Source organism: Streptomyces sp. NPDC002845 (assembly GCF_053591955.1).
In genome coordinates this window covers 229,001-286,671 of record NZ_JBSFUU010000002.1, presented here as the reverse complement: position 1 = coordinate 286,671, position 57,671 = coordinate 229,001, and the positions used below count along the sequence as shown (strand labels likewise).

The 57,671-nt window shown below is 71.4% G+C and carries 41 protein-coding genes and 1 pseudogene (2 of these 42 running past the window's edge); 21 read left to right on the top strand and 21 right to left on the bottom strand.

Features of this window, described 5'->3' with window-relative positions:
- Positions 1–626: the 3' portion of a MerR family transcriptional regulator gene (locus ACWD3C_RS02485; protein WP_451139200.1), read on the top strand. It extends 454 nt beyond the left edge of the window; the window shows 626 of its 1,080 coding nt (coding positions 455–1,080); its start codon lies off the left edge, out of view; the stop codon is at positions 624–626.
- 109 nt (positions 627–735) lie between these two features.
- On the opposite strand, the gene ACWD3C_RS02480 is transcribed toward ACWD3C_RS02485, so the two are convergent.
- On the bottom strand, positions 736–1,257 hold the full coding sequence (locus ACWD3C_RS02480; RefSeq protein WP_451139198.1) for an N-acetyltransferase family protein: 522 nt from the start codon (positions 1,255–1,257) through the stop codon (positions 736–738).
- 356 nt (positions 1,258–1,613) lie between these two features.
- Positions 1,614–1,973, bottom strand: a complete 360-nt coding sequence (locus ACWD3C_RS02475) for an ATP-binding protein (RefSeq protein WP_451139196.1) — start codon at positions 1,971–1,973, stop codon at positions 1,614–1,616.
- Between the two features lie 105 nt (positions 1,974–2,078).
- Between ACWD3C_RS02475 and ACWD3C_RS02470 the strand changes: the two genes are divergently transcribed.
- From ACWD3C_RS02470 to ACWD3C_RS02405, 14 genes and pseudogenes are all read left to right on the top strand, one after another.
- Complete coding sequence (locus tag ACWD3C_RS02470) at positions 2,079–3,617, top strand: flavin-containing monooxygenase (protein WP_451139230.1); 1,539 nt, start codon at positions 2,079–2,081, stop codon at positions 3,615–3,617.
- Positions 3,611–3,772: pseudogene (locus ACWD3C_RS02465) on the top strand (SLC13 family permease); the annotation flags it as partial. The gene ACWD3C_RS02470 and the pseudogene ACWD3C_RS02465, both read left to right, overlap by 7 nt.
- A gap of 58 nt (positions 3,773–3,830) precedes the next feature.
- The gene (locus tag ACWD3C_RS02460; protein ID WP_451139194.1) at positions 3,831–5,282 is read left to right on the top strand and encodes an acyl-CoA synthetase; all 1,452 of its coding nucleotides are present in this window, start codon (positions 3,831–3,833) and stop codon (positions 5,280–5,282) included.
- Between the two features lie 37 nt (positions 5,283–5,319).
- Positions 5,320–6,699, top strand: a complete 1,380-nt coding sequence (locus ACWD3C_RS02455; protein ID WP_451139192.1) for a carboxyl transferase domain-containing protein — start codon at positions 5,320–5,322, stop codon at positions 6,697–6,699.
- A gap of 145 nt (positions 6,700–6,844) precedes the next feature.
- Positions 6,845–7,198, top strand: coding sequence for a CU044_2847 family protein (locus tag ACWD3C_RS02450; protein ID WP_451139190.1), 354 nt, complete (start codon positions 6,845–6,847; stop codon positions 7,196–7,198).
- Entirely contained in the window at positions 7,195–8,952 is a 1,758-nt protein-coding gene (locus ACWD3C_RS02445) for a VMAP-C domain-containing protein (protein ID WP_451139188.1), read from the top strand. Before ACWD3C_RS02450 ends, ACWD3C_RS02445 begins: the two co-directional genes overlap by 4 nt.
- 80 nt (positions 8,953–9,032) lie before the next feature.
- Complete coding sequence (locus tag ACWD3C_RS02440) at positions 9,033–10,049, top strand: AAA family ATPase (protein ID WP_451139186.1); 1,017 nt, start codon at positions 9,033–9,035, stop codon at positions 10,047–10,049.
- 57 nt (positions 10,050–10,106) lie between these two features.
- Positions 10,107–14,732 (top strand): SAV_2336 N-terminal domain-related protein, encoded by a 4,626-nt coding sequence (locus ACWD3C_RS02435; protein ID WP_451139184.1) that lies wholly within the window; start codon positions 10,107–10,109, stop codon positions 14,730–14,732.
- Positions 14,733–14,867: 135 nt separating this feature from the next.
- Complete coding sequence (locus ACWD3C_RS02430) at positions 14,868–15,905, top strand: rod shape-determining protein (protein WP_451139182.1); 1,038 nt, start codon at positions 14,868–14,870, stop codon at positions 15,903–15,905.
- Positions 15,906–16,489: 584 nt separating this feature from the next.
- Positions 16,490–18,625 (top strand): radical SAM/SPASM protein FxsBH, inactivated beta-hydroxylase extension form, encoded by a 2,136-nt coding sequence (gene fxsBH, locus ACWD3C_RS02425; RefSeq protein WP_451139180.1) that lies wholly within the window; start codon positions 16,490–16,492, stop codon positions 18,623–18,625.
- A gap of 59 nt (positions 18,626–18,684) precedes the next feature.
- Positions 18,685–19,383 (top strand): AAC(3) family N-acetyltransferase, encoded by a 699-nt coding sequence (locus ACWD3C_RS02420; RefSeq protein WP_451139178.1) that lies wholly within the window; start codon positions 18,685–18,687, stop codon positions 19,381–19,383.
- Between the two features lie 60 nt (positions 19,384–19,443).
- Positions 19,444–20,829: a TIR-like protein FxsC gene (locus ACWD3C_RS02415; protein ID WP_451139176.1), complete on the top strand. Its 1,386-nt coding sequence runs from the start codon at positions 19,444–19,446 to the stop codon at positions 20,827–20,829.
- On the top strand, positions 20,826–24,758 hold the full coding sequence (gene fxsT / locus ACWD3C_RS02410) for an FxSxx-COOH system tetratricopeptide repeat protein (protein ID WP_451139174.1): 3,933 nt from the start codon (positions 20,826–20,828) through the stop codon (positions 24,756–24,758). Before ACWD3C_RS02415 ends, fxsT begins: the two co-directional genes overlap by 4 nt.
- 363 nt (positions 24,759–25,121) lie before the next feature.
- Positions 25,122–25,820: a hypothetical protein gene (locus tag ACWD3C_RS02405; RefSeq protein ID WP_451139172.1), complete on the top strand. Its 699-nt coding sequence runs from the start codon at positions 25,122–25,124 to the stop codon at positions 25,818–25,820.
- A gap of 166 nt (positions 25,821–25,986) precedes the next feature.
- On the opposite strand, the gene ACWD3C_RS02400 is transcribed toward ACWD3C_RS02405, so the two are convergent.
- The 3 genes from ACWD3C_RS02400 to ACWD3C_RS02390 form a co-directional block, all read right to left on the bottom strand.
- Entirely contained in the window at positions 25,987–26,655 is a 669-nt protein-coding gene (locus ACWD3C_RS02400) for a class I SAM-dependent methyltransferase (RefSeq protein WP_451139170.1), read from the bottom strand.
- Between the two features lie 77 nt (positions 26,656–26,732).
- Complete coding sequence (locus ACWD3C_RS02395; RefSeq protein WP_451139168.1) at positions 26,733–27,197, bottom strand: glycine-rich domain-containing protein; 465 nt, start codon at positions 27,195–27,197, stop codon at positions 26,733–26,735.
- A 13-nt stretch (positions 27,198–27,210) separates the two neighbouring features.
- Entirely contained in the window at positions 27,211–28,098 is an 888-nt protein-coding gene (locus ACWD3C_RS02390; protein WP_451139166.1) for an alpha/beta fold hydrolase, read from the bottom strand.
- A gap of 171 nt (positions 28,099–28,269) precedes the next feature.
- Between ACWD3C_RS02390 and kstD the strand changes: the two genes are divergently transcribed.
- Positions 28,270–30,063: a 3-oxosteroid 1-dehydrogenase gene (kstD, locus tag ACWD3C_RS02385; protein ID WP_451139164.1), complete on the top strand. Its 1,794-nt coding sequence runs from the start codon at positions 28,270–28,272 to the stop codon at positions 30,061–30,063.
- A gap of 42 nt (positions 30,064–30,105) precedes the next feature.
- Here kstD and ACWD3C_RS02380 read toward each other — a convergent pair whose 3' ends face one another.
- Positions 30,106–30,549, bottom strand: a complete 444-nt coding sequence (locus ACWD3C_RS02380; protein ID WP_451139162.1) for a GNAT family N-acetyltransferase — start codon at positions 30,547–30,549, stop codon at positions 30,106–30,108.
- 79 nt (positions 30,550–30,628) lie between these two features.
- Between ACWD3C_RS02380 and ACWD3C_RS02375 the strand changes: the two genes are divergently transcribed.
- Positions 30,629–32,107 carry a serine/threonine-protein kinase gene (locus tag ACWD3C_RS02375; RefSeq protein WP_451139160.1) on the top strand — a complete coding sequence of 493 codons (1,479 nt, stop codon included), beginning with the start codon at positions 30,629–30,631 and terminating at the stop codon, positions 32,105–32,107.
- Between the two features lie 661 nt (positions 32,108–32,768).
- Here ACWD3C_RS02375 and ACWD3C_RS02370 read toward each other — a convergent pair.
- Positions 32,769–33,746: an ABC transporter substrate-binding protein gene (locus tag ACWD3C_RS02370; protein ID WP_451139158.1), complete on the bottom strand. Its 978-nt coding sequence runs from the start codon at positions 33,744–33,746 to the stop codon at positions 32,769–32,771.
- A gap of 390 nt (positions 33,747–34,136) precedes the next feature.
- Here ACWD3C_RS02370 and ACWD3C_RS02365 point away from each other — a divergent pair, with 390 nt between their 5' ends.
- Entirely contained in the window at positions 34,137–37,355 is a 3,219-nt protein-coding gene (locus ACWD3C_RS02365; RefSeq protein ID WP_451139156.1) for a family 78 glycoside hydrolase catalytic domain, read from the top strand.
- A 291-nt stretch (positions 37,356–37,646) separates the two neighbouring features.
- On the top strand, positions 37,647–37,715 hold the full coding sequence (locus ACWD3C_RS02360) for a hypothetical protein (protein ID WP_451139228.1): 69 nt from the start codon (positions 37,647–37,649) through the stop codon (positions 37,713–37,715).
- Between the two features lie 71 nt (positions 37,716–37,786).
- Here ACWD3C_RS02360 and ACWD3C_RS02355 read toward each other — a convergent pair whose 3' ends face one another.
- Positions 37,787–38,461 (bottom strand): DUF2218 domain-containing protein, encoded by a 675-nt coding sequence (locus ACWD3C_RS02355; RefSeq protein ID WP_451139154.1) that lies wholly within the window; start codon positions 38,459–38,461, stop codon positions 37,787–37,789.
- A 160-nt stretch (positions 38,462–38,621) separates the two neighbouring features.
- Between ACWD3C_RS02355 and ACWD3C_RS02350 the strand changes: the two genes are divergently transcribed.
- Positions 38,622–39,317, top strand: coding sequence for a TetR/AcrR family transcriptional regulator (locus ACWD3C_RS02350; RefSeq protein WP_451139152.1), 696 nt, complete (start codon positions 38,622–38,624; stop codon positions 39,315–39,317).
- A gap of 100 nt (positions 39,318–39,417) precedes the next feature.
- On the opposite strand, the gene ACWD3C_RS02345 is transcribed toward ACWD3C_RS02350, so the two are convergent.
- The 6 genes from ACWD3C_RS02345 to ACWD3C_RS02320 all read right to left on the bottom strand — a co-directional run bounded on the left by ACWD3C_RS02345 (position 39,418) and on the right by ACWD3C_RS02320 (position 44,999).
- Positions 39,418–40,143, bottom strand: coding sequence for an ABC transporter (locus ACWD3C_RS02345; protein ID WP_451139150.1), 726 nt, complete (start codon positions 40,141–40,143; stop codon positions 39,418–39,420).
- The gene (locus tag ACWD3C_RS02340; protein WP_451139148.1) at positions 40,140–41,666 is read right to left on the bottom strand and encodes an ABC transporter permease; all 1,527 of its coding nucleotides are present in this window, start codon (positions 41,664–41,666) and stop codon (positions 40,140–40,142) included. The genes ACWD3C_RS02345 and ACWD3C_RS02340 overlap by 4 nt, the downstream gene beginning before the upstream one ends.
- The gene (locus ACWD3C_RS02335) at positions 41,663–42,526 is read right to left on the bottom strand and encodes an ABC transporter ATP-binding protein (protein ID WP_451139226.1); all 864 of its coding nucleotides are present in this window, start codon (positions 42,524–42,526) and stop codon (positions 41,663–41,665) included. The genes ACWD3C_RS02340 and ACWD3C_RS02335 overlap by 4 nt, the downstream gene beginning before the upstream one ends.
- An 8-nt stretch (positions 42,527–42,534) precedes the next feature.
- On the bottom strand, positions 42,535–43,416 hold the full coding sequence (locus ACWD3C_RS02330; protein WP_451139146.1) for a zf-HC2 domain-containing protein: 882 nt from the start codon (positions 43,414–43,416) through the stop codon (positions 42,535–42,537).
- Positions 43,413–43,955 carry an RNA polymerase sigma factor gene (locus ACWD3C_RS02325; RefSeq protein ID WP_451139224.1) on the bottom strand — a complete coding sequence of 181 codons (543 nt, stop codon included), beginning with the start codon at positions 43,953–43,955 and terminating at the stop codon, positions 43,413–43,415. The genes ACWD3C_RS02330 and ACWD3C_RS02325 overlap by 4 nt, the downstream gene beginning before the upstream one ends.
- Before the next feature lie 81 nt (positions 43,956–44,036).
- Complete coding sequence (locus tag ACWD3C_RS02320; protein WP_451139144.1) at positions 44,037–44,999, bottom strand: expansin EXLX1 family cellulose-binding protein; 963 nt, start codon at positions 44,997–44,999, stop codon at positions 44,037–44,039.
- A gap of 265 nt (positions 45,000–45,264) precedes the next feature.
- Between ACWD3C_RS02320 and ACWD3C_RS02315 the strand changes: the two genes are divergently transcribed.
- Positions 45,265–46,131, top strand: coding sequence for an endo alpha-1,4 polygalactosaminidase (locus tag ACWD3C_RS02315; protein WP_451139142.1), 867 nt, complete (start codon positions 45,265–45,267; stop codon positions 46,129–46,131).
- A 286-nt stretch (positions 46,132–46,417) separates the two neighbouring features.
- Here the strand turns inward: ACWD3C_RS02315 and ACWD3C_RS02310 are convergent, their stop codons facing one another.
- The 7 genes from ACWD3C_RS02310 to ACWD3C_RS02280 all read right to left on the bottom strand — a co-directional run.
- A complete protein-coding gene (locus ACWD3C_RS02310) occupies positions 46,418–47,680 on the bottom strand; it encodes a beta-ketoacyl-[acyl-carrier-protein] synthase family protein (RefSeq protein ID WP_451139140.1) in 1,263 nt (420 codons plus the stop codon).
- Between the two features lie 45 nt (positions 47,681–47,725).
- The gene (locus ACWD3C_RS02305; RefSeq protein WP_451139138.1) at positions 47,726–49,060 is read right to left on the bottom strand and encodes a beta-ketoacyl-[acyl-carrier-protein] synthase family protein; all 1,335 of its coding nucleotides are present in this window, start codon (positions 49,058–49,060) and stop codon (positions 47,726–47,728) included.
- A 209-nt stretch (positions 49,061–49,269) separates the two neighbouring features.
- Positions 49,270–49,725, bottom strand: coding sequence for an SRPBCC family protein (locus ACWD3C_RS02300; RefSeq protein ID WP_451139136.1), 456 nt, complete (start codon positions 49,723–49,725; stop codon positions 49,270–49,272).
- Complete coding sequence (locus ACWD3C_RS02295; RefSeq protein WP_451139134.1) at positions 49,709–53,746, bottom strand: non-ribosomal peptide synthetase; 4,038 nt, start codon at positions 53,744–53,746, stop codon at positions 49,709–49,711. The genes ACWD3C_RS02300 and ACWD3C_RS02295 overlap by 17 nt, the downstream gene beginning before the upstream one ends.
- Positions 53,746–54,036: an acyl carrier protein gene (locus ACWD3C_RS02290; RefSeq protein WP_451139132.1), complete on the bottom strand. Its 291-nt coding sequence runs from the start codon at positions 54,034–54,036 to the stop codon at positions 53,746–53,748. Before ACWD3C_RS02290 ends, ACWD3C_RS02295 begins: the two co-directional genes overlap by 1 nt.
- Before the next feature lie 45 nt (positions 54,037–54,081).
- Complete coding sequence (locus ACWD3C_RS02285) at positions 54,082–55,953, bottom strand: acyl-CoA dehydrogenase family protein (protein ID WP_451139130.1); 1,872 nt, start codon at positions 55,951–55,953, stop codon at positions 54,082–54,084.
- 756 nt (positions 55,954–56,709) lie between these two features.
- Positions 56,710–57,671: the 3' portion of an MFS transporter gene (locus ACWD3C_RS02280; protein WP_451139128.1), read on the bottom strand. The gene runs 640 nt beyond the window's last position; 962 of the gene's 1,602 nt are visible here — the last part of the coding sequence; the start codon falls outside the window, past its right edge — the gene reads right to left on this strand; it ends in the stop codon at positions 56,710–56,712.

Sequence of the window (57,671 nt, the reverse complement as noted above, 5' to 3'; positions counted from 1 at the left end):
CGGGCGGGGCCCCGGCGAGCACGGCCGCCGTGGAGGCCCTGAAGTCCCTGGACCGCGAGACACTCCCCGCCGGGAGCGTGCTGAACCTGCTGGAGGACGCGGTGCAGGGGGCGACACAGGCGGTACGGAACATCGCGTCCACCGAAGAGGACGGCACCACCCTCACCGCGATGCTCTGGACCGGCTCCCAGCTCGCCCTGGTCCACATCGGCGACTCCCGCGCCTACCTCCTCCGCGACGGCGAACTCTTCCAGATCACCCACGACCACACCCTCGTCCAGTCGATGATCGACGAGGGCCGCCTGACCCCCGACGAGGCCGCCACGCACCCCCAACGCGCCCTGCTTCTCAAGGGCCTGTTCGGCGGCACCGCCTCCCCCACCCCCGACCTGCGCCTCCAGGACGCCCGCCCCGGCGACCGCTATCTCCTCTGCTCCGACGGGCTGTCGTCGGTCGTCCCGACGGCGGACATCGAGCGCGTGCTGTCATCGGGCGCACCTCCCGAGGACGCGGTACGCACGCTGGTCGGCGAGGCGAACGGGGCGGGTGGGCCGGGCAACGTGAGCTGTGTGGTGGCGGATGTGGTGGAGGGTGGGGAGGAGGAGCGGACCGACTACTCGGGTTGAGAGAGGCCACATAGCCGTACGCCGGGCAGAGGGGAACCGGAACCGGATTCCTCCTCTGCCCCACCGTCCCGGCCCGCAGGTACACGCACGCGAGGCACCCGCCACGCGCTCAGCGCAGGTCGAGCAGCATCACGTCATGAAGGTCCGCGCCCTCCCCCGGGCGCGCCTCGCCAACCTTGCGGTACCCCCACGCCCGATACGCGGCCGACGCCGCTTTGTTGTCCGGGTGGACGTTGAGCAGTACCCGTTCGGTCTCGACGCCGTCGAGCAGCGTCTCGTGCAGGCGGCGCGCGATGCCCTGCCCGCGCCACGGTACGCGCACGGCAAGTTCCATGAGCCCGAAGGTGCGGTGTCCGTCCTCGCGCCGCACGTGGTCGGGCACGGGCGCGGTCAGTTGGTCCCACCAGCCGGTGTCGGGGCTGAGCGGGTAGCCGTATGCCATGCCGACCGGCTCGCCGCCCTCGGTACGGGCCAGCGTGGCGCGGAAGGTGGCTTTGCGGGTCTGGGAGCGGAAGCGCCGGAAGGTGGCCGCGACGTCGTCTTCGGTCTCGTTGTACGGCGGTTCCGCGAACGCTTCGGCGTAGACGAGCCGGAACGCGTCCTCGGCCTGTGCGGCGGTCGGTCCGTCCATGAGTTCTACGGTGATGGTTTCTCGCTGTGTCATGTGGCGCCCTCTCCGACAGTCTCGCGGATGCGCTCGCCGCACTCGCGGGCCGTAGCGCTGTCGATCCGGGGCCGTGCACCTCGGGTAGAAGGGTGAGGGCACCATCTCCAGCCGCCATAGCCTCCTCCAATTCCCGGATGCTGCCAAGGCCCGACCCAGTCTGACGCGGGCGGGCAAACTGGTTACGCCTCAACGGCGTCGACTGCACGATCCGCAGGGATTCACGGGCAGTGACCACCGCCTTGGCGTGTTGCCCCAGGTCGACAGGCGGTTGTCATCCCTATGACGAAGCCAGTCGCAGCCATCCCCACCAGTGGTCGCCCTCAGCCCTCCCGCAGCTCGTCCTCTTGCTCCGTCCCATCCAACATGCGCTCTATCAGGGCGAGATGAGCCGTCTCCTCCGTGCGGCCGCGCGGCGGGTGCGTGCAACCCGGAACACGGATCTCTAGCGGCTGGGCGTAGATCGACGGAGGTTCGGCAGGCTCGGAGAGGCCGAGCTCCGCCCACACCACCTCGCCCCCGACAGCGGGCCGGTAGACGTCCCACTGCTTCGTAAGCGTGGAGATGAGCACCAAGCCGCGCCCGCCCTCGGCGCTTATGTCCGGGTCCTTCATCACCGGCGCGTCGTCGCTCCCGTCCCAGACCTCCACGAACAGGCTCGTCGCGACGGTGCGGAGCTGCACCCCGATCACATGGTGTGCCTCTATGTCCCACGTCTGGACTCCACGGACGCGACCGCGTGATCGGCAGGACAACGGCTGTCAGGTGCTGTGAACCGTGCGCTGGGCATGGGGGTCCGCCGCCGGGATGATGAGCGAGGTGAATGCGCCGCGCCGATCACCCAAGGGGAGTGGCAGCTGATGAGAGCGTGTGTTGTCGGGGCCGGCCCCGGGGGAATCGTCGCCGCCAAGGTGCTGCTGGAGAACGGCTTCGATGTCACGGTCTTGGACAAGTACCGGCAGGTCGGCGGGATCTGGTCGGCGGAGGGCTGCTACGACGGGCTGGCCAACCAGTCCGCGCTCCGCATCTTCGAGTTCGCGGACCTGCCCAACCGCTTGCACTTCGCCGGCGCGGTGGACACGCAACGCTACTTGGAGAAGTACGCCGAGACGTTCGGTGTGCTGGACCGCGTCCGGCCCGGCACCGAGGTGGTCTCCGTCCGGCCGGTGGAGGGGCCTGGGCGGGTGGGTGCGTCCGGTTGGTTGGTCGAGTCTCGGCCTGCTGGGGACGAGGCGGCGGAGGTTCGTCGCGAGACGTTCGACTATGTCGTGGTCGCCAGTGGGGCTCATCATCATGCCCAGCTGCCCGAGTTGCCGGGGCGTGAGTTGTTCAGCGGGACCGTGCTGCACTCCAACGAGGTGCGGGCGGGGACGTTCGCCGGCCGGCGTGTGGTCGTCGTGGGTGGTGGCAAGTCCGCGTTGGATCTGGTCACCCGCGCCGCGGGCGAGGCTGCGTCGGCCACCCTCGTGCAGCGCAAGGTGAACTGGATGGTCCCGGAGCGGCTCCTGTTCGGTCTGGTCGGCTACAAGTGGATCCTGTTCACGCGGCTCGGTGAGGCGCTCCTGCCCCGCTACCACGATCCGGCCTGCGTCCGTCCGATCGACCGGATCGACGAACGGGTCAAGCGGGCTCTGTGGTGGCTGATCACCCGCGACATGCTGATTTCGACCGGGCTGTACCGGCTGCCGAGGCAGTTGCGGCCCGCTCACGCGCTCCCCTTCCACCTGGCCCACGCTGGAGTGATGCCACGCGGCTACGCGCGGGCCGTCCGCAGAGGCCTGATCACGTCCAAGGTCAGTGCTGTCGAGGCGTACACCGGCAAGGGGCTGCGACTGGCGACCGGCGAGGACGTGGCGGCGGATGTCATCGTGTTCGCCACGGGGCACCACAAAGTCTTCCCGTTCCTGGATCCGAGCGTGCGCGTGCACGATGACGACGGGCGGCTGCGGCTCTACCGAGGCATCGTGCCCCCCGGCGCCGACCGGTTGGGGTTCGTCGGTTTCCGGCAGGTCTTCAACAACATCATGGGCGTGGAACTCACCGCGCACTGGCTGACCCGTTATTTCCGGGCGACGCTGCGCACCACCCCGGGCGAGCAGGAGATACGGAGGGCCATCGACGCTCGCCTGGCCTGGCAGGAGCGGGTGCTGCCGGGCTCCGGCGGCTACGACTTCGGCCCGTACGACATCCACTGCGCGGACGAGCTCCTGCACGACATGGGGTTGCCGTCCCGCCGCGCCGGCAACCTGCTGGCCGAGTACCTGCTTCCCGGCGGAGTCGCACACCGCTACGCGGGCCTGACTCGATCGGGTTCGGCGAAGACGTGAGCCCGTTCTCGACGTACGGCGCGCCGGTGTCGGCCGCGGCACCGGACGTCGACCGCGAGCGCTTCTTCAGGCAGCTCATGCTGTACGGGGGCATCGTGGTGGCAGTGGTACCCGCGGTGGTCTGGCTGGTCATGGTCGTACCCGCCTGGGGGTAGCACACACGAACGATGGCAACCTTGCAGAGCACCAGCAACCGACCAAGGAGTACGACGCGTGACCTCCCTCTTCCCGGCCCTCACCGGCGACGTCCCCGCCGAGCGGCCCGCCCTGCGGTTCGGTGAGCGCTCCCTTACGTACGCGGAGCTGGCCGCCACGGCGAGCGCCCTCGCGGCCCGGGTCTCCGGCGCGGGCCGGGTCGCCGTCTGGGCCACCCCCACGCTGGAGACGGCCGTCGGGGTCGTGGCCGCGCTGCTGGCCGGAGTGCCCGCCGTCCCGCTCAACCCCAAGTCGGGCGGGAGCGAGCTGGGGCACATCGTCGACGACAGCACGCCCTCCCTCGTCCTCACCTCACCGGGCGCCGAACTCTCCTCCGCCCTCGCCGGCCTGGAGCGCGTCGACGTCGACGTACAGGAACAAGGGCAAGGGCCAGGACCGCGGCCGGAAGACCCCGCCTCCCCCGCCCTCGTCGTCTACACCTCCGGCACCACCGGCCCGCCCAAGGGCGCCGTCATCCCCCGCCGCGCCATCGCCACAACCCTGGACGCGCTGGCCGACGCCTGGCGGTGGACCGGCGACGACGTACTCGTGCACGGCCTGCCCCTCTTCCATGTGCACGGCCTGATCCTGGGCATCCTGGGCCCGCTGCGGCGCGGCGGCTCTGTACGCCACCTCGGCCGGTTCAGCGCCGAGGGCGTGGCGCGGGAGCTGAACGACGGCGCGACGATGCTGTTCGGGGTGCCGACGATGTACCACCGGCTCGCGGAGGCGCTCCCCGAGGACCCGGCGCTGGCGAAGGCGCTCGGCCGGGCGCGGCTGCTGGTCTCCGGCTCGGCCGCGCTGCCGGTGCACGACCACGAGCGGATCGCGGCGGCGACCGGGCGGCGGGTCATCGAGCGGTACGGCATGACGGAGACCCTCATGAACACGAGCGTGCGCGCGGACGGTGAACCGCGCCCCGGAACCGTCGGAGTCCCGCTGCCCGGTGTCGAGTTGAGGCTCGTCGACGAGGATGGTTCGCCCCTCACCTCGTACGACGGCGAGACCGTCGGTGAGATCCAGGTGCGCGGCCCGAACCTCTTCACCGAGTACCTCAACCGGCCCGAAGCCACCGCCGCCGCGTTCACGGAGGACGGCTGGTTCCGCACGGGTGACATGGCGGTCCGCGACCCCGACGGGTACGTACGGATCGTCGGCCGCAAGGCCACCGACCTGATCAAGAGCGGGGGTTACAAGATCGGCGCGGGCGAGATCGAGAACGCGCTCCTCGAACACCCGGCCGTCCGCGAGGCCGCGGTCACCGGCGAACCGGACGACGACCTCGGCGAGCGCATCGTGGCCTGGATCGTGCCGGCCACGCAGCCGTACGAGGGCCTGGACGCCGAACTCTCCCGCCACGTCGCCGACCGCCTCGCACCCCACAAACGCCCCCGCACCGTGCGCTTCATCGACACCCTCCCCCGCAACGACATGGGCAAGATCATGAAGCGGGCGCTGAAGCATGCCTGACCCCCGCATGCCTGGCCCCCTCATGCCTGATTCCCACATGCCCGACCGCGCGACCGACCGCGCGACCGGCCGCTTCTCCGCCCGCAAGGCGATCGCCCTCGTGGCGACCGGCTTCGACGAACTGCCCGTCCCCGCCAAGGAGTACGAGCCCGACGGTCCTCTCTCCTGGCACGGCTACGACGCCTCCCGCGCCCGTGCCGCCGAGCGCACCGGCGAGGAGGAGTCCGTGGTCTGCGGGCGCGCGGTCATCGGCGGTACGGAGGCCGTGCTGATCTCGTTCGAGTTCGGCTTCCTCGGCGGCTCGCTCGGCGAACGCACCGGTGACCGGCTGGAGTCGGCGTACGTGCATGCGCGCGAGCACCGGCTGCCCGTGGTCTCGCTCGTGGCGACGGGCGGGAGCCGGATGCAGGAGGGCATGCGGGCGCTGGCCCAACTCCAGCGGGTGGCACGGCAGTCGGCGCTCACCCGGGAGGCGGGGCTGCCGCAGATCGCCGTGCTGCGGGACCCGACGACCGGCGGCGGCTGGGCCACCCTGGGCGCCGGCGCCGATGTGATCCTGGCGCTGCCCGGCGCCCAGGTCGGCTTCGCCGGCTCCCGGGTCCGCCCGCCCGACGCGGACCCGGCGGCGTACACGGCCGAGGCCCAGGTGGCGGCGGGGGCGGCCGACGCGGTCGTACGGCCGGAGGCGCTGCGGGAGACGCTGGGGCTGTGGCTGGGGCTGCTGACGAAGCCCTTGGCGGAAGCGGCAGCCCCGCCAGAGGCTCCGAGGGCGCTCACCGACCTTCCCGCCACCGGCTGGGACGCCGTCCTGCGCGCCCGCTCCCCCGAACGCCCGCGTGCCGAGGCCTACTTGGACGCGCACTTCACCCGCCGTACGACGATCAGCGGCGACCGCTGCGGCGGCACCGACCCCGGCATGCTGTGCGGCTTCGGTGAACGCGAGGGCCGGACGATCGCCTACGCGGCGCAGTGCGGCACGGCCACCCGCCCCGCCGGATACCGCACCGCCGCCCGGCTGATCCGTCTCGCCGGGCAACTAGGCATCCCCGTACTGACGTTGGTGGACACCCCGGGTGCCGCAAACGACGCCGAGGCCGAGCGGCAGGGCGCGGGCGCGGCGATCGCGGACCTGTTCACTGCGGTGGCCACCGCCCGTACCCCCGTCACCACGCTGGTCGTCGGCGAGGGCGGGTCGGGCGGCGCGCTCGCACTGGCCGCGCCCGGCAACACCTGGGCCGCGCCGGACAGTTACTTCTCCGTCATCGCCCCGGAGCCGGCCGCCGCGATCCTCAAGCGCCCCGAGGACCAGGTACGCGCCACGGCCGATCAACTCCGGGTACGGCCGCAGGACTTGGTCGACCTGGGGGTTGTGCGAGGCATTACCGGGGGCGCTACCGCACCCCGACCGCCGGGATGACCTCCTGTCCGCCCTGTCCGCCCTGTCCGAGCGCCGCCATGCGCGTCTTGTGCACGGCCTGTGGAGGACGGGACAACCCGAGTACCGTGCGTGACAATAGGAAAGTCAAGCGTCACGAACGAGGGAAATGAGGGACGGGGGCGGAGTGGAAGGCTTGGTGCAGTTCAAGACGGACGACGGTGCCGTGATCGCTGTGGAGGCCGCCGAGGACGAGGTCGGCTCGCGTCTCGTGGCCCGTGGTGACGACGGGACGGTGCAGGCGGCGCGTACCTTCGAGGGTGCCCTGGACAGTGCGCGGGCCGCCGCCGCGTCGGCGCTGCGGGTGTTCCGGGACGGCTCGCTCCAACCCGACTCCGTGGAGATCGAGTTCGGGGTGAAGCTGACGGCGGAGGCGGGCGCGCTGATCGCGAAGAGCGCGGTCGAGGGGCACCTCCTGGTCAAGCTGTCCTGGTCGCCCAAGTCGCCCGACGGCTCGCCGGAGCCCGCCGCGACCTCATGACCAGCGCTTCCTGGCAGGCAAGGATCAGCTGCGGACGTGACACGGGCGCCGGTTTCCTGGTCACCGAACGGCATGTCGTCACCTGCGCGCATGTCGTGGCCCGCAGCCACACGGAAAAGGTGAGCGTCTCCTTCGCCCATCCCCGGACGGGCCAGGAGGCGATCCCCGCCCGGGTCGTCGCCGACGGCGGCTGGGACGGGCGTGACACGGACCCCGGCGACCTCGCCGTCCTCGAACTGGACCACGAAGTCCCGGTCGAACCGGCCGAGTTCGCGGCTCCCTACGACGCGTACGGGGACCCGCCGCGCCGCCTGGTCGCGTACGGCTTTCCGAAGCGGTACGAGGAGGGGACGCTCGCCGAGTACCGGGCCACCGCCGACCAGTTGATCGCCGGGGAGTGGGTGCAGCTGGAGGCGTGGGCCGAGCGCGGGCAGCCGCTGGCGCCCGGGTTCAGCGGCGCGGCGGTGACGCTCGCGGACAGCGGCCGGGTCGTCGGCATGGTCTCGGCGGCCTCCCGCAGCCCCGAGATCCGCAACGGCCGGATGCTGCCCGCGCATGTCATGGCCCGCTACTGGCCACGCCTGGGCGACCTGATCCCGACCCCCGAGTACGACCGCGCGCAGAAGGAACGGCTCCGGCTGCTGGTGGAGGAGGCGGACCGGCACGTCGGCCCGGAGTGCGGCCCGCGGCGCCTCTACCACGACGCCGTCGGCCGGCTGGGCCCGCCGCCCCCGGCGCACGGCTTCGCCTCTCTGTGGGACGCGGCCTGGTACCTCCTGTCCGAGGTGCCCGATCCGCGGGCGGCCGTGCGGTTCGCGGGCCGTGTCGCCGACTTCGTCGAGCACGCGCCGACGCGGGCCGCGCTGCGGTCGTGGCCGCAGACCGGCCGAACCACGGTGGCCGGCGGCACCGCGGTGCCCGCGCGGGGCAGGGTCCGTACGAAGGGCGTCCGCAACTGGTCCCCGATCCTGGTGGAGATCGCGCCCAGCGGCCGCGGCGACCAGCAGTTCCTGGTGGAGGTGTCCGCGTACGGCGGGCAGTACCGCCGGGTGGTCGGCTCGCGTCGGCTGACCGCCGACCGGGTGCGGTCGTACGCCCTGGAGCGCATCGACGAGGCGTACCACGAACTGGAGCCGGGCGCCCGGGAGTTGATCGCCTTCGTGCTGCCGCGCCGCTGGCTCAACGCGGACGTGGCGCACTGGCAGCGCAGCGCCGACGACGACAGCCCCCTCGGCTCCTTCGCGCCCCTCGTGGTCATGGACCTGGAGCGGCGGCGCAGCGGTGGGCTCCAGCACAAGCTGCTGCAGAAGTGGGAGCGCCTCGACGCCCAGCCGTCGGCCCGGCTGCACCGTATCGGCTGCGCGTCCGGCCACGACCCGGTGAAGCTGACCATCGGGCTGCGCCGGGGCGCCGACATGGTCGGCTTCGGCTCCCCGCCCCGCGCGGACGGCGCCCGGCGGCTGTTCCAGGCGAGCCTGAACGCGGCCGTGCCGGTGATGCTGTGGCCCCGCTCCGGCTGCCGGGGCGGGCCCTCGCACGAGGACTGCCGGGGCGCCTTCTTCCTGGACCGCCTGGCCGAACACCTCGCCGATCTGCCGCCGAGTGAACTCCCGTCGTACGTCCATGAGTTGCGCGAGACCGCGTACGCCTCCGAGTCGGCGGAGCCCCATTGGGCGTACGATCTGGCGCTGCTCTGGGAGGATCCCCGCTGTCTGCCCGATCCGGTCGGCTACCAGCACTCACCCGTCGGCTGACCTCGACACCTCGACACCGTAACCGCACTGCACGGCCAGTACCGCCAGTACCGCCAGTACCGCCCGAGGAGAACCGAACCATGTCCCTGTGGCCCGTCTACACGGGTACGAGCGAGCCCCACGACGGCATCGAGCGGCTGCCCGAGCCGCCGCCGTGGCGTGCCTTCGACGGCGGCCCGGCCCTGGCGACCCCGGCCGAGGACGAGGACACCTCGGCCGCCTCCCCGGACCGGCTGCACCGAGCCCGCACCTACCGCGCCACCGACCGCGCGGTCCAACTCGTCAACGCCGCCCTGTACTTGCGGCGCCCGCTGCTGGTGACCGGCCCGCCCGGCAGCGGCAAGTCGAGCCTCGTCCACGCCGTGGCGAGGGAGCTCCGGCTCGGCCCGGTCCTGCGCTGGAACGTCACCAGCCGGACCACCCTCCACGACGGCCTCTACCAGTACGACCCGCTCTCCCGCCTGTACGCCGCCGGACGCGCCGCCGCCCGCGAGCTCCCGCCCGACGGCGAGCTCCAGGACCACCTGCGCCTCGGCCCGCTGGGCACCGCCCTCCTGCCGTACGGCCGCCCCCGCGCCCTGCTCATCGACGAGATCGACAAGAGCGACCTCGACCTGCCGAACGACCTGCTCAACGTCCTGGAGGAGGGGCAGTACGAGATCCCCGAGCTGGTCCGCGCCGCCCGCCACACCCCCACCGCCGAGGTGATGATCGACGGCACGGACGACCGGGTGCCGGTGCGGCGGGGCCGGGTGCGCTGCCGGGCGTTCCCGTTCGTGGTGCTGACCAGCAACGGGGAGCGGGAGTTCCCGCCCGCGTTCCTGCGCCGCTGTGTCCGGCTGGAGCTGCACCAGCCGCGCGACGCCCAGTTGGAGCGGATCGTCCGCGCGCATCTGGGCGAGCCGGACGCGTACGGCCGCGATCTGATCGCCCGGTTCCTGGCCCGGGGTACGGACGGGGAGCTGGCCACGGACCAGCTCCTGAACGCGATCTACCTGACGGGCGCGGCGGGCATCGACGCGGCCTCCCGCGACGAACTGGCCGAGCAGCTGATGCCGTACCTGAGCCGGACTCCGGAGGAGTCGGACGAGTTCTGATGGTGTCGGAGGATGTGGACAGGGTCTGATGGTGTCGGAGGAGGCGGACAGGATCTGATGGCGTCCGGGGACGGTACGGCGGAGGGGGTCGGCCAGCTCGCCGAACTGCTCGCGGAGGCGGGCGGCGAGCCGCCGACCTCGGTCGAGCTCGCCGAACTGCTGTGGCTGGCGGGGCGCATGGAGGCGCCGGAGGAGTCCGGGGCCGCCGAGCCGGAGGCTCCCGACGCGCCCGCCGCCGCCTCGACACCCGCCGTACCGTCACCGGCCGCCCCTCCGCCCCCTCCCGCACAGGAGTCCACCGAACCCGAGGACCCGGACCCGGCCTCCGACTCCCCCAACGGCCGCGTCCCCCTGCGCCTCCCCGGCAGGGACACCGCGGCCACCGGGAACTCCTCCCACACCTCCCTCCTGGCCCCCGCGCCCCCGATGCTGTCCCACCCCCTCGCCCTCCAGCGCGCCCTGCGCCCCCTCAAGCGCCGGGTGCCCGCCCCCTACGGCCTGGAGCTGGACGAGGAGGCGACCGCGCACCGTATCGCCCGCCTCGGCGCGGGCCCACGCTGGTGGCTGCCGGTGCTGCGTCCGGCGACGGAACGCTGGCTGACGCTGCACCTCGTGTACGACTCGGGGCCGACCATGCCGGTCTGGCGCCCCCTGGTCCGCGAACTGCGCACCGCGCTCGCCCAGTCGGGCATCTTCCGCACGGTGCGGGTGCACCGCCTCGCGGCCGACGGAACCGTACGGCGGCCGGACGCGCAGGAGACGCCCGACCGTGCGGTGACGCTGCTGGTCAGCGACTGCATGGGCCCGCAGTGGCGCCAGGGCCCGGCGGGCGACCGCTGGTACCGCACCGTGCGGCGGTGGGCGGCCCGGATGCCGGTCGCCGTGGTCCAGCCCCTGCCCGAACGGCTGTGGCGGACCACGGCGTTGCCCGCCACGACCGCGCGGATCGCCTCGCCGTCGCCGGGGGCGCCCAACGCGGCGTACGACGTGGACTCGTACGCGCTGGACGGCACCAAGCCGGGTACTCTCGCTCTCCCCGTCCTGGAGCCCTCGGCGCCCTGGCTGGCCAACTGGTCGAGGATGGTGGCGGGTTCGGGCCCTGTCACGGGAGCCGTGGGCCTGCTGGGCTCGGCCCCGCCGCCCGCGCCGGTCGACCACGAGGGCCGTGGTGACGTGGAGCGGCTCTCCGCCGAGGAGCTCGTCCTCCGCTTCCGTTCCATGGCGTCCCCGGAGGCGTTCCGGCTGGCCGGTCATCTCGCCGTCGGGCGAGCCGAGTTGCCGGTCATGCGCCTGGTCCACGCGGCGGTCGAGCCGAACCCGCGGCCGCAGCACCTGGCCGAGGTGATCCTGAGCGGCGTCCTGACCACCGTGCCGGGTCCGGCGGGGTCGTACGAGTTCCGGCAGGGCGTACGCGAGATCCTGCTGCGCACACTGCCGCGCACCGCCCACGGCCGTACCTCCGAACTCCTCGCCCGCGTGGGCGCGTTGATCGACGAGCGGGCCGGGGTGGCGGCCGGGGACATCCGGGTGGCCGCGCCCGGTGGCGGGGAGGTCGCGGCGGAGGGCGAGCCGTTCGCGGCGGTGCGGGAGGAGAGTCTGGAGCGGCTGGGGGGCACGCCGCCGCGGCAGCGGTCCAGGGACCCGGAGCTGGTGCTGAACAGGTACCGGCTCCTACAGGAGTTGGGGCGGGGCTCACGGGTGTGGCGGGCCCTGGACACCCGGCTGGACCGGACCGTGGCGGTCTACCGCTACGACATCGACGAGGACCGGCACGAACAGTTCATGGAGTCGGCGAACGCCCTCACCGAGATCTTCGACGTCCATGTGATCACCGTCCTCGACTACGGCATCGACGACGGAGTCCCGTATCTGGTACGGGAGTTCGTGGAGGGGATCACCCTGTCGGAGCTCACCGCGCAGGGCGGCTTCCGGCTGCCGTACTGGATTCTCGCCCCGCTGGCCCACCAGGTCGCGCGCGGCCTGTCCACCGTGCACCACCACGGTCTGGGGCACGGCCGGCTCGCCCCGGACAACATCGTCGTGCGCCCGGACGGCTCGTTCGCCGTCACCCGTTTCACGCTGGGCACGGTGCGCAGGGGCACGGAGCGGAAGGACTTCCGCGACCTCGGGCGCCTGCTGATCGAGCTGGCGGGCGGCGGAACGGGGGCGCCGGACCAGCAGGAGGAGAGCGAGGGCGAACTGCCGCGCGGGCGGCGGCTGTTCCGGGCGCGGTTCAGCGAGGCGGTCGTCAGTCTCGTCGCCCCGGACCTGGACGAACAGCGTCGTGGCCGGGACCAGTTGCTGTCCCCGCACTTCGACGAGGTGCTTCAGGCCGCCGCGAGCGACCGGTACCGCTACCGGCTCCTGGGCCCGGTCCTCGTCACCCAGCGGGACCGCGCCCTGCCCGCCGCCTCCCCGGAGGAGCAGGCCCTGCTGTGCATGCTGCTCCTCGGGCGCGGCAAGCCGGTGGCGGACGCCGACCTGGCCACGGGGCTGTGGGGGAAACGGCCCCCGGAGAACGCGAGCCCGCTCCTGGCCTCGCACGCCGCCCGGCTGCGTGAGCTCCTGGGCCCCGGCATCGTGGCCACCACCTCCCACGGTTACGCCATCTACGCCCCGTCCGGCACCCTCGACGTGCACCGCTTCGAGGAGGTCGCCGCCGAGGCGCAGTCCCTCCGCGAGAGGGGTGACCCGGCGGCCGCCCGTACCGCCGTCCGGTCCGCCCTGGACCTCTGGCAGGGCGACGCCCTCGACGGCGTCCCCGGCCCCGCCGCCCGGCGCACCCGCACCCGGCACCTCGCCCGGCACCTCGCCCTGTGCACCCTGCGGGCCGAACTCGACCTGGAACTCGGCGACTTCGACCAAGCCGCGTCCGACCTCGCCGACCAGCTCCAGGACCGCCCCCGGGACGAGGGCCTGCGGCGGCTGTACGAGCGAGCCATGGAGGGGCTGCGCTCGGCGCCCAAGCCCGACCGGGGCATGATCGTCGTGGAGCTCGCCGAGCCGTCGGCAGGCCCGGAGGATCTCGACACCCTCGGCCGCACCCTGCATCGGGCGCTCTCCCTGAGCGACCTCGCGCCGGACCAGTACGAGCTCCTCGCCCGCGACAACGGCCACGTACTCCTCACCGAGCCCGGGGCCGACATCCTGTCCGTGCTGGATGTCATGCTGGTTGAACTACCCGATTCTCTGGGTGAGTTGGAGGAACCGATCAGGGTCCGGATCACCGCCTGGCACACCGCACGGTTCGACCGTACCGACCGCCCCGCGACACACCCCGGCCTTGAGGAGGCCTTCGGCCGCACGTCCGCGGACATCGTGGTCGTCCTCTCCCCCGTTCTGCACGACAGGTTCACCAGCAGCGGCCGACCCGACGCCCCGGGCCTCTTCCGGCCACTGCGCGGGGAGACGGGTGCTCCGCCCTTCGCCTGGTACCACGCGCTGACGTTCCCCGAGTCCGCATCCGAGCCCCGCGACCTCGTACGCGGCCCGTTCACCACCCGCGACCTCACCCTCGTCCGCGCCCCCGAACAGGGCCGCACCGCCGTCGTGCTCACGCAGCCCGACGGCTCCCTGGCCCTTCTCGACCCCGACCGCCCGCCGCCGGCCTCCCCCGCCACGTACTACCGGGTCGACCTCACCACCCACCGGGTCGGCCACGAACTGTCCCTGCCCAGCTCCGGCGACGGCGTCTTCACCACTACCGCCAACCTGTCCTGGCATGTCGACGACCCGGTCGCCTTCGTCCGCGGCGAGTCCGTCGACATCTCCGCACGCCTCATCGACCACCTCGCCAGGGAGGCGGGCCGCATCACCCGCCGTCACCCGCTCCGCCGTGCGGCAGCGGCCCAGCACGCGGTCCACGCCGGAGTCCGCGGGTGGCCGGTTCCGGGGGTGTCGGTGGCATGCTCGGTATGGCTGACGCCGGAGGGGGAGCCGTCGGCGGTCGCTCCGCGTCCGCCGGAGCAGGGTGCCGCCGCCGTCCTGGCCGACGCGGAGGCGGTGCTGCTCGGCTTCGACGATCCGTTGACCCAGCTGTACGCCGGGTGGGAGGTGGACCGCGCCAACCGTGACCTTGCCGCCCTTCTCGTGGAACTGCGCGACCCCGACGCGGCGTTGAGGGGGGAGCCGCTTGTCGCGCCTGGGGCGTCCTCGCCTCCGACGGAGATGTATCCCACGCCCCTGGACTTGATCCGCGGGCTCGCGGATCACCGCCAGGCAGCCGGTCTGCTCCGGGAACTCGACCGGATCGAAGAGCAAGCCGCGCGCAAGGCGTGGCCGCGCTCCTACGTCCGTGACCTGCTCCGCGTGCTCGCTGCCACTGGCCGGACCCCCGCCGTCGTCACGGACGTCTCGGCGGACGCCGTCGCCACGTTCCTGCGTCGCAGGAGCCTGACCAGGTGGGTGACCGGCGGAGTTCACAGCCGCTCCGAGGACGTCACCAAACTCCTGCCGAACCCCGACTGCCTGCTCCGAGCCCTGGATCAGCAGGGCGCCTCGCCGTCGAGCACCGTGCTGATCGGCTCCACCGTGGCCGAACTGACCGCCGCGCGGACCCTGGGCATCCGCTTCATCGGCTACGCACGCAGCCAGAAGCACGAGCGACACCTCCGCAGCGCCGGCTGCGAACACACCGTCACCTACCTCGACTCCCTCCTGCAGGCACTCCGCCCCACCACCTGACCCCCAGTCACAGATCCACCCGTCCAGCCGCACCCCACCCGGCCCACCCCAGCAGGCAGCCCCCGCCGCCCCCGCGCACGATGCAAACAGACCGCCACCCAAGCCCCTCGGTCCGTGCACTCGGGAGGATCTGTCATGACCGCCAGTCTGGATCAGCTGCGCCGCTGCCATTTCGCCGTCGACCTGGGCGCGGCACGGACCCGCGTGTATGTGAAGGGGGCGGGGCTGGTCGTGGACCAGCCGAGCGTGGCCGCCGTGAACACCAGGACGGGCGCGCTGATCGCGGTCGGGGAGTTCGCGGAGAGGATGACGGGCCGTACGCCGCACTACATCCAGGTCGTCAGACCCGTCACCGGCGGCACGGTCGTCGACATCGAGATGGCCCAGCGCATGCTGCGCCACCTCATCGGCGACAAGGTCCGCCGTACGCTGCGCCGCAAGCCGAACCTGCGCGCCGCCGCCTGCGTCCCGCACGACGCGGACCCGCTGGCCGAGCGCGCGGCCGTGGAGACCCTGGTCGGCCTGGGCGCGCGGCGCGTGGAGCTGGTCGACACGCTGATCGCGGCGGCGGTCGGCTGCGGGCTGCCCGTGGAGCAACCCGAGGCGACCATGATCATGGTGTGCGGTGCCGCCACCACGCAGGTCGCCGTGCTCTCCCTCAGCTCGATCGTCACCGCCGAGCGGATTCCCGTAGGAGGTGAGGCCGTCGACCACGCGATCGTGCAGCATCTGCGGCACCAGCACGAGCTGATGCTGCCGAGTCAGAACGTACGGCCGCTCCAGCTCGCCCTGTCCGGCAACGGGCTCACCACGCACGGCCCGGCGCACACCGAGATCCACGGGCGGGATGTCGCCACCGGGCTCGCCCGTTCCGTGAACGTGGACACCGCCGCCGTACGCGACGCCATCCAGACCCCGCTGACCGCCGTACTGGACGGCATCGGCAAGGTCCTCCGCGACTGCCCGCCCGATCTGGTCGCCGACCTCGTGGACCGCGGCATCATGATGGTCGGCGGCACCGCACAGCTCCCGGGGTTCGACCAGATGCTGCGCGGGGCGACGGGCATGCCGGTGAACATCGCCGAACAGCCCGAGATCTGCGCCGTGCAGGGCCTGGGCGCCATGCTGGAGGGCAGGATCGAGCCCCTGGAACTGGACCCACTGGCGGGCTGAGCCGCCCCGGGACCGCTTGTGTGAGCGGTGAACCACCGGATTCACCGTTCACCCGGACGATTCAACGCGGTGACCGCAGCGTTTGCGGGCCCCGAGGCGGGGTTGTATGAAGGCATCGAGGAGGCCATGAGCGGCCACTGACACGCCGCGTTTGCTGTACGGTCCACCTCAGCATCATTGGCGGGTCTCAGCGTTCGTATTTCCCACGTCTACGCGGGACCGGGCAGCGGAGCCCTAGTCAGAAATCGGAGTAACACCACAGCCATGAACCCCAGGGGCACCACGATCCAGGGCGCTGCGGCCGGTTCCCGGACCACGCAGAAGCGTCACACCCCGCTGTCCGCGGTGAACACCCGTGCGGCCGCGGTCTTGCGGTCAACCGGAAGAGTGAGGGACGCGGCAGGGGCACAGCCCGGAACGCCGAACCGTTTCAACGCCTCCCTCTGACCGGAATTCAATCTCCACCTGGGTTCCCGGCGGCCACCCGCCGACCGGGGGCCCCTCTTCGTGCACCGGGGCGCCAACTCCCTTGACCAGATGTTGACTTGACATCCGCCCAACCGGTAGAGAGGTTGTGGCGAGTGGTGACCCAAATCCAGGAACTGGTCCTGAAGATTCATAGCAGATGCAATTTGGCTTGCGATCACTGCTATATGTACGAGCACGCGGACCAGAGCTGGAAAGCGCGGCCGACCGTCATCGCCGAGGAAACAGTCACCCAGGTCGCCGGAAGACTCGCGGCATACGCGGACGCGCACGCCCTCGAAAGAGCCACCGTGATCTTTCACGGAGGCGAACCGCTCCTGGTGGGACCGGCCCGTCTGCGGTACATCTGCGAGGAGATCACCCGCATTCTGTCCCCGGTCACCACGGTCGACCTGCGGATGCACACAAACGGCGTACTGCTGCGCCGGCACCATCTGGAGATCCTCAAGGAATTCGACGTCAAGGTCGGTGTCTCTCTCGACGGGGACCAGGCCGCCAATGACCGGCACCGCCTGGACCGCAGGGGCCGCAGCAGTTACGAAAAGGTGCTGCGCGGGATCGAACTCCTCCGCTCCCCCGAATACCGGCACCTCTATCTGGGCCTGTTGTGCACGGTGGACGTGACGAACGACCCGGTCGTCACGCACGACGCGCTCACCGCGCTGGACCCGCCCCGGATCGACTACCTCCTGCCGCACTCCACCTGGGACAACCCGCCCCCTCCCGGCCCCTCGCCGTCGCCCACGCCGTACGCGGACTGGCTGCTGAGGATCTTCGACCGGTGGCAGGAGCAGGGGCGGCCCATGCGGGTGCGCACCTTCGACTCGGTGCTCAGCACCCTGCACGGCGGGCCCAGCCTGACGGAGTCGCTGGGGCTGGCGCCCACCGATCTCGCGGTGGTGGAGACGGACGGGACGTTCGAGCAGGCGGACTCGCTGAAGGCCGCCTACGACGGCGCTCCGGCCACGGGGTACGACGTCTTCCGGAACAGTTTCGAGGAGTTCGCCCGTCATCCCGGTGTGCGCGCACGTCAGCTGGGCATCGAGGGCATCAGCGACACCTGCCGCCGCTGCCCGGTCGTCGAGTCCTGCGGCGGCGGGCTCTACGCGCACCGCTACAGCACCGAGCGCGGCTTCGACAACCCGTCCGTCTTCTGCGCCGACCTGCGCGCCCTCGTCGACGGCGTCGCGGAGCGCCTCACCGACCGCACCCTCGCCCCGGCCGTGCACGACCCGGCTGAACTCCACTACGCCCAGGTCGAGTTGAACCGCACTCTGCTGGCCGTACGCAACGAGGGCGCCTCGGAGGGGGACTGGGCCGAGGCCTGGCAGCGCCTGCTGGAGCTGGACGGGGACCCGCGGCTCGACGCCCTCCTCTCCCACCCGTACACGAGCGCCGCCCTGCGCTCCGCCGAGCCCCTCACAGCGGCCTGGCTCGCCCCGCTGGTCATCGCCACGGCCGTACGGGCCCGGACCACCGTGACCCTCTCCTGGACCCACCCGGACCCGGCGCTGCACCTGCCGACCCTGGGCACCCTCTCCCTCCCCTCGCCCGGCGGGGGCCGCGTCGAGGTCACGGTCGACGGACACGGCTTCCGCGTACGCCAGGGCGAGGACGCGCTCCACGTCCGGTACGACGACCACGACGACTACGACTACGACTACGAGGGCACCCCGCACCGCTGGCGCCCCCTGCCCGCCTCGGTCCCGCTGGTCGACGACGCCGATCCGCACCGCGCCGCCTGCTACCCGGCCCCCGTCTACGCACCCCTCGACCCCAGCGGGCTCCGCGTGTTCCGCAAGCGGCTGGCACGGGCGTACGAACTGCTGGACGAGCGCAGACCCGGCTGGCGGGACGATCCGCGGCTGTTGGCGATCACGACGGTGACGCCGCTGGAGTACGGCCGGGGCGTCCACCTCGGCGAGCACGCCCCCGGCGCCCTGGGGGTCGCCGTCGACATCGAACCCGAGGACCTCGTACGGCACCTGCCCCGGCTCGCGCGACGGGCCCGGCTCATGGCGCTGCGGGAGACCGCCGACCTGACCCTGCTGGGCAGCCGGGCCGGGCAACTGATCGACAGGGCGAGCGAGTTGGTCGCGGACGCACGGTCCGCCGACGCGCACGGCGTGCTCACCGAGCTGGCCGCCCTCCCCGAGCGGGAGCTCACCGAGACCGGCGCGGCCTGTGTCGAGCAGCTGTGGGAGGAATGGCGGGGAAGGGACGGACGCTCGTGAGCGGCGGAGAACTCCCCGGCCTACTCTCCGCGTTGGGCATCCGACGGAGCGGAGTCCTCATGGTCCACGCCTCGTTGGGCGGCAGCGGACTGCGGGACACCGTCGTACGCGATGCCCTCCTCGACGCGCTCGGCCCCGAGGGCACCTTGGTGGTGCCCGCCTTCACCCAGGAGAACTCCCGTACGTCGCGCGCGCATCAGGCGCTGACGAGCGGTATGTCGGAGCGGGAGAAGGAGGAGTTCCGGGCGTCGATGCTCCCGTTCGAGCGGGAGACGACCCCGTGTCCGGCCATGGGGGTGCTCGCCGAGTGTGTCCGGACGACCCGTGGTGCCGTTCGCAGCGGCCATCCGCAGACCTCGTGTGCGGGGCTCGGCCCGCGCGCCGCCGAGTTGCTCACCGGTCACGATCCGCACTGCCTCCTCGGGGAGCGCTCGCCGCTGGCCCGTCTGTACGAGGCGCGGGCCCAGGTGCTGTTGCTGCGTGTCGGGTTCGAGGTGTGCAGCGCGTTCCATCTCGCCGAGTACCGCACGGTTCCGGCCAGGCCGACACGCGCGTACCACTGTGTGGTGGGCGACAAGGGCAACTGGATCACGTACGAGGACACCGCCCTGGACGACAGCGACTTCGGTGCCCTGGGGGCGGAACTGCCGATCGGTCTCCTCTCCGAGGGCGTACTGGCAGGAAAATCTGTGACCTTGTTCGACATGCGTCCCGCCGTCGACTTCGCCGTCGCACAGATGTCCGGATATCGCCACTGAATGACGTGAAACGAACGGCACGCGCGGACGCGTCGTCGGGCACATTGTTGGTCCGGCCAGATGACGCCCGTTCCGCGGGCTCATCACCAGGCAGGGGGGCGAGTGAACACACCTGAACGGCATCGGGCCGCTTCGGACAACCGACCGTATTTCTTTCTGAGTTACGCCCACACGCCGTCCTGGGGGCCCGGCGGAGGCGACCCGGACCACTGGGTGCACGTGCTGTTCACCGATCTCTGCGACCACATCATGGCGCTCACGGATCTGCCTGCGGGCGCCTCGGCGGGGTTCATGGACCGGGAGATGCGCTCCGGGGAGGGCTGGCCGGAGAAGCTCAGCGAGAACCTGGCGAACTGCCGGGTGTTCGTCCCGCTGTTCTCGCCGCGCTACTTCACGAGTGAGAGCTGCGGACGGGAGTGGTTCGCGTTCAACGAGCGCATCCTGCGGGCGCGGGCGACCGGCGCCGGGGACCTGCCCGCCATCGTCCCCGCGCTGTGGACCCATGTCGGTTTCGAGCAGCTCCCCGACTCCGTACGGCACATCCACATCGACCACACCGCATTCGGGGAGCGCTATCTCGCCCACGGCATCTACGGGCTGATCAAGCTCAACCGGCTGAAGGACGAGTACGAGGAGACCGTGCTCGGCCTCGCCCAGCGGATCGTGCGGGTGGCCCAGGAGTCGCCGCTGCCGTCCAGCCGGCCCCGGCCGTACGAGTCGACGCCGAGCGCGTTCAAGCCGCGCGGCGAGGGGCCCCGCCGTATCCATCTGACGGTGGCGGCGCCGACCCGGGACACCGTTCCGGAGCGCCGGGATTCCCGGCCGTACGGGGAGGACGCACAGGACTGGAACCCGTACCACAGCGAGTCGACCCGCCCGCTGCCCGCGCTCGCCGAGGAGCTGATCCGGTCGCTGGACTACCGGATCACCGTGTCGTCCTTCGACGACGAGGACCCGGAGGCCGACACCGCCGAGCCGGTGACCGGACCCGACGTGATCGCCGGCGACGAGAAGGCCACACGCGGCCACCCCGGCATCCTGCTGGTGGACCGGTGGGCGCTGCTGGACGAGGAGAGGCAGCGCAGGCTGAAGGCGTTCGACTCGGGCGCCCGGCCCTGGGTCAGCGCGATCGTGCCGTGGAACCGCGCGGATCTGCAGTGCCACACCGACGAGGGCCGGCAGCTCGCCGCGGAGCTGGAGCGGACCCTGCCGCTGATCCTGGAGCGGGGCCGGCGTACCGACTGCCGGATGGCGGTCAACGGGGTGCCCACGCTGAAGGCGTTCACCGACATCCTCCCGGCCGTCGTGGCGCACACGACCCGGCAGTACCTCAAGCACGCGGAGGCGCATCCGCCGCCGGGCCCGCACGTGCCCCGGCCCCGTCTGCTGGGGCCCACCCACCCGCCGCATACCGGGGCGGGACCCGACCACGGAGGAGAAGCATGACGGCCCGGCAGGACGGACGGATCATCACCTTCTACTCGTACAAGGGCGGTACGGGCCGCACGATGGCCCTGGCCAACACGGCGTGGATCCTCGCCGCCAACGGCAAACGCGTACTGACCGTGGACTGGGACCTGGAGGCACCGGGACTGCACCGTTTCTTCCACCCGTTCCTGGACCCCAACGCGCTCGCGGCCACCACCGGCGTCATCGACATCATCAACGACTACGCCTGGGCCGCGACCACCGGAGCCCAGCGCTCCGGACCATGGCACCTGGACTTCGCGCAGGTCGAGCAGCACGCGATCTCCCTGACCCCGGAGCGGCTGGGACTGCGCTTCGTGGACGGCGGCTCGCTCGACTTCCTCTCCGCCGGGCGCCAGGACCGCTCGTACTCGGCGACCGTGTCGTCGTTCGAGTGGGACAACTTCTACGAGCGCCTCGGCGGCGGCCTGTTCCTGGACGCGCTGCGCGACAACATGAAGAAGTCGTACGACTACGTCCTCATCGACAGCCGTACGGGGCTGTCGGACAACGCGGACATCTGCACGATCCAGATGCCCGACGTGCTGGTCGACTGCTTCACGCTCAGCGACCAGTCCCTGGACGGCGCGGCGGCGGTCGCGCGCAGCGTCGAGGACGGCTACCGCAAGCGGAAGATACGGGTCCTGCCGGTGCCGATGCGCATCGACGAGGGCGAGAAGGAGAAGGTCGACGCGGGACGGGCGCTGGCCCGGCTGAAGTTCGACGGACTGCCCAAGGCGCCCGACGAGTCGGAGCTCAGTGCGGAGGAGCTGAGCGCGTACTGGGGGAACGTGGAGATCCCGTACCGGCCGTACTACGCGTACGAGGAGACGCTCGCCACCGTCGGTGACGAGAGCGGGATCGCGAACTCCCTGCTGTCCGCGTTCGAGCGGCTCACCGCGGTCATCTCCGACGGGGAGATCACCTCGCTGCCGCCGGTCCCCGAGCCGGTGCGGCTGCGCTGCCGGGACGCGTTCCTGCGGCGGCGGCCGGTGACCTCGGCCGCCGATGTCGTCGTCGTGTACGCGGCGGAGAACCGTATGTGGGCGGACTGGACCGAGGCGCTGCTGAAACGCTCCGGCTGCCATGTCACGCCGCACGACATCTCCGCCGGACCCGTGCAGCGCCCGGACCCGTCGACCCGCACCCTGGTGCTGCTGTCGAACGCCTTCCAGAAGTCCCGGTTCGCGGACGCCGTCTGGCGCGCCCTGACCGACTCCGACACGGACACCCCGCACGGCGCCATGGTCCCGCTGCGGGTCGACGAGGTCCGGCTGCCCATGGCCTACCTGGACCACAACCCCGTCGACCTGCACCGGCTCGACGAGGCCCAGTGCGTCGCCGGGCTGCTGGGCGCGGCGGGCCTGCCGGCGCAGCCCCTGGACAGCGGCCCGTCCGGCCCCCGGTTCCCCGGCAGCACCCCGGCGCACTGGAACGCGCCGCAGCGCAACACCACTTTCACCGGCCGCAACCTCATCCTCGACCGGGTCCGCGACCAGTTCGACAGCACCTCGGCCGTCATGTCGCAGCCGCTGGCGCTGTCCGGGCTCGGCGGGGTCGGCAAGACGCAGGTGGCCATCGAGTACGTGCACCGGTTCATGGCCGACTACGACCTGGTGTGGTGGACCTCCGCCGAGCACGAGGACGACGTGGTCGCCTCGCTCGCCGAACTCGGCGCCCGCATCGGGGCGCCCGGCGGCGAGGACATGACGGTGGCCGGCCAGGAGGCCGTGCGCATGCTCGCGCGGGGGCTGCCGACCCAGCGGTGGATCCTCGTCTTCGACAACGCCGACGACCCGTCCTGGCTCTCCCGCTACTTCCCGGCCGGGGGCGGCGGGCACATCCTCGTCACCTCACGCAACCAGTCCTGGTCGCAGACGGCTCTGTCGATGCCCATCGACGTCTTCCTGCGCGAGGAGAGCGTCGAGCACCTCACCCGGCGCGCCTCGGGCCTGAGCGGCGACGAGGCCGACCAGGTGGCGAACGCGGTGGGCGACCTGCCGCTGGCGGTCGAGCAGACCGCGGCCTGGCTCGCCGAGACGGCCACGCCGATCGACGACTACCTGCGGCAGCTGGCCGAGCAGACCACGGACGTCCTGGCGCTCAACCAGCCCGCCGAGTACGCCCACTCGGTGGCCGCGACCTGGAACATCTCCATCGCCCGGCTGAGGGAACGTTCACCCGCCTCGGTACGCCTGCTCCAGCTGTGCGCGTTCCTCGCCGCCGAGCCGATCTCCTCCCACCTCCTCTACAGCAAGGAGATGATCGAGGCCCTCAAGCCGTACGACGCCTCGCTCCAGGAGAGCCTGCTGCTCGGCCGGGTCATCCGGGAGATCGGCCGGTTCGCGCTCGCCAAGGTCGACCAGGTCAGCAACAGCATCCAGGTGCACCGTCTGGTGCAGGCCGTGATCCGGGCCCAGCTGAGCGAGGAGGAGCAGCGGCACGCCCGGCATGTGGTGCACACCGTGCTGGCGGGTGCCCGCCCCGACGGTGACGAGCCCACCGACGACCCCGAGACCTGGCCGCGGTTCGCCGTCATCTGGCCGCATCTGAAAGCCTCCGACGCCCGCAGCTGCACCGAGAGCGGCACCCGCCGCCTGCTCATCGACCGCGTGCGCTATCTGTGGAAGCGCGGCGACTTCCCCGGCGCCCAGCGGCGAGCCGAGGAACTCCTCGCGCACTGGAAGGAGTTCCTCGGCGAGGACGACGTGCAGTACCTGTATCTGCGCTGCCAGCTCGCCAGTGTGCTGCGCTCCCAGGGCCGGTACGTGGAGGCCCGCGACATCGACCAGGACCTGCTGGGCCGCCAGCGCCGCGTCCTGGGCCTGTCGCACCCGCACACCTACGTCACCACGTCCAACCTGTCCAGCGACCTCGCCGCGATCGGTGAGTACCGCTTGGCGGTCGACCTGGCGCGCGAGGCCCACGAGGGCTTCAGCCAGATCTTCCACGAGTCCCACCCGCGCACCCTCAGCGCCGCCAACAACCTCGCCCTGACCCTCGGCATGGTCGGCCGCTACGGCGACGCCCGCGTCCTCGACCAGGACACCCTGGACCGGCGCACGGAGGTACTCGGCCCCGACCACCCCTACACGCTGGCCTCCGCCGAACGTCTCGGCCGCGACCTGCGCGAGGTCGGCCGCTACTCCGAGTCCGTGGCGCTGCTCTCGCGCACGTACGACACCTACAAACGCCTCCTCGGCAAGGATTTCCCGGGCACGCTCCGCTGCGCGAAGTCCCTCGCGGTGTCGCTGCGCCGGGCGGGCCGCTTCGAGGACGCCCGCCGCCTGACGACGGCGACCCGCGCCCAGTACCGCGCCCAGTACGACAAGCCCACCCCCGACTCCCTGGCCTGCGACCTCAACCTCGCCTCCGACCTCTACGCCGCCGACCAACGCGACGAGGCGCGGGACGTGGCCCTGGAGGCGTTGTCCGAGTACATCAAGGTCCCGGGCGAGGACCATCCGTACACCCAGGCCGCCATGAACAACCTCGGCATCTTCCACTGGGGATGCGGAGACCTGGCCGAGGCGGACGCCGTGTTCCGCCGCGTCCTGCCCCGCATGGCCGAGATCCTCGGCGAACAGCACCCGCACGCCCTGTTCGCCACCGTCAACTACGCCAACGTCCTCGCCTTCCAGGGCCGCTTCGACGAGTCCCGCGCCCTGGAGGAGAAGGCCGTCCTCGCCCTGCGCACCATCCTCGGCCCGCACCACCCGGAAACCCTCGCCATCATCACCAACTCCGCCCTCACCCTGACCGCCCTCGGCCACAAGACCGAGGCCCGCCGACTGCGCGAGGAGGCCCTGACGGAACTGGGGCAACTGCTGGGCGAGGACAACGGGATCTATCAGGTGGCGAGCGATGAGCGGCGCATTTACCGGGACCTGGAGCCGCTGGCGGTGTAGGGAGTGTTTCGCCTCCGCCGCCCTTACCCGTCCCGTCCTCCAGGGGCTCCGCCCAGGACCAGCACCTCGTCGGACATACCCCGGCATCCTGCCGTACGAGCGCGATGTCACGCCTCGTCAGCGCCGACGACCCATGGGCGATCACCAGCTACGAGAATCTTGGGTGAGCCAAGAGTAACGACGGGGGTAACTTCATAGCGTCCCCGCGCTTCGATTCCACCATGCAGCAGTTCTACGCGTTGATGGAGCAGATCGGCGAGGCCCGCCCCGACTAGCCTGGACGCCAAGCCGACGGAGGGAGTGACAGACCTGATGGAACCCTTGGAGCCGAACATCTCTCCCCTGCCTGCGTCGTTTCCCATCGTGCCTGCGACAAATCCCGACGGCGGCTGGGGTGCGCAGCGGGCTCCGCTGCCCGCGCCACCGCTCGGTCTCGACCCCGCGCGGTGCGACGGGGGGCTCGACCCCCTCGCACTGCGCACGTTCGTGGTGTCGACGCTGTCGCCGGAAGACCGTCGAGCCCTGCGCGAAAGGCTCGCCCCCGAGGAACGAGCCCGCCTTGCAGCGGAGATGGCGGGCCCTGAAGGAGAGCGCCTCCTCATGGTCCGCGCGGGGCTGCGGCTCCTCCTCGGGCAGATGTTGGACGCCGACCCAGGGGCCGTCGTCCTCGATGACGGCCCCTGTCCGCACTGCGGTCGGCCCCATGACCTCACCGCGAGCTCCCCGGCCGGCCGCCGACTGCACTTCGCCGCTGTCGGGCGAGGCGATCTCATCGTGTACGCAATCTGTCGCTTCCCCGTCGGGCTCGGACTCGGCGTGCCCGACGGACCTGGCCGCAAAGCATGGCTGCGGGCCCGCAGGCCGGCCAGGCTCGCCGCGCAACGGCAGGCCGTGGCCCGGGGACGGTGTTCCCCTCCGCGGGACAGTTCGGTGGAGTACCTCGTGCGCTACGTCGATACGGCGCCCGAGCACGAATGCGTCGTCTCCGTGGTGTATGAGGTTCCCTTCCACGCGGAGCCCGCCGGTCCCCGGGCCCATCGACCGACTGACAGCGAGGATTGAGACTCAATGCCTAGCCTGAGCATGGTGAGGGTGGCGCCCAGCCTGGGCCCGATGGTGAGAGCGAGGTTGGCCCCGAGGGGAAAGACGTCGGCGATGGCACGGGCGCCGTGGCACGTGAAGCGGCCCCGGCCTGGAACACAGGAACCGGTCGGGGCCACGGCGACTGTCAGACGCGGGCCTGGACGATGAGCGTGCCGACCGTGCGCGGCCCGGGCGGAGCGGGAAGGATCTCCGCGCGGATGTCGGCGAAGCCGTACCCGCCCAGCAACTCGCCCCACACGTCGGGCTCGTAGTCCCAGCGCTTCACGACGAGAGGGTCCTCGTCGGCTCCGCGCGGAATGTATGAGGCCTGGCAGCCGTAGCAGCCCTCCACCGTTGGCCGCTGCGAGAAGACGAGCCGACCGCCCGGGCGCAGCCGCTCACGCACGACGGGCAGGAGCCGGGCCGGGTCGGTGAACCACACCGCCCCGTACACCGAGTACACCGCGTCGAATGGCTCCTCGGTGCCCTGTAGGAAGGTGACCGCCTCCGCCTGGTGCAGCTCCAACCCCGGCACCTCGCCCCAGCGTTCACGGGCCGCACACAGCTGCCTGGGCGACATGTCCACGCCGACGGCCTGCATGCCGAGCGAGGCCAGGTGCGCCGCGTTGCCACCCTTGCCGCAGCCCAGATCCAGGACGCGCCCGCCAGCGGGCAGAGCGAGTAACTCGGCGCCTGGGCCGTGGTCTTCGTACTGGGTCCAGTTGAACCAGGTCGCCTCGCCGCGCGCATTCACAGGCCGACGCTCGGGCCGTTGCCGTGAGTAGGTGTCCCAGGCGATCGCCGTGTCTGTCACGTGGTGCTCCGCTCATAGGGCCAGCCGCCCGGCACAGAGCCGGACGGCTGGAGTGTCTTACAGATGACGCTGCTCTGTCAGCCGCTCTTCGGGCTGTCGTGGCATCCGGCGTGGCACTGATTGCAGTCGGCGGCTTCACCCCACAGCTCGGGGTCCACCATGTACCCGGCTGCGTGGATCGCAGCGAGCGTCCGCTCCCGGGCCGCGGCGGCGCCGCCCACGGGGTCTTCGTCCTCACCGGTTGGGACGTGGTGGACGAAGTGGCCGACGACCCGCTGGCAGAAGTCGGCATAGTCGACGGTGTGCAGGATGAACGCGTGCCAGCCGATATCGACCATGCGGCTGGGCGAGAGCATTTGTCCGGGCTGTCGTCCGGAGGCGGCGACGAACCCGGCCGCCTGGCCGACGATGCGGCGCGCGGTCGCCTCGTCGATGCCCGGGTGGTCGACAGTGATGCGGCGGACGAGCCGGTCGGTCACCACAGGGTCGACCAAGGTGGCCGGATCGGTGGTGCCCACGGGACGTTCTAACACGATGGTCACATCGAAACCGCCTTCAGTCATCGCCGAGGAGCCAGCCGAGCACCTGCGGCAGGGCGCGTACGGCCGCGAAGTGGGCCGCCGCGGGTTCCACGACGGCCTTCACGCGCGGGATACGGGCGGCCAGCCAGGAGGCGTGGGCGGCCGGCGAGAACACGTCCTTCTCGCCGTGCCAGAGCAGCACGGGCACACGGATGTCGGCCGGCTCGAACCCCCAGGGCCCGGTCAGGGCCAGTGCGTCGTCGATCCAGCCGTACGGTGAAGTCCGCAGTGCCTCGCGGAAGTTGCGCAGCATCATGGAGCGGAAGGCGGTGTCGATGACGATCTGCCGGTCGTCGGCGGTGAGATCGGTCCGGAGCTCCTCCAGCAGCCGCGCCGGATCGCTGCGGATGGCCGCCGAGCGCGGGATGAGCCGGGCTTTGAACCGCTCGGGGTCGCTCGACGCGATACGGAACTCATCGACGTTGGAGGGCGCCATCCCCGCGAACCAGTCCAGCCCCTCGGCGTTCCTGGGCGCCAGCCCGACCAGCGCCGCCGCCCGGGTCACCCGGTCCGGCAGGAGCGCGGCGCAGGCGAGGGCGTGCGGCGCCCCGCCCGACCGCCCGGCGACGGCGAACCGGTCGAGCCCCAGCGCGTCGGCGAGCCGGACGACGTCCTCGACGACGTCGACGACCCGCCGGCCCGGGAGGCGGTCGGAGCCGCCGTATCCGGGGCGGTCGTAGCTGATCAGCCTCGTGCCACGCTGGTACAGAACCATGGATCTGGGCCGGGGCCCCACTCGGCTCCCCGGTGTCCCGTGCAGCAGAAAGACCGGCCGCCCCCGGGGATCCCCCGAGCACTCGACCCGCAACACCCTCCCGTCGGCCGTCCGGATCTGTTCCAACGGCCGTACGAGGTCCTGCACAGCGCTCCCCCTCCCTCGGTCCGCGGACCGGGCCCACGCGCTGCCCGAACCTTGCCCATGCGCCAACGCCCGCACACCTCGGGCCCGTTCGGCGCGGGCCTTGACTTCCCAAGGTCCCCGCGCGACATTTCTGACACCTTGTCAGATTTGGGGAGTGGGGGGATACCTACCATGTCCACGAACGCCGACCCCGCGAGACGTACGCCCGGCTCCGGCCCCTCACGCCGCCAGGTGATCGGAACCGCCACGGGAGCCGGAATCGCGCTGGCGGGCGGCCTCCCCGGACCGATGGCCCACGCCGCCGCCCCGCCCCTCCTCGGCACGTACGACATCGTCGTCATCGGCTCCGGGGCCGCCGGGATGACCGCCGCGCTGACGGCAAGCAAGCAGGGGCTGAGCTGTGTGGTCGTCGAGAAGGCGCCGACCTTCGGCGGCTCGGCGGCGCGGTCCGGGGCGGGGATCTGGATCCCCAACAACCCGGTGATCCTGGCGGCGGGGGTGCCGGACACTCCCGCGAAGGCCGCCGAGTATCTCGCGGCCGTGGTCGGTGACGACGTCCCGGCCGACCGGCAGCGGGCCTTCCTGGAGCACGGGCCCGCCATGATCTCCTTCGTGATGGCGAACAGCCCGCTGCGCTTCCGGTGGATGGAGGGGTACAGCGACTACTATCCCGAGCTGCCCGGCGGTCTGCCGAACGGCCGCTCCATCGAGCCCGCCCAGCTCGACGGGAACATCCTGGGCGCCGAGCTGGCCCGGCTGAACCCCTCGTACATGACCGTCCCGGACGGCATGGTCGTCTTCAGCGCCGACTACAAGTGGCTCGTCCTCTCGGCGGTGAACGCGAAGGGGCTGGCCGTGGCGACGGAGTGCCTGGCCCGGGGCACGAGGGCCGCTCTGCTCGGGCAGAAGCCGCTCACCATGGGGCAGTCGCTGGCGGCCGGGCTGCGCGCGGGGTTGATCGCCGCCGGTGTACCCGTGTGGCTCAACACCCCTTTGGCCGAGCTGCACTTGGAGAACGGGGCCGTCACCGGAGCGGTGGTGACGAAGAACGGCGCCCCCGGTCTCGTCCGGGCCCGGCGCGGGGTCGTCGTCGGATCCGGCGGCTTCGAGCACAACGCGGCCATGCGAGAGCGGTACCAGGAGCAGCCCATCGGTACAGAGTGGACCGTCGGTGCCAAGGAAAACACCGGTGACGGCATCCGGGCGGGCGAACAGGCGGGCGCTGCCCTGGAGTTGATGGACGACGCCTGGTGGGGCCCGGCGATCCCGCTGCCCGACCAGCCGTACTTCTGTCTGGCCGAACGCACCCTCCCCGGCTGCCTGTTGGTCAACGCGGCGGGCGCCCGCTTCGTCAACGAGGCGGCCCCGTACGGCGATGTGGTCCAGACGATGTACGACCGCGACACGCCGTCCGCCCCGCACATCCCGGCCTGGCTGATCGTCGACCAGAACTACCGCAACCGCTACCTCTTCAAGGACGTCGCCCCGACCTTCGTGTTCCCCGACGCCTGGTACGAGTCCGGTGCCGTGCGCAGGGCCTGGACGCTGGACGCCCTGGCCACGGCGATCGACGTCCCCGCCGCCGCGCTTCGTACCACCGTCGACCGCTTCAACTCCCTTGCCCGGCAGGGCGAGGACTCCGACTTCCGGCGGGGCGACAGCGCGTACGACCACTACTACACCGACCCGTCCGTCCGGCCCAACTCCTGCCTGGCGCCGCTCTGGCTGCCCCCGTACTACGCCTTCCGGATCGTCCCCGGCGACCTCGGCACCAAGGGCGGCCTCCTCACCGACGCCCACGCCCGGGTCCTGCGCCCCGACGGCTCGGTGATCCCCGGCCTGTACGCGGCGGGCAACGCGAGCGCCGCCGTGATGGGCCACAGTTACGCGGGCGCGGGCTCGACGATCGGGCCGGCCATGACGTTCGGGTACGTGGCGGCGCTGGATCTGGCGGGGAGGCTGTAGGGACGGGACGGGACGGGACGGGTCAAGTCGAGTCAGGTCAGGTCAGGTCAGCCGCAGGTCGATCCACGGGATCGTCTCACCGTCGAGCACGTACCGCTCGACCTCGACGAAGCCGCGCTTCAGCGCGAACCGCAGCCCGTCCGTGTTGGTCTCCAGGACGACCGTCTCGATGACCTCGGCGCCCCGCTCCCGCGCCCGCGCCAGCGCTCGTACGTACAACTGCTCACCGAATCCACGCCCCCGGTACTCGGCGAGCACGCGCACGATCACCGTGACCGTGTTCCCCTCGGGCGGCCGGACCGTCGAGTTGCCCACCAGGATGTCGTCCAGATAGGCGAGTTCCAGGTGGTGACTCCCGGCGCGTCGGCGGACGTCGTCGAGGGTGAGGTGGTGCGTCGGGATGATCGTGTTGTGGACGTGCTGCCAGTCCGTGAGCTGTCGGGTACCGGCAGCGCCGTCCACCCGCTCGATACGAAGATCGGTCATGGCCGAAGCCAACCCGCGCGCCCCGAATATCTCAACCATGATTCGCGCCCCGTCCCCGCGAGTCCTTACCCTGTCGCGCATGTACACGCAGGGGGATGTCGTCGACGGACGGTTCGAGCTGATCGAGCAGCTCGGCCGCGGAGGGATGGGCACGGTCTGGCGGGCCCGGGACACCGTGCTGCACCGCGAGGTCGCCCTGAAGGCCGTACGTCCGGACGCGGAGGCCTCCGCCGCCGTGCGGGAACGGGTCATGCGCGAGGCGCGGGCGCTGGCCCGGCTCAGCGACCCGCATGTGGTGACGGTGCATCAGATCATCGAGGATGATCCCCATCCGTGGATCGTGATGGAGCTGGTGCCCGGCGTCTCGCTGGAACGGCGGCTCGCCGACGGCCCGTTGACCCCGGCGGAGGCCGCCCGCCTCGGCCGCCAGCTGCTCTCCGCGCTGCGCGCCGCCCACGCGGCCGGCATCCAGCACCGGGACGTCAAGCCCGCCAACGTGCTGCTCCGCCCCGACGGCACCGCCGTTCTCACCGACTTCGGCATCGCCGCCCTCCAGGGCGCCACCGCGCTGACGGTGACCGGTGAACTCGTCGGCTCCCCCGAGTACATGGCCCCCGAGCGCGTTCGCGGCCACGGCGACGACCCGGCTGCCGACCTGTGGTCGCTCGGGCTCGTCCTGTACGTCTGCGTGGAGGGCGTGAGCCCCCTGCGCCGCGAGACGACGCTCGCCACCCTGGCCGCGGTCCTCGACGACCCCGTGCCCTCGCCCGCCGGCTCCGGCCCGCTCGCCCCTGCCCTTGAGGCCCTCCTCGTACGCGATCCGGCGGCCCGCCCCACCGCGGAACAGCTCGACGCGCTGCTGGCCAAGGTGGAGTCGGGAACGACACTGCGCTTGGCGAAGCCGACGGTGACGGAGACACCGGCGCCCACGCGGATCGACGCCTCGCAGCCCGAGGACCCGACGCGACGTCGTGTCCCGGAGCCCGAGCGCCCGACTCGACGTCGTACGCCGGTCCTTGTCGCCGTCGCCGCCGTACTGGCCGTCGTCGCGGTGCCGGCGCTCGTCCTCACCCTGCGCGCGTCCGACGACGGGGACGGGACGGCCGGGGGCGGAGGGACTCCGGTGACGCCCACGCCCTCCGCGGCGCCGGCCACGTCACAGGCGCCCTCCCCCACGCCCACTCCCACTCCCACGCCGAGCGCGTCCGAGTCGCCCGCCGCCCAGGCCCCCGGCGGCTGGATCGCCCAGTTGCACTCCGAACCCGTGAGCTCGGGTGCCGCCGAGCGGAGCCAGCAGCTCGCCGCGATCCGTGCGTCCGTCCCCGAGGCGGTGTGGCTGCTCAGTGACAACTACGCCTCGCTGCGCCCGGGTTACTGGGTGTTCTACGCGCCGGGCCCGTTCCTCGACGGCTACGCGGCCCTGACCTTCTGCGCCAACCGTGGGCGTACGACTCCGTCCACCTGCATCGGCCGCTATCTGAGCACGAGTCCGGCCGACTTCGCGTTGCAGTGCCGTCCGCCGGTGGCGAATGCGACGGGGCGCTGTACCCGCGGCTGAGAGCCTGTGACCACGGAGGGGATCATCCGCAGGAACTCGATGGTGGAGGCGGTCGCGGCCCGCAGCAGGGGTGGCAACTGCTCGCCGGGGAACGCGTATGAGGGTGATTTAGCTCGATCGTGTGATGGTCGGCTTTCGGGCTTGCGAGGTCTGGTGCGATGCCGGGTAGTGTCGCCGGTGCGATCTGGGACGCCGGGTGTGGTGCCAGCGTGCGGGGCCCCTGCTCCACCAGCGAGATGGTTCAGGGCCTCCCCGTCGCCTCTGGCCGCATCCACATGGCCGGGTCGCAAGGGACTCCGCCCTTCCGGGATCGGACCACGGACAGGATCCGTGTCGCCACCCGGAGGCGAAAGCGGACGACCAGTGCGCCCAAGACCGTTCGGGGCGTGCCAGTGTGTGGACTCACTCCCGCTCACTGCCCAGGAACGGTACGGAGCCGATCATCACGTCGGCCGCCACCCCGCCCACGACGGCGATGGCCAGACCCAGGCCCCACCCGGTCAGGGTGGCGCCGAGCTCGGTCCAGAAGCCGTCCTCGGCGAGCAGTTCCCGGTTCGGGCGGGGCGCCGAGGGTGCGGGTGCCGCCGGGGACCGGAACTGGAACCGTTCCCGGTCCCGGTCCCGGCGGGCATCGTCTTCACGGGATCAGCCCCGGCCGTCGTCATGAGAACAGGGCGTCCAGGTCCGGCTTCTTGCCGCCGAAGATCCCGTCCTGCTCACCGAGGGAGGCGAGCTTCTCCAGGGAGTCCATGTCGACCTGTGCCGGCCAGGCGGGCAGGGTCAGCTTCTCCACCACCCCGCTGTCGATCTTGGTGTAGGTGGCGAGGATCTGGCGTGCCTCGTCCGGGTGCTCGGTGGCGTACTGGAGCGACTCGGTCATCGCCTCGGTGAAATTCTTCACCAAGTCGGGCTTGTCCTGCGCCAGTCGGGCCGAGGCGAAGTACGTCGCCAGGGTGAGCTTCGGGTGGGTCTCGGCGAACGGCCACGCCACGACGCGGGCGCCCTGGGACTCGGCGATCGTCAGCGCCGGTTCGCCCATCCAGGCGGCGTCCACCTGCCCGCCGTCCAGCGCGGCCGGCATCTGGTCGAACGGTATCTCCACGAAGTCGACCTTCGAGGGGTCTCCGCCGTCCTGGCGCACCGACTCACGGACCGTGGTCTCCCCGATGTTCTTCAGGGTGTTGACCGCCACCTTCCTCCCGACGAGGTCCTTGGCCGACTTGACGGGGCTGTCCCCCTTGACGGCGACTCCGGTGACGTCGGTCTCGGTGTTTCCGGTGGTGGCCGCCCCGTTGACCACCGACTTGACCGGCACTCCCTGGGTCTGGGCGAGCATCAGCGAGGTGGTGTTGCTGAACCCGAACTCGAACTGGCCGCTCACCACACCGGGGATGATCGCGGCTCCGCCCTGGGCGCTCACCATCTCCAGTTCGATGCCGCGGCTGCTGAAGAAGCCCTGCTGCTGCCCCAGATAGAGCGGTGCCACGTCGATGATCGGGATGATGCCGACCTTCACCTGTGTCACCTCGCTCCCGCCCGAGGCCGACGAGTCGTCGTTGTCGTTTGACGAGGATCCGCATCCGGCCGCACCGGCGACCGTCATCACTGCTACCGCAAGCCCGAGAATGCGCCTTCGCATAGGGGCCCCTCCTGAGGAGAACGGGGATGAGTTGTGCACGTATTGCAGCGTTGTGCCCTTGTGTCCTTGTGCCGTTGTGCCGTTGTGCCGTTGTGCCGACACCCTGAGCGGCTCGCTGAGTGCGGCAACCATGTTGTGCAACTTCTCGACGGCGGAAATGTACACGCCTAACTTCGCAGTGTCATGGGTCCGGACAAGAGAGACCGGGAGAGACCGGGAGAGATCATTCGTAGGCCGGCGCCGTTAAATCGTTTCACTTCTCTGAGATATCGATTGCGCCTTATGCATTGACCAGTCACGACGCGGAACCCTAACCTCCGGGAAATCGCTCTGAAACCTTTCACAACCTTCACAGACCGAACCGGACCAAACCGAACCGAGGGTGCACCAATGTCCTGGGACCTGTCGCGTCGAAGACTGCTCCAGCTGAGCGGCGCCGCTGCCGCCTCCGTCGTGCTGACCGGGCCCCGCGCCCTCGCCGCCACCGACCCGGGCGCCGCCCCGGCCGCGGCGGCCGCCGCCGGGAAGCCGCCCGCGCCGACCGGGACGCTCGCCGACCTGCTGCCGCAGGCGCTCACCGCCGGCCCCGGGCAGCGCCCGCGGTTCAGCTGGCAGGTGCCCGACCTCGGCGCCGGTACGGTCCAGCGCGCCTACCAGCTGCAACTGGCCACCACGCCGGGCGGCTTCGACGACGACCGGCTGGTCTGGGACTCGGGGAGGCGCGAGTCCGCCGACTCCACCGCCGTACCGTACGCCGGGCCCGCCCTCCAGCCCCGTACCGCCTACTGGTGGCGGGTCAGCAGCTGGGGCGAGACGCGGTCGGCGTGGTCGGAGCCCGCGCTGCTGGCCACCTCGGTCGAGGACGCGTGGGAGGCCGAGCCGATCTGGGCACCGGCCGGACCGGTCATGACCGACGGCACCCTCACCACCCGGCTGAAGATCACCGCCGTGGCCGCCGGGCTGTGGTTCCGCGCCGCGAACACCTCCAACAACTACATGTGGCAGCTGCGCGCGGGCAGCCCCGGTGTGCTGAAGAAGCACGTCTGCGTGAACGGCACCTACACCGTCCTCGCCGAGGTCCAGCTGCCGTTCGCCGTCGCCACCGGGGAGTGGGTCGACTTCGCCGTCACGATGACCGGCTCCACGTTCACCACCACCGTCAACGGCACCGTCGTCGACACCACCACCGACACCCGCTACGCCTCCGGCAACATCGGCCTGCGCAACGGCCGCACCGAGTCCCAGGTCTACGACCACGTCACCTTCACCGCCGCCGACGGAACCGTCCTCCTCGACGACGACTTCGCCTCCGACAAGGGCACCTTCGCCACCGGCACCGTCTCCGGCGGCACGCTCACCTTCCCCACCGGCGCCGCCTCGCTCTCCTCCTACGGGGCCGACGACACCTGGGCGCTGCTCCGCCACGAGTACGGCACCGAGCCGGGCAAGGAGATCGCGGCGGCCGTCCTCTACGTGGCGGCCACCTCACCGGGTCCCGCCCGCCAGTACGTCGCCAAGGTGTGGAGCAACGGCACCGCGGTCGGCCACGCCTCCGTGCGCTCGGGCACCGGGACGGCTTACCAGGCCTTCGACATCACCTCCACCCTTCGGCCGGGCGGCAAGGCCAACGCACTCGCCGCGCTGTGCTGGACCACCTCGCAGCAGAAGTTCCTGGCCCAGCTGGAGATCACGTACACCGACGGCAGCCGGTCCACCGTCGCCTCGGGAAGCGGCTGGAAGGCACGCCGCCAGGCCGGGCTGCTGCCCGCCAAGGGCAGCGCGGGCAGCAGCTACTTCACGGTCCCGCAGGAGTACTGGGACCTGCGCCGCGAGCCCGTCGGCTGGACCGAGCCGGGCTTCGACGACGGCGACTGGTCCGCGCCGGCCGTCCGCGCCGCCATCACCGACCTGGTCCCCGCCCCGATCGAGCCGGTCCGGCTCCACGACGTCACTCCCGTCTCCGTCACCAAGGCCGGCGACGGCCGCTGGCTGGTCGACCTCGGCCGGGAGATCGTCGGCGGACTGGCCCTGGAGGTCAACGGCAGCGCGGGCGACACCGTCGAGGTGCGGCTCGGCGAGGAGCTGAACACCGACGGCACCGTCAGGTACCAGCTGCGCGCCACCAACACCTACCGCGAGGTGTGGACGCTGCGCGACGGCGACCAGCGCTTCGAGCACTGGGGCTACCGCGGCTTCCGCTGGGCCGAACTGCGCACGGACCTCGACCTGTCGAAGGCCGTCGTCACCGGCCGCGCCTGGAAGGTCGACTGGGACGACACGCACGTCTCGTTCCGCAGCTCCGATCCCGCCCTCGACCGGGTCTGGGAGCTGTGCCGCTACTCCATCGAGGCCACCCGCGGCGACCTCTACACCGACACCCCGACCCGCGAACGCGGCCCGTACGAGGGCGACGCGCTGATCAACCAGCTCTCCGAGTACGGCGTCCAGCGCTCCTACGCGCTCGCCCGCTGGTCCAACGACTACCTGGTCCGCAAGGGGACCTGGCCGACCGAGTACCGGCTGATGTGCGCGATCTCCGCGTGGGAGGACTACCTCGCCACCGGCGACGACCGGCAGCTCGCCAAGGACTACGGCCTGCTCACCGCCAAGAACCTGACCTCCTACCTCGGTTCGGACGGCCTCGTCCACAAGTCCCCCGGCAACACCAGCCAGGACCTCGGCGACCTGGTCGACTGGCCGGCCGCCAGCCGCGACGGCTATGTCTTCACCAGCGTCAACACCGTCATCAACGCCTTCCAGTACGCGGCCTTCGACGCGCTGGCCAAGTGCGCCACGGCGCTGGGGAAGACCGACGACGCCGCCCTGCTGCGCGACCGGGCCGACACCCTCGCCGGGGCGATGCGCAGCACCCTGCTCGACTCCTCGGCCGGACGTTTCCTCGACGGCGTCGGCACCAGCCACAGCGCCCAGCACGCCACCGCCTTCCCGGTGGCTCTCGGCGTAGCGGACACCCTGGACGACGAGGTGCTGGCCAGGCTCGGCGACACGCTCGCGGCGGGCGGCATGCGGATGAGCGTGTACGGGTCGCAGTTCCTCCTCGACGCCCTCTTCCGCCTCGGCCGCGCCGATGCCGCGCTCGCGCTGCTCACCTCCACGGCCACCAACTCCTGGCTGCACATGCTCGACGTGTTGAAGGCCACCATCGTCACCGAGGCCTGGGACCCCTCACTGAAGTCCAACATGACCTTCTCCCACGCCTGGGCCTCCGCCCCCGCCAACGCCGTCGCCCGGCACATCCTCGGCGTCCAGGTCAGCAGGCCCGGCGCGGCGGAGTTCCTGATCCGCCCGAGAACCGGCGCCCTGACCGAGGCCGAGGGCACCGTGCCCTCCGTGCGCGGCCCCGTCTCGGTCTCCGTCCATCGCTCCGGCGACACCCACACGACCCGCGTGACCGTGCCGCCCAACTCCCGTGCCGTACTGGAGGTGGAGATCGGCGACGCCGACCCGGCCGCGTACCGGGTGACGGGCACCGCACCCGACGGGCGGCGCCGCGTGCGGGTGACTCCCTTCACCGACCCCACCGGCACGGTGCTCCGCGTCGGCCCGGTCGGCTCCGGCCCGGTGGAGGTCAAGCGCACCACTTCCTGAACGGCACGCGCCCTGCGAACCCCGGGTGCGGCGGGCTGCCGCACCTGGGGGCAGCGCTGCCTCCACAGGCCCGACGAAACACCCCGCAGGGGGGATATTGAGCGAAATGAGCGAGCCGCGCGCCCTGTGGAAAGGGCGCGCGGCAGACAAGTCCGAGCGGAGGGCGATGGCGATGGCGGCAGCGCGCGCCAGTGCCGTCCGCCGCCGGACACGTGGCGCCGTCATCGTGCTGCTGGCCGCCGCGTCGGCCGTACTGATCCACCACGAGACGGCCGCGATCTCGGCCAGTGGATGCTGCACTGCCGCAACGCCTACCACGGCGAGGCCGGGATGATGACGAACGTAGCCTACCGGGAATGACCCACACCTGACCGACGGCCGGCCGGCCGAGGTCAGGCAGCCGTCCGGGCGCCGCCCCGCTCGTACTGCTCCTAGTGCGGAGCCCGGACGGCACCGGATCCAGCGCGCTCAACGGCTCTTCGCGGCTCGGCCGCGGCGGACGGCGAACCCGCCAGGACCGCGACCTTCACGAGGACGACCGCGAGGACGCCGCCCGCGGCCCAACCCGTCCACCGCCAGTTCGCCAGAAGTGCACCGCCGAGCCCCAGGTGTACGACGAGAACGAGCGCGACGAGGGCCGCGAGGCCCGCCAGCCTGAGGTGCCTACGGCGTGGCACGGCTCCCTCTCCCGGCGTCTCCGCTATTCCGGCGGAGACACCGGGAGAATCCGCCGGAAACCCCGGCCGTTGCCAGCTCACCCGGAGCCCGTCGCGCCTGCCGAATCTCTCGACATGCCCGGCGACAAGGTTCTGCAGCCGCGTCACGCCGTCGTCGTCGGCGGCTTCGACACGCAACGTCAGCGCGCCCGGGACGGCGCGGAGGGTGATCCGGCCCCAGGGAAGGCTGACCTCCCCCTCGCTGTCGGACCATTCGACCCGCGCCTGTTCCGCCACGGCCCGCATGGCGCCGAGATCCTGAGCGTCACCGCCCGCGTGGGCGCGTGGCCGGTGGCCGAGGTGGCGGCCCTTGTGGGCGAAGTGCTTGCAGAGCTGGACGAGATAACGGCTCGGGCGGTCGGTCTCGACGCGGGCTTCGGCGGTCGGCATGGCATTCCTTTCGAATCCGCCCCCGCAGGACGGACGCCTCGGAGCGCACTGGTCGGGCCCGATCGTCAGGCGTCCCGTGCGGCTTCCCTCAGCTTTATCGAGACACTCTGTCTCTGTCAATCCATGGTGTCACCGCAGCGCCGGATCGTATGCTGGGGCCGTGCCCAAGCTGTGGAACGAGACGATCGACGCGCACCGTGCCGCCGTACGCGCGGCGGTCCTGGACACCACCGCGACGCTGGTCGCCGAGCACGGGCTGACGTCGGTGACGATGTCGCGGATCGCCAAGGATTCCGGGATCGGCCGCGCGACGCTGTACAAGTACTTTCCGGACGTCGAGTCGATCCTGCTCGCCTGGCACGAGCGGCAGATCGGTCACCATCTCGCCCATCTGGCCGAGGTCCGGGACCGGGCCGAGGGCGCCGGTGAGCGGCTGGAGGCCGTGCTGCGGGCGTTCGCCCTCGTCTCCCACGAGTCCCGGAAGCACCACGAGGGCGACCTCGCGGCGTTCCTGCACCGCGACCAGCAGGTCATCCAGGCGCAGCGGCGACTGCACAGCATGGTCGAAGGCCTGCTGGCCGATGCCGCCCGGACCGGCGACGTCCGCGACGACATCGCGCCCGGCGAACTCGCACGGTACTGCCTCCACGCCCTCGCCGCGGCCGGCGACCTGCCGTCCCGGGCCGCGGTCCACCGGCTCGTCACGGTCACCCTGACCGGGGTGCGGCCCGATCCGTCCGCCTCTCCGTCCGCACCCCCGGACGGCTCCCAACACACCGATGGCACCGGCGACTCCGCGCGCTTGCCGCACCACCGTGGGCACCACTCCGTTCAGGGGCACCACCCGGCCGGCTGACGGGCACCCGGCCGGCTGACGTGCGAGGTCGTCATCATCGTCGTCAGAGACTCGGAGGACGGTCGGCGGACCGGTGGACCGGTGGACCGGTGGACCAGGATCAACCGCCTCCGCCACGCCGGAGGCGCACACCACGCACACCACGCACACCACGCACACCACTCCCACCACGCAGGCTGCGCCGCGGCTCCGGCCCGCACACCGCCCAGGCGGCGAGCACGGCGGCCAGTACGCCGCCCCACAGCACATGGGCGTCCTCCCAACGCGGGTCGTCCAGCGCTACGAACAGCGCGAAGGGTGACGGAAGGAGGGCAACGACCGTGACCGGCAGCGCCAGCACGGCGCCGGCCACGGCCGGTCCCGGCATCCGCACCGCACTGAACCGCACCACCGCCGCGGCCAGCGCGAGTGCCAGCCCGGACAGCGCACCGGCCTCGACCGTCACCGCCCCCGTCGGCAGCGCGGCCCATTGCGCGGCGTCGGCGCCCACCCGTACGACGCCCAGCACCGCCGTCCACCAGGCCGCGCCCACCAGCAGCACCACGGCCGCGCGCAACGCCTGCCGCAGCGGGCGCGGGACGGGAGGTACGCCGGTGGTGTGCCGGGCCGGGTCGTCCAGGACGAACGCCATCCCCACCGCCCCGCACAACGCGGCCGCCCGCACCAAGTTGACCAGCACCTCCGCCGGGAACTCCATCGAGAACAGCACCGGTACGGCGGCGATGACCAGCCCCAGCCCCCAGCCGGCGACGAGCAGGGTCCACGGCAGCGACCGCACCGTGGGTCGCACCAGGGCCGCCACCACCATGGCCCGCTGCCGCCTCATGCGCACTGCCATTCGCGGTCGTCAGCGGTCTCCGCCGGGGCGGTGACGCCGAGCAGGGCGGCCGCGCGGTCGGTGGTCGTACCGGGGGCGGAGAGCTCGGCCCAGGACTCCTTCACCCTGCGCTCCACCTCCTCCTGGGGCTCGGCGAGCAGCCGCTGGAGCACGGCGAGTTCGCGGTCCCGCAGGGAGATCGGGTCGCCCGGAGCCAGAATCAGGCCGGGGCTGCTGAAATCGTCCCCGGTCGTGCCGTACATGGCCTCGCCGTTCCGGGTCGCGCGGATCGCCAGCCAGACCATCAGTACGCCCTGCGAGTCGCAGTGCGCCCCCCGCTGCCGCTCGCTCCCGACCACCAGCCCCCGGGCGACGCTCGCCGCGAACTCCAGTTCCCGTTCGCCGCCCCACGCCGTGCTCGCGGTCGCCTCGCCCGGCGCGGCGGGCGGGACTTCCGCGGTGCCCGACGGTCCGTCGAGGGCGGCGACCTTCTGCCGTACGGTCAGTGCCCGCGTCGCCGCCGGTTCGCCGGCCAGCGAGCGCACGCTGTCCGTCACCCCCGCCCATTCGTCGGTCCAGGGCGTGAACTCGGGGAAGGCGCAGTACGTCGTCGCCCCGCGCCGCTCGCACTCCTGCACCGCCGCCGGGTCACGGGTCGCCACCTCACGTGCCTCCCGCACCGCGTCCGACGGCGCCATGCCCTGGAACACGACGGCGGTCACGACAGCGCCGAGCGCCCCCAGGGCGGTTGCTCGTACGGCCCGCGTCCGGCCGCCGCTCGCCCGTACCGCTCCCGCCGCCGCCAGCACCGCGAGCGCCAGCAGATACAGCGCGTGCCATCCGGCGGGCCGCCCCAGCAGGTCGGACGGCAGCGGCCGTGCGCCCTCGTCGAACAGCACCGGGGCCATCCCGCGCAGCCAGGCCGCGCTTTCCGCGGAGGCCACGAAGACGAAGGTGACCGCCAGGTAGGCGACCGCGGCCAGCGGAGCCACGAACGCCGACCGGACCACCCGGCCGAGCAGCACCCCCAGGACCGCGGCCAGAAGTATCAGCAGCGGCCCGGTCAACAGCTCGAACACCGACGCGTGGCCCACGGCCCCCGGCTTCAGCGCCGCGGCCGTGAACTGCCCGGCCACGATCAGCGCGCCCACCAGCACCGTCGGCAGCACCGACAGCACATGCGCACAGGTGCGCTGCCACGGCGGGAGTACCAGCACCCCGAAGTGCCCGTCCGTGCCGTGCCGTTGGGAGCGCAGCACTGCCAGGTTCGCGGCGATCATCACCGCCAGACCCAGCAGCACCTGTCCCAGTTGTGTCTCGCGGTCGATGTCCTGCAGGACCGGATAGGCGTCCTCCGGCTCGCCGCCCGGCCACAGCAGAGACGTCAGGTACACCACCAGGGCGACCAGCACCAGGGGATGCAGCAGCAGACGCCGCGCCTCCACCCGGGCCAGCGCCGGCACGGCCCGCCGTCCGTCCGGGGCCGGCGCCGGGGCCGACGCGGCGACCGGGGTCTCGGTCACGGTCGTCACGCCGCCACCTCCGGCACCGTGTCGCCGCCGAGTGCCAGAAGATAGCCGTCCTCCAGCGTCGGCTCGACCAGCCGGGCGCCCGCCGGCGGATCCCCGACGTTGCGGAACTCGCCCGTCCCGGTGCGCCATCCGGCCCGTGCCCCCGGCTGCCGCTCCCCGCTGCTCCACACCCGGCCGTCGGCCACCGCCGTCAGCTCGGCGGCCGTGCCGTCGAACCGCACCCGGCCCTTGTCCATCACCACCACCCGGCGGCACAGCATCGCCACGTCCTCCGTCTGGTGGGTGGACAGCAGCACCGTACGGCCCTCGCCGGCCTCCGCGATCAGCTCCCGGAACCGCATCCGCTGCTCCGGGTCGAGGCCGACCGTGGGCTCGTCCAGGACCAGGAATCCCGGATCGCCGACCAGGGCCGCCGCCAGCGCCACGCGCTGGCGCATACCGCCGGAGAGTCTCCGTATCCGCTTGCCGCGCACATCCGCGAGACCGACCGCGTCGAGGACTCGCCGGGCCTCGGCGTGCCGGGTCCGACGGTCCGTCAGTTCCTTGAGGATCGCCACGTAGTCGATGAACTCGAAGGCGGTGAACTCCGGATGGAACCCGGGGTTCTGCGGCAGATAGCCCAGTCTCCTCCGTGTTTCCTGGCGTCCGCTGACCGTCCCCGGATCGTGCCCGAGGACGGTGAACGCCCCGTTGTCCGGCGGCGTCGCCGTCGCCAGGATGCGCAGCAGCGTCGTCTTGCCCGCGCCGTTCGGCCCGAGCAGGCCGGTGACTCCCTCGGTGAGCCGCAGCGTCACGTCGTCCACCGCCCTGGTGCCGCGATAGCTCAGGGTCAGCCCGGCAGCCGAGACCGTGGGTGGCATGGGCGGTGTCATGACAGCCTCCTGGCTGCGAATCGAAGGGATTGAAGGGACCTAAGGGATCTAAGGGACCGAAGGGAGGGACCGAATGGACGCCCGGTGTCGAAACGGTCACGCGCGACCACCACCATCACCGTCGCCACCACCGTGACCACGGCCGCCGCACCCTGTCCGACGGCGGTGAACGGCACCGGCGTACCGGATGCCGGCAGGTGGCTCAGCACCACCAGGGCGGTCCAGCCGCCACCGACCAGCGCCGGCGCGAGTACCGGCCCCAGCCGGGCCATCAGCGCGACCCCCGTCGAGGTCAGCGCGAGCGCCGGCAGCAGCCAGCCGAGGGCCGCCAGGCCGAACGACGGGAGCGCCAGGCTCGCCAGCCCGCTCAGGGCCGTCGTCGTCGACAGCACCGCGACCGTCCGCACCATCAGCAGGCGGAAGGTGTGCGTCGGCGCGACCACCGCCATCTCGTACGTCGGGTCGAGACCCGGCCCGAACGACACCGCCACCCCCGCCAGCGGCAGCAGCGGCGCCGTGGCCAGCAGCATCAGCGGCGACGCGGCCAGCCCCACGCCGACCGCGAGCAGCAGGGTGAGCACCACGGCGACGAGCCAGGAGCGGCGCAGCACTGGAGTGGCCGCGAGCAGCCGGGCGGTGTGGTCGGCGACCCCGGCCCGGATCAGCAGCGACTCCAGCGGACCGGGCCTCGGGGCGTCCAGCTCGGCGTCCAGGCGGGCCCAGCCCGCGCTGATCTCGGCGGGCGGGACGTGTGCCGAGAGCGCCGCCCGGCAGTCCGCGCAGGCGGCGAGGTGCGTCTCGACGGACCACAGCCGGGGCGCCGCCAGAACCCCGTGGGCGTACTCCCGCAAGTCCCCGTCATCCGCGTGCCAACTCATGCCAGGCCTTCCCGCAGTTGCCTCCGGGCGCGCATGGCCCGGGTCTTGACCGTGCCCGGAGGTATGCCGAGCAGGACGGCCGCCTCACGCGTCGTCAGGCCGTCGATCACCGTGGCCTGCAGCACCGCCCGCAGCTCCGGCGAGAGCCGGGCGAGCGAGCCCGCCAGGTCGCCGTGCTGCACCCGGGCCAGCACCTGTTCCTCGGCGGACGCCTCGTCGCGATGGCGCAGCCGGGACAGTGCCTGGCGCAGCCGCCCGCGGGCCCCGTCGCCCCGCAGCGCGTCCACCAGGCGGCGCGCCCCGATCCGCCACAGCCAGCCCGCCACGTCACCGTCACGGTGATAGCGGGCGGCTCCCCGCCACACGTCCAGGAACGTCTCCTGTACGACATCGTCGACCAGCGCCGGATCGGCGCACCGCCCGCGCAGCCTCAGCACGAGCCATGGCGCGTAGCGGCGGTACAGCTCCTCGAAGGCGCGACGGTCACCGTCCGCGACGGCGCGCAGCAGCTCGGCGTCGCTCGGACTCCCCCGGTTCATTTCGCTCACACACCCTCATCGGACGAGACGCCCCCGGCGGTTCACGCGGCGGCTCCGTCGTCGGCTTCGGGTGAACCGGGGTCAGTGTGCGGCGAACTGGACCCGGGTCGGCTGCACGGCGTCCGGCCGCAGTGCGATCCCGTCGACCGTCAGCTGTTCTCCGTAGATGTCGGTGATCCTGATCGCGCCGCCGCACCCGCTGCCGTTCTCGGAGAGGAAGTAGTTGTACTCGGTACGGGGCAGCCGGAGCCAGCCGCTGCCGGTGCGCACCTCCAGCCGCGCCAGCGGATTCCGGTGACCGATCGCCTGGATTCCGCACCACCACTGGGTGGACCCGGTCTTGTAGCGGATCGAGACCGTGTCGGACGTGCTGGGGCTCAGCAGGCTCCACGTGATCGGTATACGGCCGGCCGAGGGGTCGGCGAGCTTGGCGAAGGCCTGTGCGCTGAGGTCGAGTTGCCCGGGTTCGCAGGGCAGGGGGCATTCGTTGGTGATGCGGACCGTGATGGAGGCGCCGCCCGCCGCGCGGACCAGCACGTACGCCCCGCACGCCTTGGACGTCTCGTAGTCGGTGTGGTTCATCGCCGCGATCATGAGGTCGTCGCTCGGGCCGTACGAGCAGGCGCCGTCGCCGTCCCCGGCGTCGTAGAGGGTGGCGACTCCCTCGTAGGTGACCTTGGGCCGAATCCGTCCCGCCGACGATGCCTCGGCGGGCGCCGGGCGCGGGGTGGTCGTGGCCGACGGCCGCGACGCCGGCGCGGTGGTCGCGGGGGCCTTCGGGGTGGTGGTCGCGGTGGGCGTCGCGGTCGGGGGTGCCGAGGACGACTTCCGCTCCGTTGGTGTTGGTGTTGCCGTTGGCGTCGGCTGGACGGTCACCTGGGCGCCGGCAACGGGCGTGGCCGCGGCTTGCCCGTCATCGGCCTCGTGGTCGGTACGGAAGGCCACGACCAGGGACACGACGAGCGCGACGGCCGCCACGGCGACGGCGGAGACGAGAACGGTGCGCCGCTTGCGGGGAGAACGGCGGTGGGAAGACAACGCCACGGATGAGCCCTTACGTTAGTTCGGCAGAACACGTGCTTCGTGCTTCGTGTGAGGCTCCGGTGACAGGAGCTCCCGACCCATCAGTGGTCGCGGGGCCCGAAAAGGTTGCCGGAGTTGGCGCCCGGAGGACCGGCCAGAACTCATGCGGAGACGGCATACGGACACGCCTGCCCTGTACCTGTGCGACCGGAACCTGTGGAACGGGCAAGGGCGACATGATGGGCGTGCCCAGCGCCAGGTGACACACCGACAGGAGCCCCGAACCATGCTCGACCGCGTCCCCCCTGCCCTCCGCCGTGTGCTGGTGGCGGTGGCTCTGTGCGGTGCGCTCGCGGCGGCTGCGGGCGGATGCGCCGTGTCCGACGGCGAGGAGTCGGCCGACGCGCCGACCGCGGGCCCGGGCGCCACGGGCGAGGTGGCTCCGCCCGAGCCGGGCATCGCCTTCGACTACCAGATCGGCGGTGCCTACACGCCACCGCCCGGCGTACGCGCGGTCTCCCGCGACCGTACGGCGAAGCCGGCGCCCGGGCTGTACAACATCTGCTACGTCAACGCCTTCCAGGCCCAGCCGGACGCCACCGGCTGGTGGCAGGCCCACCACCCCGACCTGCTGCTCCGTGACGCCGAGGGCGCGCTGGTCGTCGACGGGGACTGGGACGAGGCCCTGCTGGACATCTCGACACCCGCCAAGCGCGAGCGGCTCGCCGGGATCGTGGGGAAGTGGATCGACGGCTGTGGCGCGGACGGCTACCAGGCGGTCGAGGCCGACAACCTCGACTCGCACGAGCGGTCCGACGGGCTCCTCACCGCCGAACACGACCTGGCCTTCGGCAAGTTGCTCGTGGCGCGGGCCCACGCGGCCGGTCTGGCGATCGGCCAGAAGAACGCCGCCGAGCTGGCACGGCAAGGACGGCGCCTCGGGTTCGACTTCGCGGTCGCCGAGGAGTGCGGACAGTACGACGAATGCGATGCCTACGCGGACGCCTACGACGACCGCGTCTTCGTCATCGAGTACCGGGCCGCGGGCCTCGCCTCCGCCTGCGCCGCCTGGGGCGACCGGCTGTCGGTGGTCCTGCGCGACCTGGACGTCGCCCCGGCCGGGGAATCCGCACACCGCCGCCGCACCTGCTGAGCCTGCCCGCCGCTGCTGCCGGGCAGGCGCCCGCGCCGCAGGTCTGGCCTTCCCTGCGCGCCCACGACGCCCGCGCCCTGATCCGCTTACTCGTCGACGCCTTCGGCTTCGAGGAGGCAACTTCAGCGCCTACGTCGTCACCGCCGACCCGCACGTCACCGACTACGGCTCCCGCGACTTCGCCGCCCTCGGCCCGGAGGGCAACCGGTGGAACTTCGGCACCTGTCCCGGCGAACCGCGCTGAACCCCGCGATCAGCGCCGTCAGCCCCGTATGCGCGGGGTCCGTCACACCGTACGGAATGCCAGCACCACATTGTGGCCGCCGAATCCGAAGGAATTGTTCAGAGCGGCGACGCGGCCTCCGGGCAGGGTTCGGGGTTCGTCGCGGACGATGTCCATGTCCACCTCGGGGTCGGGGTTGTCGAGGTTGATGGTCACGGGGGCGAGACGGTGCCAGAGGGCGAGGACGACGGCGACGGTCTCGACACCGCCGGCGCCTCCCATCAGATGACCTGTCATGGACTTGGTGGCGGATACCGCGATGTGGTCGGTGTCGTCGCCGAACACCTTGCGCAGCGCGAGGATCTCGGTGACATCGCCCATCGGTGTGGAGGTGGCGTGCGCGTTGACGTGGACGATCTCGGAAGGCTTGAGATCGCTGGTGTCCAACAGGCTCGTCAGCGCGGCGGCGATGCCGCGGCCCGACGGCTCGGGCCGGGTGATGTGGTGGCTGTCGGCGGAGAGCCCCTGCCCGACGGCCTCCGCGTAGACCCGTGCTCCGCGCCGGGCGGCGTGCTCGGCCGCTTCGAGTACGACGATGCCGGCGCCCTCGCCCATGACGAACCCGTCCCGGTCGATGTCGTACGGACGAGAGGCCGCCGTCGGGTCGTCGTTGCGCTTGGACATGGCCATCATGTTGCCGAAGGCGGCCAGGTTCAGCGAGCAGATGGCCGCCTCGGTGCCGCCGGCGACGACGATGTCGGCCCGGCCGGTGCGGATCATCTCGATGGCGTAGCCGATGGCCTCGGCACCCGAGGCGCAGGCGCTGGCGGGGCTGTGCACGCCGGCGCGGGCGTTGACGTCCAGGCCCACCTTGGCCGACGGGTTGCTGGCCATCATCATCGGAATGGTGTGCGGGGAGATTGCCCCGGGGCCCCGCGTCTTGAGGATCTCGTACTGCTCCAGCATCGACGTCACCCCACCGACGCCGGAGGCGATGACCACGCCGAGCCGGTCGGGGTCGGCCGAGGGATCGGTGCCCGCCCGAGCCGTGAATCCGGCGTCGGCCCATGCTTCGCGCGCCGCGACGAGGGCGAGTTGGGCCGCACGGTCCAGCGTATGAGCCTCGCCGCTGGGGAGAACCGCCGTCGGCTCGACGGCGGCTTCGGCGCCGATGCGCACCTGGACCTCGGCGGTCCAGTCGTACGTCAGGAGCCCGGCCCCGGAGCGGCCGGCCATCAGGCCCTCCCAGGTCGAGGCGGTGTCCCCGCCGAGCGGTGTGGTGGCACCGACGCCGGTGACGACCACGGTGCGATCGATCGCGTTCACAGGAATCACTCCACGTCTGCGGTACAAGTAGGAAGAATTCACTGGTCAGTTGACGGTCCGAGCAGGAACCCCTCGGAACGTCAGGGCCACGTTGTGGCCGCCGAATCCGGCCGAGTTCTTCACCGCGATGTTCTGCTCGCCCGCCAGCTTGCGCGGGGTGCCGTGCACGATGTCGACCGAGAGGTCCTCGCTCAGGCGCGTGAAGTTGCGGGTCGGCGGCACCACGCCGTGGTGGAGGGAGAGAATCGTGGCGATCGACTCGATGGCGCCGGCCGCACCGAGGCTGTGGCCGGTCATCGACTTGTTCGCCGAGACCGCCGGCCCCTGGGAGGCGTCCCCGAAGACGGCCCGCACCCCGTGCGCCTCGGCCGCGTCGCCGGGAACGGTCGCCGTGCCGTTGGCGTTCAGGTGCGCCACGTCCACGGGTGAGACGCCGGCGTCGTCGAGCGAGGCCCGGATGGCCCTGGCGGTTCCGGAGCCGTTCGGGTCCGGCTGCACCATGTGGAACGCGTCCGAGGAGATCCCCACTCCGGCGAGTTCGGCGTAGATCCGGGCGCCGCGCTCCCGCGCGTGACTCTCGGACTCCAGGACGAGGATGCCCGCCCCCTCGCCGAGTACCATCCCGTCGCGCTCCGCGTCGTACGGGCGGGACGCCGAAGCCGGGTCGTCCACCCGCTTCGACAGCGCCCGCATCGCCGCGAACGACGCGAGGACGAGGGGGTGCAGAGGCGCCTCCGTGCCGCCTGCCACCACGACGTCCGCCTCTCCGCCGCGGATCAGGTCGGCCGCCGTCGCCAGCGCCTGGGTTCCGGACGAGCAGGCGTTCACCGTTGCGTTCACACCGGCGCGCGCGTTCACGAGCAGACTGACGGCCGCCGCGGAACCGTTGCCCATGCCCATGGCCACCGTCAGGGGAGGTACGCGGTTCCAGCCCCGGTTCTTCAGCGCCTCCCAGCCGTCGATGATCGCGTTCATGTCGCCCAGCCCGGCCGAGACGACCACGGCCACCCGCCCCGGGGGGACCGAGGCGGCGTCGAGGCCCGCGTCGTTCCATGCCTCCGACGCGGCCGTCACCGCGAGCTGGGCGGAGCGGCTGAGGCGCCGGCGCTGCTGGTGCTCCAGCCCGGCTCCGGGCTCGACCCGCACGCGCCCGCCGATCAGCGGAAGCGGCAGTTCCTTCGCCCAGGGCTCGTCGTCCAGCCGGTGGATGCCGTTCTCGCCGCGCACCATGGCCTCCCAGGTGCTGCCCACGTCACCGCCGAGTGCGGTGGTCTCCCCGAGGCCGGTGACGACGACTTTCGTGCGTTCCGGGCCCGCGGCGCTGTCCCCGGTCCGGGTGGGGTTCGGTGTGATCTCGTGCTGACGGGTTTCCCCTGGCATGACGTCTCCTGTCCAGGACTCTGATGAGGAATGAGGAATGACGGATGAGGGATGAGGGATGAGGTCGGGGACAGCCCACCGGGACACGGCCCGGCCGTGAGGGTGAAGGGGTGGAGGAGGGGGCGGCGGTGATGATGTCCCGTTCGCCGGAGACTGGCTGTCTCCGGCGAGCGGGGGGGGGACGACCGGACGACCGCGCGGAGGGCCGCTCAGGGCCGGGGCCGCGCCGTCCGCGTGAGCTGTCCGGCCAGCTTGCCGGAGTCCTTCTTGACCTGGTTGACCAGGACCTTCTTCAGCAGAGACTTGGGCATGATGCCGAAGTAGTCCCCGGGTTCCACCTCGAACACCCAGCGCACGCCGGTGGTTCCGTCCTCGTGCCCGGTGTAGTCGTAGGTGCCGGTGTACTGGAACGGCCCCTCCAGCACGTGGAACTTCGAGCGGTGGCCCGGCTCGAATTCGGTGATCTCGACGGTGAAGGACATCCGCCTGCCGATCAGCTGGAAGGTGATCTCATACCGGCAGCCCGGTCGCGCGGCCCCGTTCAGCAACCTCGTCTCCACACAGGCCGACTGCCACTCGGGGTCCCGGGCCGGGTCCGACAGCAGCGCGAACGCCTCCTTGGGCGGCACCGGAAGGTCGAACTCGTACTCAGCTGTGATCGTCATTGGCCTGCGCTCCCATGTGCTGTGCGATCGCCCGGGCGGCGACAGCGGCGTGCGGCGGATACATCACCGAGTTGTGGTCGCCGGAGACGTCGACGACCTCCAGCGATCCCTTGATCAACGCCTCCCAGCCGAGCTTCGGCCCGTAGTCGACCGTTTCGTCCACCGCGCGCAGCAGCAACAGGTCGAGGTCGTTCGGTTCGGGGAGGTAGGTCTGCAGGGCGATGCCGTTGGCGAGGTACGCCTCGAAGTAGCGGAGGATCTGGGCGCGGTCCGCGTCCTCGGCCAGGACGCCGATGGCGGCGGCCCGTTCCAGGATGTGGTCGAACGCGGCGTCGCCGCCGAGTGCCCGCAGGTCCTCCGGCGGGATGTCGAGGGTCTTTCCGTAGGGCACCGCGAGGTCCCGCGCGAACCACGAGAGGATGGTCGAGTCGTCCGCGGACTCCGGGATGTTCTCCTCGATCGGGGCGCGGCTGTCGATGGCGGCGAGGAACTCGACCTCCTCGCCGGCCGCCCGCAGTTGCCCGGCCACCTCGTAGGCGATGACGCCGCCGAAGCACCATCCGCCGAGGGCGTACGGGCCGGTCGGCTGGATCTCCTTGAGGTAGGCGATGTAACGGGCGGCCATCCCCTCCACGCTCACCTCTGCCTCGCCCACGTTCTCGATGCCGGGGGCCTCCACCGCCAGGACCGCCCTGCCGGGAGGGAGGTGGCGCGTCAGCTCGACGTAGCAGAAGACGGTGCCGCCGAAGGGGTGGAACAGGAACAGCGGCCGCCGGTCCGTTTCCCCGTCCCGCTCCCCTTCCCCTTCTCGCAGCGTGACGATCGGGGCGCGCGAGTTCTCCTGGCCGCCGCGGCGCACGATGGTGGCCAGTTCGGCGATGGTGCCCTGGCGCAGCAGTACGGAGATCGGGATCTCCACGTCCCATTCCTCGCGGACGGCCGCGCTGAGCCGGACGGCGAGCAGGGAGTGGCCGCCCACGTCGAAGAAGTTGTCGTGGACGCCGACCTCGGGGATGTTCAGGATCTCGGTCCACATCCGCGCCAGCGTGATCTCCGTGGCGTCGCGTGGTTTCTCGAAGGAGCCGTCCGAGGTGATGGTGGGGGCCGGCAGCCGGTTGCGGTCGATCTTCTTGTTGGCCGTCAGCGGCAGTTCGTCCAGGACGACCATGATGCTGGGGACCATGTACTGAGGAAGGAACACTGCTGCCTCCGACTTGACCTCTGCCGGCCTCGGCTCGGCACCGGACTCCGCGACCAGATAGCCGACGAGCCTGTCGTCCCGGACGACGACGACGGCGGCGGACACGCCGTCCATCGCCTGGAGGACGGCCTCGACCTCGGCGAGTTCGATGCGATAGCCACGCAGTTTGACCTGGTTGTCCACGCGACCGTGGTGCAGCAGGCGGCCGTCGCTGGTCCACCGCGCCCGGTCGCCGGTGCGGTACAGCCGCTGCCGGGGAGCTGCGGGCAGTCCCGTGACGAATCGCTCCGACGTCAGTTCCGGCCGGTCCCAGTACCCGACGGCCAGCCCGTCGCCGCCGATCCACAGCTCGCCGGGGAAGCCCGGTTCGACGCCGCGTCCCTGCGGGTCCAGCACGTAGAGCTGCGTGTTGGCGAGGGGAGCGCCGATGTCGATGCCGGAGGAGGGCTCCACCGGGCCGTCGGTGGACCAGATGGTCGTCTCGGTCGGCCCGTACACATTGCGCAGGCTCGCCACCCGCCCGGCCAGGAACTCGGCCAGTTCGAGGGGGAGTTCCTCGCCGCCGCAGAGCACGTTCAGGTGCGGGGCGCCGTTCCAGCCGGCGTCGCGCAGCATGCGCCACGAGGTGGGGGTCGCCTGCATCCAGGTCGCGCCGGAGTCCTCGATACGGGTCGCCAGGCGGGCTCCGTCGGCGGCCGTCTCGCTGTCGCACACGATGACGCGCCCGCCCGCCACCAGGGGCATGAACAGCTCCAGGCCGGCGATGTCGAACGAGATCGTGGTCACGGCGAGCAGGCTGTCCGAGGAGGAGAAACCGGTGTTCTCCCGCATCGACAGCAGCAGGTTCACCAGGGCGTGGTGGGGTATCGCCACGCCCTTCGGCCGACCGGTGGAGCCGGAGGTGTACAGGATGTACGCCAGGTTCGAGGCGGCGGTCGCCGCCCGCTCCTCGCTCCCGCCGTCCGCGGGCTCCGGCTCGGCGGCACCGGTGACGTCGGTCCGCGGGTCGTCGAGGTTCAGTACGGGAAGGCCGGGCAGCCAGTGCTCCCGCAGGCTCTCCTGGCTGAGCAGCAGCCGCGCCCGGGAGTCCTCGGCCATATAGGTCAGCCGCTCGACGGGGAGGTGGGGGTCCAGGGGTACGTAGGCGGCGTCGGCCGCCATGACGCCGAGGAGGGCGGCCACGAGCGGCGCGCCGCGCTCGGCCAGCACCGCGACGCGGTCGCCCGCGGCGATTCCGGCCGCGCGCAGGGCCGCCTCGATCTCCTCGGCCGCCGTCCGGAGTCGGGCGTAGCTCCACTCCTCGCCGTCGGCGACGAGAGCGATCGCGTCGGGTGTCCGCAGAGCCTGGTCCCGGAAGAGCTCCGGAAGCCTGGCCGCGGGCAGTCGGCGTACGGGGCCGGAGCCCCAGTCGGCGAGCTGCGCCCGCTGTCGCTCGTCGCCCCGGACGAGGTGCCGCAGCGGCTCGTCCGGGTTGCGTACCAGGGTCTCCACCGTCGTGACGAACGTGGCCGCCAGTTCGTGGGCGCTGCCCGCCTCGAAGATGTCGGTGTTGTAGCGCAGGACGCCCGCGTAGGCGCCGTCGCGCTCCCCGCCCATCTCGATCCACAGATCCGTCTGGCCCTCCTGCTGGGGCAGCGGATATGGGCGCAGGGTGGCCCCCGCGATGTTCAGTTCGGCGTCCGGGCCCGGCCGCAGCAGGAAGAACTCGTCCATGTCGTTGAGGAACGGCAGCCGGTCCCAGGCGAAGCCGGCCTGGTACAGCGGGGTCCGGCTCGGGTCCCGGGGTGGCGCCAGTTCCCTGACCAGCCAGGGGAAGGGAAGCTCCTGCGCCCGCATCGCTTCGAGCACCCGCTCGCGGGCCGACGCGAGCAGCTCGCGGTACGTCGACTTCTCGTCGACCTCTCCCCGTACGACGACGGTGTTGACGAAGTTGCCGAGGGCGTCGCGGAACTGCCGTTGCAGGCGGCCGGAGGTCGGGGTGCCGACCAGGATGTCCGACTGGCCGCTCAGCCGGCTCAGCAGCACGAAGTAGGCGGTCAGCAGCACCATGTACGGCGTCGCGGAGGCCTCGCGCGCCAGGCGCCGTACCGCATCGGTCGCGGTGGCCGAGAGGTCGAACGGCACCGAGCCGCCGTCGTAGCTCGGCGCCGGCGGCCGTGGCCGGTCACCGTAGAGGTCCAGGCCGGGCGGCGCGTCCGCCAGCCGCGCCGCTTCGCCGTCGAGCAGCGTCCTGGCCTTGTCGGTCGTCAGGAAGGAGTGCTGGTGCTCGGCGTACGCCGTGAAGGCGTCGCCGTCGAGCGTGAACCGGCTCGGCGTGCCCTCCAGGCGGCTGCGCACCTCGGACAGCAGGAGTGCCAGCGACCAGAAGTCGGACGCGACGTGGTGCATCACGGCCGTGAACACCCAGGTGCGCTCCGCGGTGCGGTAGAGGTGGACGCGCCACAGCGGCGGCCGGGACAGGTCGAACGGCGTCCGGCTGTCCGTTCGGATGCGGTCCCGCAGGGTCCCCGGGTCCAGGTCGCGCGCGTCGGTGTGCCGGACGTCGAGCGGAACGGAGCCCTGGACCCACTGCGTCGGCCCGTCCTCGCCCGGACGGAAGCAGATGCGCAACGCGTCGTGCTCACGCGTCAGGTCTTCCAGGATCTCCCTGGTCCTGGCCCCCAGCTCCGCGTCGGCGGTGACCTCCGCGCCGAACACGATGTGGTAGGCGGAGCACCCCGGGTCGGTCTGGTGGATGAACCAGAGTCCGACCTGTTGTGCGTTGGCGAAAGGCAGCGGAACCGCCGGGGAATCGGTGGGTGCGGATGTCGTTGTCGTCATCACTGACCGTCCGCGGCTATGGACACGGGCTCGGCGTTCATGAGCTTCCAGAGCGCTTCGGCCAGGGTGTCCACCGTCGGGTGGTCCCACAGCAGGTCCACCGGCAGGTCGGAAAGGCCGCAGGCGTCCTCGACCTCCATTCCGACGGAGAGTGCGGCCATGGAATCGAGGCCGTACGAGGTGAAAGGCTGGTCGGTCGCCAACTCGGCGTCGGGAACTCCGGCTTCGGCGGCCACTGCCTTGACGAGTACGTTTTTCACGTCGTCGATCGTCATGTTCTGCATGCTCATCGCAGGTCGAAACCTTCCGGTGTTTCGATGTGTGGAGTGGTCCGTTCAGAGGGAGGCGGCCGGTTCGTGGTCCAGGCTCGCCTCGTGCGCACCCGGCCCGGCTTGGCGCACGGTCCGGATGGAGAAGAACTCGTTGTTGCCGCGCTGGGAGTTCATTCGGTCGAAGAGTTTCCAGGCGGTCGGTGGTTCGAGGTCGCCGACCTCGTACTGGTGGATCTGCTCGCGGGCCAGAGCGGCCTGCAGCCATTCGCCGTCGGCGAAGAACTCGTCGAGGTGGTCCCGGTTGTACAGCCAGATTCCGAGTGCGGCGACCTTGGCGTGCAGCGCGCACAATTCCTCCGCCAGCCGCATCAGCCGGGGCGAGGTGGTCTTGGCGGACGCCGACGACCGCTTTGTCTGCGCCGCCGACCACCGTCGCGCCTCGTGGACCCGCTCGAACAGCGCGTCGAGGTCCTGCCGCAGCCCCTCGGCCCGGGCCCGCAGGACGGCGATCCGGTCCTCGTCGCAGCCCGCGGACGGCGACAGCTCGGCGAGGCGGCTGATCAGCGCGGGGAGGCTGGCGAACGTCGCGTCCCTGCCGCGGCCGAACACGCTCACCCGGGCCGGCCGGAAAGCGGGCAGTTCGGCCCGCAGGTCGTACAGCGCGCCCCAGTCCTCGTCCCGGTGCCGGAGGTGGGCCTTGGCCATGGCTGCCAGCTGAAGCGTGATGCTGTCCAGGCAGACCGGCTCGCTGCCGTCGAAGACCGATACGACGGCGCCGTCGCGGAGCATTTTCTGGAAGATGCCCGCGTGCTCCGGGGCACGCATGTAGTACCGGGCGCCCAGCGTGCGGGAAAGCGCCTTGCTGTTGAAGTCGACAAGGCGGGCCACCTGCACTTTGGCCATGTTCCCCCAGATGCTGAACTCCTCGGTGTACAGATGGAGTCCGCGCATCGCCACCAGGCTCTCGCACTCCGCGACGAGCATGCTCAGGTACGCGTTGGCGAGGGATTCCGTGGCGTACGGGATCTCGCTCGCCGGGCCGTCGTACAGCACCCTGTCGGACAGAAATCCGCTCACCGTCCGCAGCATGGTGTCGCCCGTGCCGAGCGACAGTCCGGTGCAGAGGGTCCGGGTCACCAGCAGGCCCCGCAGGGACAGTTCGAGCCCCTCTCCCTCGGCGCCCAGCCGGGCCGAGGCGTCCACCCGGGCGTCGTCGAAGGCGACTCCGCTGATGTCGCACCCCCGCAGACCGTAGGTGGGGACGCGTGGGACTCCGTCCACCGTGCCGGACATGACCTGTGACCTGTCCACGAGAAACATGGACTGCTTGCGCTTGGCGGGCACGTCGTCGTTGCCGGTGGTGCCGAGCAGCACCACGTGGGTCGATGTCCGGCCCCGGTTGATCGGCCACTTCTCGCCGGACAGGACGTACTGCCCACCGTCCCGGGTGGCCACGAACTCGTTGGCTGCCAGGTCGGCACCGTGCCCGGGCTCCGAGTACGCCAGACAGGGGATGACCCCTCCGCGCAGCACCGTGGCCGCCCACTTCGCCTGCTGTTCGGCATCGCCGCCGATCCAGGCGAGCGTCATCCACACCTGCGTGCTCTCGCTCACCGCCACGTTCATGTCCCGGCGCGCGATCGCACGGGTGAGCATCAACAGCTGCTCGGTGGTCCGGAGATCGCCGCCCAGCCACTCGGGAACGAAGTACCGGTGGAACCCGAACGCACGTACCTGCCTGATGCCGTCGGCCGGCAGTTCTTCACGCTCGTCGAGCTCCAGAGCCCGGACGAAGGACAAGGAATTGGACTCCAGTTCCGGGTCACCCAGCCAGTCCTCCAATGCCTCTGCCAGGACAGAGGCGTCAACGGGACGCGGCTCGACCTCGCCGGAGCAGGCGTCCGCGAGAGGCTTTTCGACCTCTGACTCCCTCATTGGTGCCACTCCAATTCCATGCTCGAAACGGACAGGACCAGCCCTGTCCAGCAATTAATGACGGGTGGGCGAATCAGATCGGAAATTGCGCAGCACGACGCACAACGAGCGCCGGCACGGCGCACTGCGAGCGCGGCACGCGTCAACCGCAACGCCGCACAATGGATTCGGAACAGACATGGCTCGGCCAAGTACGCCACTCGCATGACAGCGAGGACGAAATCCCTGGACAGTCGTGTGGCGCCGTCGGCGCCGCACGACTATCTACGGTGCAGGCCGAGCAAAAGGTGACGCACTTGAAATTCCCCCGTGACACACATAAGGAGACTCAGCTCAACTTCAGCAGATCCCTTAATGACAGACCTCAGAGAGGCCTCTTCCCCGTGTTTTGGTTGCCGATTTGACAACCTGCCGCCACCAGGGCGGCCATGCTGCATGGTTCGCGACCGACAGTCGCACAGCTTCCCGTTTTTGAGACTCTAGCAGGCGCATCACTTAATCCAACGTGACGCCAGTCACATTTTGTGTACCCTTTACGCGAATACTTGATTCCGCATTTCACAATGCGGACCGATCCATTCCATTCGACCTCGCCGGCGCAAAAAGAATGCGCTTGCGATGTTGAATTACGGAGTCAAGAATTCCACTAGCAGGTAAGCGTATTCCTTGCCTGTTCAACCTTCCGGGCCGAGCGCGCGAAACGCCCGGCTGGGAGAACCCCAGCCGGGCGCCTGCGTGAACCGGGCAAGTACCGCCTCAGGTGGTGACGCCCACCGGGACGTCCGGCCGCACCTCGCCGTCCTCGTCGACGTCCGGCGGGATCGTCGACAGCGCACTGGAGTGGAGGTCCTTGGTACGCAGCATGAGGAAGCCGATGAGTGCGGCGATGAACCCCAAGATCGCGCACAGGGTCATGGCGTCGTGGAAGGCGGTCATGAACGCGTCGCGCCCGGCCGCCAGCACCTGGCCCTGCAGGGCGCCCGCACTCTGGGCGACGGCCTCGACGGCGCCGGCGCTGATGCCGTGGGCGGCCTGCTCCGCGGCACCGTCCCCCATCTGCCTGCCGACCTCGGAGGCGGCGAAGTCGTTGGCCACGCGGTTCTGGAAGAACGCGCCCACGCCCGCGATGCCGACCGCGACACCGACCTGCTGGAAGGTCTCGTTGATGCCGGAGGCGACACCGGACTTGGCCGGCTCGGCGACACCGATGGCCAGCGCCGCGCGGGCCGGGTTGAAGGCGCCCATGCCGAACCCGGCGATGACCAGACTCGGAATGAGCACGGTCCAGGCCGAGTCGGCCTCCGCCAGGTTGAGGAACAGCAGGCCGATGCCCATGACCAGGGTGGAGCCACCCAGCAGTATCCGGAAGGGCACCTTGCCGATCAGGCTGCCGCCGATCGCGCCGGCCACGAACATGGCGCCCGTCAGCGGCAGGAACCGCAGGCCCGCGTCCCAGGCGTCCATGCCCAGCATGTTCTGGAGGTAGCTGGTCTCGAAGAAGACCGACGGCAGGGCCCCGGCGTTGCCCACCATGGCGACGAGGGAGATGCCGACGAAGGTGCGGTTGCGGAAGAACGCCAGGTCGATCATGGCGCGCTCGCCCAGCCGCCGTTCGATGGCCAGGAACACACCCAGGAAGATCGCGCTGGCCAGGTAGAGGGTGATCGTGGTGGCGCTGGTCCAGCCCTCCTCGGGAGCCCTGATGGTGGCGAAGACCA

Coding starts and splice junctions, on each gene's coding strand:
- ACWD3C_RS02480 (WP_451139198.1), bottom strand. CDS start 1,257: ATGGACGGACCGACCGCCGCACAGGCCGAGGACGCGTTCCGGCTCGTC.
- ACWD3C_RS02440 (WP_451139186.1), top strand. CDS start 9,033: ATGTCCCTGTGGCCCGTCTACACGGGTACGAGCGAGCCCCACGACGGC.
- ACWD3C_RS02365 (WP_451139156.1), top strand. CDS start 34,137: ATGTCCTGGGACCTGTCGCGTCGAAGACTGCTCCAGCTGAGCGGCGCC.
- kstD (WP_451139164.1), top strand. CDS start 28,270: ATGTCCACGAACGCCGACCCCGCGAGACGTACGCCCGGCTCCGGCCCC.
- ACWD3C_RS02420 (WP_451139178.1), top strand. CDS start 18,685: ATGGTCCACGCCTCGTTGGGCGGCAGCGGACTGCGGGACACCGTCGTA.
- fxsT (WP_451139174.1), top strand. CDS start 20,826: ATGACGGCCCGGCAGGACGGACGGATCATCACCTTCTACTCGTACAAG.
- ACWD3C_RS02355 (WP_451139154.1), bottom strand. CDS start 38,461: ATGCCGACCGCCGAAGCCCGCGTCGAGACCGACCGCCCGAGCCGTTAT.
- ACWD3C_RS02370 (WP_451139158.1), bottom strand. CDS start 33,746: ATGCGAAGGCGCATTCTCGGGCTTGCGGTAGCAGTGATGACGGTCGCC.
- ACWD3C_RS02325 (WP_451139224.1), bottom strand. CDS start 43,955: ATGAACCGGGGGAGTCCGAGCGACGCCGAGCTGCTGCGCGCCGTCGCG.
- ACWD3C_RS02435 (WP_451139184.1), top strand. CDS start 10,107: ATGGCGTCCGGGGACGGTACGGCGGAGGGGGTCGGCCAGCTCGCCGAA.
- ACWD3C_RS02345 (WP_451139150.1), bottom strand. CDS start 40,143: ATGAGGCGGCAGCGGGCCATGGTGGTGGCGGCCCTGGTGCGACCCACG.
- ACWD3C_RS02470 (WP_451139230.1), top strand. CDS start 2,079: ATGGGGGTCCGCCGCCGGGATGATGAGCGAGGTGAATGCGCCGCGCCG.
- ACWD3C_RS02295 (WP_451139134.1), bottom strand. CDS start 53,746: ATGACGACAACGACATCCGCACCCACCGATTCCCCGGCGGTTCCGCTG.
- ACWD3C_RS02305 (WP_451139138.1), bottom strand. CDS start 49,060: ATGCCAGGGGAAACCCGTCAGCACGAGATCACACCGAACCCCACCCGG.
- ACWD3C_RS02430 (WP_451139182.1), top strand. CDS start 14,868: ATGACCGCCAGTCTGGATCAGCTGCGCCGCTGCCATTTCGCCGTCGAC.
- ACWD3C_RS02330 (WP_451139146.1), bottom strand. CDS start 43,416: ATGAGTTGGCACGCGGATGACGGGGACTTGCGGGAGTACGCCCACGGG.
- ACWD3C_RS02380 (WP_451139162.1), bottom strand. CDS start 30,549: ATGACCGATCTTCGTATCGAGCGGGTGGACGGCGCTGCCGGTACCCGA.
- ACWD3C_RS02415 (WP_451139176.1), top strand. CDS start 19,444: ATGACGCCCGTTCCGCGGGCTCATCACCAGGCAGGGGGGCGAGTGAAC.
- ACWD3C_RS02290 (WP_451139132.1), bottom strand. CDS start 54,036: ATGAGCATGCAGAACATGACGATCGACGACGTGAAAAACGTACTCGTC.
- ACWD3C_RS02300 (WP_451139136.1), bottom strand. CDS start 49,725: ATGACGATCACAGCTGAGTACGAGTTCGACCTTCCGGTGCCGCCCAAG.
- ACWD3C_RS02445 (WP_451139188.1), top strand. CDS start 7,195: ATGACCAGCGCTTCCTGGCAGGCAAGGATCAGCTGCGGACGTGACACG.
- ACWD3C_RS02335 (WP_451139226.1), bottom strand. CDS start 42,526: ATGCCACCCACGGTCTCGGCTGCCGGGCTGACCCTGAGCTATCGCGGC.
- ACWD3C_RS02285 (WP_451139130.1), bottom strand. CDS start 55,953: ATGAGGGAGTCAGAGGTCGAAAAGCCTCTCGCGGACGCCTGCTCCGGC.
- ACWD3C_RS02455 (WP_451139192.1), top strand. CDS start 5,320: ATGCCCGACCGCGCGACCGACCGCGCGACCGGCCGCTTCTCCGCCCGC.
- ACWD3C_RS02315 (WP_451139142.1), top strand. CDS start 45,265: ATGCTCGACCGCGTCCCCCCTGCCCTCCGCCGTGTGCTGGTGGCGGTG.
- ACWD3C_RS02375 (WP_451139160.1), top strand. CDS start 30,629: ATGTACACGCAGGGGGATGTCGTCGACGGACGGTTCGAGCTGATCGAG.